Source organism: Methyloversatilis sp. XJ19-13, assembly GCF_024580155.1.
GTDB lineage: Bacteria > Pseudomonadota > Gammaproteobacteria > Burkholderiales > Rhodocyclaceae > Methyloversatilis.
Genome location: NZ_JANINH010000001.1, coordinates 167,766 through 222,025, shown reverse-complemented (window position 1 = coordinate 222,025; position 54,260 = coordinate 167,766). Strand labels below are relative to the sequence as shown.

Annotated in this window: 59 protein-coding genes and 1 tRNA gene (2 of these 60 cut by a window edge); 26 read left to right on the top strand and 34 right to left on the bottom strand. The window is 65.9% G+C overall.

Going from position 1 to position 54,260, the window contains the following annotated elements; translation table 11 throughout:
* The 21 genes from NMQ14_RS01145 to groES all read right to left on the bottom strand — a co-directional run.
* Window positions 1–176, bottom strand: the 5' portion of a protein-coding gene (locus tag NMQ14_RS01145; protein WP_257092709.1) for a DUF1902 domain-containing protein. The gene continues 58 nt to the left of window position 1, outside the view; 176 of the gene's 234 nt are visible here — the first part of the coding sequence; it begins with the start codon at window positions 174–176; the stop codon falls past the left edge of the window.
* A 49-nt stretch (window positions 177–225) separates the two neighbouring features.
* On the bottom strand, window positions 226–972 hold the full coding sequence (locus tag NMQ14_RS01140; protein ID WP_257092706.1) for a conjugal transfer protein TraX: 747 nt from the start codon (window positions 970–972) through the stop codon (window positions 226–228).
* Between the two features lie 396 nt (window positions 973–1,368).
* Window positions 1,369–2,535 (bottom strand): zonular occludens toxin domain-containing protein, encoded by a 1,167-nt coding sequence (locus NMQ14_RS01135; protein WP_257092703.1) that lies wholly within the window; start codon window positions 2,533–2,535, stop codon window positions 1,369–1,371.
* Window positions 2,532–2,846 (bottom strand): DUF2523 domain-containing protein, encoded by a 315-nt coding sequence (locus NMQ14_RS01130; protein ID WP_257092701.1) that lies wholly within the window; start codon window positions 2,844–2,846, stop codon window positions 2,532–2,534. Before NMQ14_RS01130 ends, NMQ14_RS01135 begins: the two co-directional genes overlap by 4 nt.
* Window positions 2,847–2,856: 10 nt before the next feature.
* Window positions 2,857–4,344: a virulence factor TspB C-terminal domain-related protein gene (locus NMQ14_RS01125; RefSeq protein WP_257092700.1), complete on the bottom strand. Its 1,488-nt coding sequence runs from the start codon at window positions 4,342–4,344 to the stop codon at window positions 2,857–2,859.
* A gap of 132 nt (window positions 4,345–4,476) precedes the next feature.
* On the bottom strand, window positions 4,477–4,692 hold the full coding sequence (locus NMQ14_RS01120) for a major capsid protein (RefSeq protein WP_257092698.1): 216 nt from the start codon (window positions 4,690–4,692) through the stop codon (window positions 4,477–4,479).
* Window positions 4,676–5,287 carry a hypothetical protein gene (locus tag NMQ14_RS01115; protein ID WP_257092696.1) on the bottom strand — a complete coding sequence of 204 codons (612 nt, stop codon included), beginning with the start codon at window positions 5,285–5,287 and terminating at the stop codon, window positions 4,676–4,678. Before NMQ14_RS01115 ends, NMQ14_RS01120 begins: the two co-directional genes overlap by 17 nt.
* 2 nt (window positions 5,288–5,289) lie before the next feature.
* Complete coding sequence (locus NMQ14_RS01110; protein WP_257092694.1) at window positions 5,290–5,499, bottom strand: hypothetical protein; 210 nt, start codon at window positions 5,497–5,499, stop codon at window positions 5,290–5,292.
* Window positions 5,496–5,687: a hypothetical protein gene (locus tag NMQ14_RS01105; RefSeq protein WP_257092692.1), complete on the bottom strand. Its 192-nt coding sequence runs from the start codon at window positions 5,685–5,687 to the stop codon at window positions 5,496–5,498. Before NMQ14_RS01105 ends, NMQ14_RS01110 begins: the two co-directional genes overlap by 4 nt.
* A 136-nt stretch (window positions 5,688–5,823) precedes the next feature.
* On the bottom strand, window positions 5,824–6,162 hold the full coding sequence (locus tag NMQ14_RS01100) for a hypothetical protein (protein WP_257092690.1): 339 nt from the start codon (window positions 6,160–6,162) through the stop codon (window positions 5,824–5,826).
* 56 nt (window positions 6,163–6,218) lie between these two features.
* A complete protein-coding gene (locus NMQ14_RS01095) occupies window positions 6,219–6,596 on the bottom strand; it encodes a hypothetical protein (RefSeq protein ID WP_257092688.1) in 378 nt (125 codons plus the stop codon).
* Between the two features lie 47 nt (window positions 6,597–6,643).
* Window positions 6,644–7,024, bottom strand: a complete 381-nt coding sequence (locus tag NMQ14_RS01090) for a hypothetical protein (RefSeq protein ID WP_257092686.1) — start codon at window positions 7,022–7,024, stop codon at window positions 6,644–6,646.
* On the bottom strand, window positions 7,008–8,117 hold the full coding sequence (locus NMQ14_RS01085) for a replication initiation factor domain-containing protein (protein ID WP_257092684.1): 1,110 nt from the start codon (window positions 8,115–8,117) through the stop codon (window positions 7,008–7,010). Before NMQ14_RS01085 ends, NMQ14_RS01090 begins: the two co-directional genes overlap by 17 nt.
* 258 nt (window positions 8,118–8,375) lie before the next feature.
* On the bottom strand, window positions 8,376–8,561 hold the full coding sequence (locus tag NMQ14_RS01080; protein WP_257092682.1) for a hypothetical protein: 186 nt from the start codon (window positions 8,559–8,561) through the stop codon (window positions 8,376–8,378).
* A 1-nt stretch (window position 8,562) separates the two neighbouring features.
* On the bottom strand, window positions 8,563–8,748 hold the full coding sequence (locus NMQ14_RS01075; protein ID WP_257092680.1) for a hypothetical protein: 186 nt from the start codon (window positions 8,746–8,748) through the stop codon (window positions 8,563–8,565).
* A gap of 447 nt (window positions 8,749–9,195) precedes the next feature.
* Window positions 9,196–9,271 (bottom strand) — tRNA-Phe (locus tag NMQ14_RS01070).
* 56 nt (window positions 9,272–9,327) lie between these two features.
* Complete coding sequence (locus NMQ14_RS01065; RefSeq protein WP_257092678.1) at window positions 9,328–9,654, bottom strand: hypothetical protein; 327 nt, start codon at window positions 9,652–9,654, stop codon at window positions 9,328–9,330.
* Window positions 9,651–11,165 (bottom strand): sensor histidine kinase N-terminal domain-containing protein, encoded by a 1,515-nt coding sequence (locus NMQ14_RS01060; RefSeq protein WP_257092677.1) that lies wholly within the window; start codon window positions 11,163–11,165, stop codon window positions 9,651–9,653. The genes NMQ14_RS01065 and NMQ14_RS01060 overlap by 4 nt, the downstream gene beginning before the upstream one ends.
* Window positions 11,152–11,826: a response regulator transcription factor gene (locus tag NMQ14_RS01055; protein ID WP_257092676.1), complete on the bottom strand. Its 675-nt coding sequence runs from the start codon at window positions 11,824–11,826 to the stop codon at window positions 11,152–11,154. The genes NMQ14_RS01060 and NMQ14_RS01055 overlap by 14 nt, the downstream gene beginning before the upstream one ends.
* A gap of 422 nt (window positions 11,827–12,248) precedes the next feature.
* Entirely contained in the window at window positions 12,249–13,895 is a 1,647-nt protein-coding gene (groL, locus tag NMQ14_RS01050; protein WP_257080313.1) for a chaperonin GroEL, read from the bottom strand.
* Window positions 13,896–13,940: 45 nt separating this feature from the next.
* Window positions 13,941–14,231 (bottom strand): co-chaperone GroES, encoded by a 291-nt coding sequence (groES, locus tag NMQ14_RS01045; RefSeq protein ID WP_069038271.1) that lies wholly within the window; start codon window positions 14,229–14,231, stop codon window positions 13,941–13,943.
* 547 nt (window positions 14,232–14,778) lie between these two features.
* Between groES and NMQ14_RS01040 the strand changes: the two genes are divergently transcribed.
* The 7 genes from NMQ14_RS01040 (at window position 14,779) to msrA (ending at window position 21,209) form a co-directional block, all read left to right on the top strand.
* On the top strand, window positions 14,779–16,827 hold the full coding sequence (locus NMQ14_RS01040; RefSeq protein ID WP_257092675.1) for a diguanylate cyclase domain-containing protein: 2,049 nt from the start codon (window positions 14,779–14,781) through the stop codon (window positions 16,825–16,827).
* A gap of 138 nt (window positions 16,828–16,965) precedes the next feature.
* A complete protein-coding gene (locus NMQ14_RS01035) occupies window positions 16,966–17,454 on the top strand; it encodes a VOC family protein (RefSeq protein WP_257092674.1) in 489 nt (162 codons plus the stop codon).
* A 71-nt stretch (window positions 17,455–17,525) separates the two neighbouring features.
* On the top strand, window positions 17,526–17,885 hold the full coding sequence (locus NMQ14_RS01030; RefSeq protein ID WP_257092673.1) for a YciI family protein: 360 nt from the start codon (window positions 17,526–17,528) through the stop codon (window positions 17,883–17,885).
* Between the two features lie 107 nt (window positions 17,886–17,992).
* Window positions 17,993–18,406, top strand: coding sequence for a YciI family protein (locus NMQ14_RS01025; protein ID WP_257092672.1), 414 nt, complete (start codon window positions 17,993–17,995; stop codon window positions 18,404–18,406).
* Between the two features lie 16 nt (window positions 18,407–18,422).
* On the top strand, window positions 18,423–19,712 hold the full coding sequence (locus NMQ14_RS01020) for an RNA polymerase sigma factor (protein WP_257092671.1): 1,290 nt from the start codon (window positions 18,423–18,425) through the stop codon (window positions 19,710–19,712).
* A gap of 364 nt (window positions 19,713–20,076) precedes the next feature.
* Entirely contained in the window at window positions 20,077–20,586 is a 510-nt protein-coding gene (msrB, locus tag NMQ14_RS01015) for a peptide-methionine (R)-S-oxide reductase MsrB (RefSeq protein WP_257092668.1), read from the top strand.
* Between the two features lie 5 nt (window positions 20,587–20,591).
* A complete protein-coding gene (gene msrA / locus NMQ14_RS01010) occupies window positions 20,592–21,209 on the top strand; it encodes a peptide-methionine (S)-S-oxide reductase MsrA (protein ID WP_257092666.1) in 618 nt (205 codons plus the stop codon).
* Between the two features lie 373 nt (window positions 21,210–21,582).
* On the opposite strand, the gene NMQ14_RS01005 is transcribed toward msrA, so the two are convergent.
* Entirely contained in the window at window positions 21,583–22,149 is a 567-nt protein-coding gene (locus tag NMQ14_RS01005; RefSeq protein WP_257092664.1) for a hypothetical protein, read from the bottom strand.
* A gap of 302 nt (window positions 22,150–22,451) precedes the next feature.
* Between NMQ14_RS01005 and NMQ14_RS01000 the strand changes: the two genes are divergently transcribed.
* Window positions 22,452–23,507, top strand: coding sequence for a glycosyltransferase family 8 protein (locus tag NMQ14_RS01000; protein WP_257092662.1), 1,056 nt, complete (start codon window positions 22,452–22,454; stop codon window positions 23,505–23,507).
* Here NMQ14_RS01000 and NMQ14_RS00995 read toward each other — a convergent pair.
* The 3 genes from NMQ14_RS00995 to NMQ14_RS00985 form a co-directional block, all read right to left on the bottom strand.
* Window positions 23,458–24,123, bottom strand: coding sequence for a hypothetical protein (locus NMQ14_RS00995; protein WP_257092660.1), 666 nt, complete (start codon window positions 24,121–24,123; stop codon window positions 23,458–23,460). The two genes, NMQ14_RS01000 and NMQ14_RS00995, sit on opposite strands and share 50 nt — an antisense overlap.
* A 277-nt stretch (window positions 24,124–24,400) precedes the next feature.
* The gene (locus NMQ14_RS00990) at window positions 24,401–25,324 is read right to left on the bottom strand and encodes a PEP-CTERM sorting domain-containing protein (RefSeq protein WP_257092658.1); all 924 of its coding nucleotides are present in this window, start codon (window positions 25,322–25,324) and stop codon (window positions 24,401–24,403) included.
* Window positions 25,325–25,641: 317 nt separating this feature from the next.
* Window positions 25,642–26,523 (bottom strand): LysR family transcriptional regulator, encoded by an 882-nt coding sequence (locus NMQ14_RS00985; protein WP_257092656.1) that lies wholly within the window; start codon window positions 26,521–26,523, stop codon window positions 25,642–25,644.
* Between the two features lie 74 nt (window positions 26,524–26,597).
* Here NMQ14_RS00985 and NMQ14_RS00980 point away from each other — a divergent pair, with 74 nt between their 5' ends.
* The 3 genes from NMQ14_RS00980 to NMQ14_RS00970 are packed head-to-tail and all read left to right on the top strand — an operon-like array spanning window position 26,598 to window position 28,660.
* On the top strand, window positions 26,598–27,446 hold the full coding sequence (locus tag NMQ14_RS00980; RefSeq protein ID WP_257092654.1) for a class III extradiol ring-cleavage dioxygenase: 849 nt from the start codon (window positions 26,598–26,600) through the stop codon (window positions 27,444–27,446).
* A complete protein-coding gene (locus tag NMQ14_RS00975; protein WP_257092652.1) occupies window positions 27,443–28,030 on the top strand; it encodes a cytochrome b in 588 nt (195 codons plus the stop codon). Before NMQ14_RS00980 ends, NMQ14_RS00975 begins: the two co-directional genes overlap by 4 nt.
* 54 nt (window positions 28,031–28,084) lie before the next feature.
* Window positions 28,085–28,660: a YceI family protein gene (locus tag NMQ14_RS00970; RefSeq protein WP_257092650.1), complete on the top strand. Its 576-nt coding sequence runs from the start codon at window positions 28,085–28,087 to the stop codon at window positions 28,658–28,660.
* 365 nt (window positions 28,661–29,025) lie between these two features.
* On the opposite strand, the gene NMQ14_RS00965 is transcribed toward NMQ14_RS00970, so the two are convergent.
* The 3 genes from NMQ14_RS00965 to NMQ14_RS00955 form a co-directional block, all read right to left on the bottom strand.
* Complete coding sequence (locus tag NMQ14_RS00965; protein WP_257092648.1) at window positions 29,026–31,119, bottom strand: catalase; 2,094 nt, start codon at window positions 31,117–31,119, stop codon at window positions 29,026–29,028.
* 60 nt (window positions 31,120–31,179) lie between these two features.
* Window positions 31,180–32,001: an alpha/beta fold hydrolase gene (locus tag NMQ14_RS00960; RefSeq protein ID WP_257092646.1), complete on the bottom strand. Its 822-nt coding sequence runs from the start codon at window positions 31,999–32,001 to the stop codon at window positions 31,180–31,182.
* A gap of 81 nt (window positions 32,002–32,082) precedes the next feature.
* On the bottom strand, window positions 32,083–32,634 hold the full coding sequence (locus tag NMQ14_RS00955; protein WP_257092644.1) for a hypothetical protein: 552 nt from the start codon (window positions 32,632–32,634) through the stop codon (window positions 32,083–32,085).
* Between the two features lie 229 nt (window positions 32,635–32,863).
* Here NMQ14_RS00955 and NMQ14_RS00950 point away from each other — a divergent pair, with 229 nt between their 5' ends.
* Genes NMQ14_RS00950 through NMQ14_RS00940 form a run of 3 tightly spaced genes read left to right on the top strand, consistent with a single transcriptional unit; the run spans window position 32,864 to window position 34,775 of the window.
* Window positions 32,864–33,022 carry a DUF3309 domain-containing protein gene (locus tag NMQ14_RS00950; RefSeq protein ID WP_257092642.1) on the top strand — a complete coding sequence of 53 codons (159 nt, stop codon included), beginning with the start codon at window positions 32,864–32,866 and terminating at the stop codon, window positions 33,020–33,022.
* Between the two features lie 47 nt (window positions 33,023–33,069).
* The gene (locus tag NMQ14_RS00945) at window positions 33,070–34,362 is read left to right on the top strand and encodes a sorbosone dehydrogenase family protein (RefSeq protein ID WP_257092640.1); all 1,293 of its coding nucleotides are present in this window, start codon (window positions 33,070–33,072) and stop codon (window positions 34,360–34,362) included.
* Window positions 34,359–34,775, top strand: coding sequence for a DUF2177 family protein (locus tag NMQ14_RS00940; RefSeq protein ID WP_257092637.1), 417 nt, complete (start codon window positions 34,359–34,361; stop codon window positions 34,773–34,775). Before NMQ14_RS00945 ends, NMQ14_RS00940 begins: the two co-directional genes overlap by 4 nt.
* A 247-nt stretch (window positions 34,776–35,022) precedes the next feature.
* On the opposite strand, the gene NMQ14_RS00935 is transcribed toward NMQ14_RS00940, so the two are convergent.
* Entirely contained in the window at window positions 35,023–36,663 is a 1,641-nt protein-coding gene (locus NMQ14_RS00935; protein WP_257092635.1) for a 3-(methylthio)propionyl-CoA ligase, read from the bottom strand.
* An 82-nt stretch (window positions 36,664–36,745) separates the two neighbouring features.
* Complete coding sequence (locus NMQ14_RS00930; protein ID WP_257092633.1) at window positions 36,746–37,798, bottom strand: alpha/beta fold hydrolase; 1,053 nt, start codon at window positions 37,796–37,798, stop codon at window positions 36,746–36,748.
* Window positions 37,799–38,000: 202 nt separating this feature from the next.
* On the opposite strand from NMQ14_RS00930, the gene NMQ14_RS00925 reads away from it, so the two are divergent.
* Window positions 38,001–38,768: a ferredoxin--NADP reductase gene (locus NMQ14_RS00925; RefSeq protein ID WP_257092632.1), complete on the top strand. Its 768-nt coding sequence runs from the start codon at window positions 38,001–38,003 to the stop codon at window positions 38,766–38,768.
* A gap of 10 nt (window positions 38,769–38,778) precedes the next feature.
* Here the strand turns inward: NMQ14_RS00925 and NMQ14_RS00920 are convergent, their stop codons facing one another.
* The gene (locus NMQ14_RS00920) at window positions 38,779–39,399 is read right to left on the bottom strand and encodes a DNA-3-methyladenine glycosylase (protein WP_257092630.1); all 621 of its coding nucleotides are present in this window, start codon (window positions 39,397–39,399) and stop codon (window positions 38,779–38,781) included.
* 126 nt (window positions 39,400–39,525) lie between these two features.
* Here NMQ14_RS00920 and ada point away from each other — a divergent pair, with 126 nt between their 5' ends.
* A complete protein-coding gene (gene ada, locus NMQ14_RS00915) occupies window positions 39,526–40,617 on the top strand; it encodes a bifunctional DNA-binding transcriptional regulator/O6-methylguanine-DNA methyltransferase Ada (protein ID WP_257092628.1) in 1,092 nt (363 codons plus the stop codon).
* Window positions 40,614–41,261 carry a DNA oxidative demethylase AlkB gene (gene alkB / locus NMQ14_RS00910; RefSeq protein ID WP_257092627.1) on the top strand — a complete coding sequence of 216 codons (648 nt, stop codon included), beginning with the start codon at window positions 40,614–40,616 and terminating at the stop codon, window positions 41,259–41,261. The genes ada and alkB overlap by 4 nt, the downstream gene beginning before the upstream one ends.
* On the opposite strand, the gene NMQ14_RS00905 is transcribed toward alkB, so the two are convergent.
* On the bottom strand, window positions 41,239–41,511 hold the full coding sequence (locus tag NMQ14_RS00905) for a DUF2789 domain-containing protein (protein WP_257092626.1): 273 nt from the start codon (window positions 41,509–41,511) through the stop codon (window positions 41,239–41,241). The genes alkB and NMQ14_RS00905 overlap by 23 nt on opposite strands.
* Before the next feature lie 318 nt (window positions 41,512–41,829).
* On the opposite strand from NMQ14_RS00905, the gene NMQ14_RS00900 reads away from it, so the two are divergent.
* The 9 genes from NMQ14_RS00900 (at window position 41,830) to NMQ14_RS00860 (ending at window position 50,490) form a co-directional block, all read left to right on the top strand.
* A complete protein-coding gene (locus NMQ14_RS00900) occupies window positions 41,830–43,308 on the top strand; it encodes a PLP-dependent aminotransferase family protein (RefSeq protein ID WP_257092625.1) in 1,479 nt (492 codons plus the stop codon).
* Window positions 43,309–43,473: 165 nt separating this feature from the next.
* Window positions 43,474–44,196: a DUF433 domain-containing protein gene (locus NMQ14_RS00895; protein ID WP_257092624.1), complete on the top strand. Its 723-nt coding sequence runs from the start codon at window positions 43,474–43,476 to the stop codon at window positions 44,194–44,196.
* Window positions 44,096–44,581, top strand: a complete 486-nt coding sequence (locus NMQ14_RS00890; RefSeq protein WP_306441011.1) for a hypothetical protein — start codon at window positions 44,096–44,098, stop codon at window positions 44,579–44,581. Before NMQ14_RS00895 ends, NMQ14_RS00890 begins: the two co-directional genes overlap by 101 nt.
* A 116-nt stretch (window positions 44,582–44,697) precedes the next feature.
* A complete protein-coding gene (locus NMQ14_RS00885; protein WP_257092622.1) occupies window positions 44,698–45,675 on the top strand; it encodes a DUF4238 domain-containing protein in 978 nt (325 codons plus the stop codon).
* A gap of 132 nt (window positions 45,676–45,807) precedes the next feature.
* Window positions 45,808–46,065 (top strand): type II toxin-antitoxin system Phd/YefM family antitoxin, encoded by a 258-nt coding sequence (locus NMQ14_RS00880; RefSeq protein ID WP_257092621.1) that lies wholly within the window; start codon window positions 45,808–45,810, stop codon window positions 46,063–46,065.
* 4 nt (window positions 46,066–46,069) lie between these two features.
* On the top strand, window positions 46,070–46,495 hold the full coding sequence (locus NMQ14_RS00875; RefSeq protein WP_257092620.1) for a type II toxin-antitoxin system VapC family toxin: 426 nt from the start codon (window positions 46,070–46,072) through the stop codon (window positions 46,493–46,495).
* A gap of 170 nt (window positions 46,496–46,665) precedes the next feature.
* Window positions 46,666–48,798: a molybdopterin-dependent oxidoreductase gene (locus NMQ14_RS00870; RefSeq protein ID WP_257092619.1), complete on the top strand. Its 2,133-nt coding sequence runs from the start codon at window positions 46,666–46,668 to the stop codon at window positions 48,796–48,798.
* A 7-nt stretch (window positions 48,799–48,805) separates the two neighbouring features.
* Entirely contained in the window at window positions 48,806–49,111 is a 306-nt protein-coding gene (locus tag NMQ14_RS00865; protein WP_257092618.1) for a ferredoxin family protein, read from the top strand.
* 26 nt (window positions 49,112–49,137) lie between these two features.
* A complete protein-coding gene (locus NMQ14_RS00860; RefSeq protein ID WP_257092616.1) occupies window positions 49,138–50,490 on the top strand; it encodes an FAD-dependent oxidoreductase in 1,353 nt (450 codons plus the stop codon).
* A gap of 543 nt (window positions 50,491–51,033) precedes the next feature.
* On the opposite strand, the gene NMQ14_RS00855 is transcribed toward NMQ14_RS00860, so the two are convergent.
* Both NMQ14_RS00855 and NMQ14_RS00850 read right to left on the bottom strand, forming a co-directional pair.
* On the bottom strand, window positions 51,034–51,819 hold the full coding sequence (locus NMQ14_RS00855) for an SDR family oxidoreductase (protein ID WP_257092614.1): 786 nt from the start codon (window positions 51,817–51,819) through the stop codon (window positions 51,034–51,036).
* Window position 51,820: 1 nt separating this feature from the next.
* On the bottom strand, window positions 51,821–54,260 hold the 3' portion of the coding sequence (locus NMQ14_RS00850) for an efflux RND transporter permease subunit (RefSeq protein ID WP_257092612.1). 671 nt of this gene lie beyond the right edge of the window; only the last 2,440 of its 3,111 coding nucleotides appear in the window; its start codon lies beyond the right edge, outside the window — the gene reads right to left on this strand; the stop codon is at window positions 51,821–51,823.

Genomic DNA, 54,260 nt, shown 5'->3' with positions numbered 1-54,260 from the left:
TCCGCGCCGTCCGCGACGTCGTTCTCATCGAGCAGTTCGGGAACCCGCTTTTCCAGAACTGCCACCAGACCTTCGAACGTAGACGCTTCAGCCGCCAACCCCGGCACATTCGAATCCTCGACGTACCAGACCTTCGCCTCTTCATCCCACGCGCAACGAACTCGATAGTTGTCCATCACTCAACACTCCACATGTATCCCACTGCGAACCCGTAGGGTACATCGTTCAAAATTTCAACGCGAGGATGGCCATCAAGGCGAGATGGCCAACATAGAACCACAGTGACCAAGGCACGCGCGTTGTGCGTGTTGGTGCTCCGGATCTTGCGAACTGCGACGCGGCGATGATGGCCGCGATCGTGGCGGCAATGAGCGCATTGGCGATCGGCATGCCGGGGTTGAGCATGAAGAAGGCGACCAGCGCAGCAGCTGGCCAGGCTACGGTGCTGTCGGCTTGTGGGTTCAGGAAACGGTGCAGCGCGAACAGCCAGATAATGCCCGCGAGACCGAACGATGACGGCGCTTGAACAATGCTGGCCAGCATCACCACTGCCAAGGCCTGGATGATGCTCGACGTGGTCGGCGACTTCACCAGTTCGACCAGATACGCCACCGCGGCGAACGAAAACAAGATATTTCCAGCCCACCATGGACTAAAACCCGTGTCAGCAAAGGCTATCGCGTAGATCGGCTGTATCGCTGCGCCGGCGATCGCCAGTCGCCTGGCGGTCTGCAGCGCCTTGTCTGGATTGAGCGTGAGTGCGAAGGCCAGACCGAACAGCGGGAAGGCGAGCCGGCCGACCAGGTAGGCCAAGACAGAGGCACGATCGAACAGGCAGGTGTTGATGTGATCGACGAGCATGCAGGCGCATGCGATGGCTTTGAGCACGTCGATCTGCAGCGGGTGACGCGGCAGCAGCACGGCGTGCAAGGCTGTCACCAGGCGACCCGTTGCGACATAGGTGGAGTTCATCGTTCGCACACCTCAGAACCCTGGGGCGATGTTCGCCCCAGACCCCCCGGTTTCACTGCACACCCCTGTCGGGGTGGGCTCGGGACCTCCGTCCCTCGAACGGGAAACGGGGTTTCCCTGAAACCTTGAACACCCTGGGGCGGGTGTCCGCCCCAGACCCCCCGATTCCACTGCACACCCCTGTCGGGGTGGGCTCGGGACATCCGTCCCTCGAACGGGACACGATGTTTCCCTGAAACCTGGAGCACCCTGGGGCGGGTGTCCGCCCCAGACCCCCCGGTTGCCCTGCACACCCCTGTCGGGGTGGGCTCGGGACATCCGTCCCTCGAACGGGAAACGATGTTTCCCTGAAACCTTGAACACCCTGGGGCGGGTGTCCGCCCCAGACCCCCCGATCTACGGCGCACGCCACGGTGAGCTTTGCGGCACACGCGGCTGGTAGGGCTGCTGTGTGGGCTGCGATGTCGTCTGCGGTGTGGTCGAGCTCGGCGACGTGCTCAGGCCTTCTCGCGGCGCCGGTGCGCCGATGACCAGGTCGGTCGGCGTGGCGGTGCTGGCGCTGGCCAGCAGAGGGGCGTTTCTGTTGGCGTCGTGTCTGCGTTCGCGCTGCTCGGGTGTCCTCGCGTCCCAGGCGAGGAAGAAGCCATCCTGGACGATCTTGTCGCACAGGGTCTGTTCTACGGCCAGGCGCGTGCCTTGCTGGCTGTAGCAGCGGCATTCATTGCGCAGGGTCAGACACGCAGCAGGGTACGGTGCCTGTGTCGGTCGGGTGACTTCATCGTACACCGGGGCGGTGTAGGCCAGTCCCTGGATGCGCGGCTGCTGTTCCTGCAGGTACTGCGCGGTCGTGAGCTTGCCTTCTCGGGTGCGGCCGGCTGAACTGGTGGCCGGTGCGCCGGTACCGGCTTGCTGTGCCGTGGGCTTCGTGCCACCGATCGGCACGCCTTGCGTGCGATCGTAGAACCAGCTCACGGTGAAGCCGATCAGCGCAATCGCAATCACGGGTAGCACGAACATCAGATAGAAGCGTGCCGGCAGCTTCTTCTTGTGCGTGTGGACTTCGGCCGACTTGTAGCACTCGAAGATCTCGGGCGGATATTTGAAGTTGTGTTCGATGCCGGTCGATCGCGCGGCAACCGGGTTCTCCTTGACGGACTCGAACTCGAAGACGCGGGCCTTCTGCTGGCCGAAGGTGCGAACCGAGTGGTAGTGCTTGCCGACCAGGCGGCGCACGTTGCTGTCGACGAGCATCGGGTGTTGCGTGATGAACACGAGATCGATGCCGAGGTGTCGATGCGTCTCAAGCTTGGCGACGTGCTCGGGGACGTTTGAGCCGTTTCCGCGCGGGCGGAACACGCGCTGGCATTCGTCGATGACGATGATGCTGTTCGCCGGGCACTCGTACCACTTGGTCGGATCTTCGAGCTCGATCCATGGAAGCTTCAGGTCCGCGATCCCGGAGTAATAGACCGGCCGGCCCTCCAGCTCCGACTTCTGCTTGATGCGCCAGATGGAGTACAGCGTCTTGCCTGCACCCGGCAGGCCGGTCTGCAGGTCGATCATTTAACGACCCAACGCTTCACAGCCCCCTGCACGGCGGACATGGCGAGCTTCGTTGCGAGGGCCGCGAAGATGATCTGCACGGCGTCGCCCAACTTGAGCAGACCGACGAAGCCGGAGATGTCTGCGGGCAGGCCCGACAGTTGGCTGAAGTAGCTCGATCGAAACTGATCGAGCAGCGGGTCCAGTGCCGTGTAGGTCACCAGTCCGAGGCCGAGTGCCAGAAGCACCCGGCCGACGAGCGAGGACACGAGGGTGAGCAGGACACCGCCGATCGAGCTTGCGGCAATGACGGGAATCAACGGAAGTGCCATGGCGGGCTCCTCAGGCGGTCGGGTTACGCAGCACGATCAGTGCGGCGGACAGGTAGGCGAAGGCCTGGACGAAGAAGCCGAGATAGCCGGCGAATTCGCACGCCTTCTCGAAGGACACGTCGACGCTGTATCCACCCGGCAAGCCAATTGATCGCGACGCGGGGCACGTCGCGGCGATCGGCGAGGACTGCAGGCTTTCGGAGAACTTCGCCTGGGCGCTGATCGGTGCGGCATCCTTCTGTGCCTGGATGTAGGCCGAGGCGGCATCCGTGCCGGCTGCGGCCGTATCGGCCAGATCGGTCAAGGCGTTCGGTGCCGTGGATTCGCAGTTGCGTTGATGCACCTCGCGGGCGAGTGCGCACTGCACGGCATCCCCCTCACACGTGAAGGCACCGCAGGCGCCGCCCCATTTGCCTTCCTTGCAGAAGGCGGACGTGGGGTTGTCCTTGCAGAACGACTCCTGTGGCTCTTTCTTCTCCTGCGTGGTCTTGTCGGTCGTGGTGCCGTTCGGGCCGGTGGTCGTGGTCGTTGTGCTGGTCGTGCTGGTGACGGTGCCGGAGCCGTCGTGCGTCGCGACCGTGTCGGTGGTCTTGGTTTGCGTTGTGTCGTTGGGCGGTGTGCCGGTCGTGGTGGTTTCGGTCTTGCGATCGAAGGTTTTGACAGGCTTCGTTTCCGAAGCGGCTGCACCGCACGGGACGCACACATAGACGCCATTGACCTCGCCCGGGCACTCGCCGGCTTTGCAGCGGGGCGGATCGTCTTCGGGCGTGACGGTGACGGGCGGCGGGTCGCCCGGTTCGTCGTAGGACTCCTGATTGCCGGAGCCATTTCCCTCGACTGAACCGTTGCAGAACTCGCCGGTATGCACCAGGCCGTTCACGCCGTACCAGGTGCCGGTCGACGACGGGATCTGAAAGCCACCGCCGACCGTGAGCGCGCAGCCGGCTCGGCAGATGCTCGGCGGATGGACGGTGTAAGGACTGGTGTAGTCAGAGCCCCCGGCAGCGCCAGCGGCGGGGCACGGCGGCTGGCATTCGTTCGTGATGGAGTTTCTGACCTGGCCAGGCGCACAGTCGGCAACGCCGCAAGAATTCGTTGTCGCGTTGTACTCCTGGCCGGCGGGACATGTCGGCGAGCCGGAGCACATGTTGTTCGCAACGATGCTTCCGCCGTATCGACATGCATAAAAGAAGTTGATGTTGGAATCGTTACCAGGCGGCCCGGAGAAACCGCCGTAGCAGACCGTGTCCGTATTGGAGTAGTACTGACCGCCGGGTGAGGTGACGACACAGTTCGTCTGACCGTTCCAGAACGCCTGACACGCTTCCGCCGGACTCCAGGCGTTCGGCACGCATGACTGGGCCGACGCGTAGTAACGTTTCTGAGCTGGATAGTCGGCCATGGCGGGTACTGCGAACACCGCGACAATGAGGCCGATCAGGAAGGCTGCAGCGCTGCGGAGGAGCCTGCGCGCGCTCAGTAGTTGAAGATGATCCATGCGGCCCCCAGCAAAGCGATCATGACGTATGCGCCCATGATTTGAATCCCCCAGGTGAATGCCGGGACCGACCGCAGCCCCCCGGGTTACTACGCTTGAAACGGTTGATGCGAGCTGATCAGCTCGCGGTGGTTACAGCGCGCGACGGATCCACTTGTAGACCGCAACACCGACCAGCACGACCAGCACGGCAGCGCCGATCGCAGCGATCGGAGCACTGGCGCCAGCGATTGCCGTGGTGACTGCGGACACATCGACGCCGCCACCACCGGCGTGCGAGGGTGCCGAGACCAGAGCCAGCGGAGCGGCCGAAACGAGGACACCCGCAACCTTACGCAGACGATTCATCATTTGTACTTCCTTTCAAGAACAGGGTTTGAATTGCGGCACGGCAGCCAAAGGCGACAGCCCATACCGTGATGATTGCGACCGCAATGGCCGCACCAGCTTCCGAGCTCAGGGCGAAGGGGTTACCCATCGCTTCCGAGCCCGAGAGCACCACCATCCCGCATTCGCTGAGGTTTGCGGGCTGAGGGTTCTGTACGACGAGGGCACCGCCCTCGCCGGTTGTGACGCACAACATGTTTGATCCTTTCTGCTGCGGATAGTCGGGCAGCGATCCGAATTGATTTGCGCTACCGGTAATGGATGCGACGTGCGGCCCGAAATACTCGACGGCGCCGCTTTCCGGCCAATACGGCAGATACGAGTTGAAAGACACGCCCACACTGTCCAGACAACTGAAACTGATGTATCCCTCCGAGTCCAGAACCGCCGTCACGCACTTGGTTGTGCTCACGTCCAGCGTTCCACGAAGGGACACGGCTTCGCTGATCGTGTCGGCGTGACTGGCGTAGCAGCCGGAGTAAAAGAGCTCATTGCCGACTTCGTTGCCGAACTCGTCGTAGATCGGAATGAACACTTCTGCGCTGTAGCACCCCATGGTCAGGCTCTTTCAACCCGGAGCCAGCGCGGATACAGCCGGCTCGACTGCACGCCGACCGTGATCGAAAGCTTCGCCTGGTCATCCTTCTTGAGCCCATCTCCGGCGGGCGCTTCGCCGAAGGTGCCGTCGGGCAGTTCGACGATCGCAATGCGCATGCCGTTGTTCGCGCGCTTGAGCGAACGAACGGTGCAGTTCGTGGAGAGGTTCATTGGATCCTCCGCAGTTGAAGGCGCGCTTCGACGCGGCCATTCTTGACCTGGACGCGGCCGTACAGTCCGACCGTGTCAGCCTTCGTTACATCGGCGTCACACGGCACGTCTCCGAAGCGGCCATTCTCCAGCTGGATGTGCGCGAGGTGAAAGGCGCCCTTGATCTGGCTCACGGAGATGACGGACACGGAGCGAGACAGAAGCTGTTCGCCCGTGAGTGTGGCCGGAGCGGGAACAAGGAGTGGGTGAGACATCATCGAAATCCCTTTCGGCGGGGCTTGCCCGCAAACAGGTTTATTTAAATGTACTTACTGCGACTACCGGTTACTTCGTTCTAACACTCAAGAAACGTGGAACCCACTCGAGTTCGGTCTGATACTCCTCGATCACGTCGGAGAAGTAGCAAAGCCGGAACAAGACATAACGCTCTTCGTACTCGCTGTGAATCAGGTGATCACGTAGATAGCTCTGAGCTTCTTCTAGCGTGTCGAACCAACGATCAGCGAGCTCCGAGCCATCACCCGTATCCCAGCCATGCACGCCCCAAGGTGGCGAGTAGTCCGAAACTCTCATTACGAAGCCCCGAAAAACTCCATCTTCGGAAGCGATAGTGAGAACAATCATTTTGTTACCGACACGTACGTGGTACTTTTTGATTTGCATTGGTTTTCCTTTCAACGCGGGCGAGCCCCGTCGAAAGGGGATTCCATTTACGGCCGCTACTCGCGGCCGTCTCTTTTTTCCTTTCTGATCTTCACGATGTGGATGCACGCGAAGTGCGGTTTGCGAAGCGCCGAAACATCGACCCCCTTGCTTTCAAGAAACGCCAACCTCTTGGGATCATCGCCCTCCGGCCTCCACTCAATCCGCCTCGTCGGGTAGCGCAGCTGAAGCAAGCCGCCGCCGATTTCCGGAAGGCCAGCACGACCCAAGGTGTTGCAGAACCACATGCCGAACTTGCCCGGCGCCGTCAGCAGTGCGTCGAACAGCAGGAACGCGAACAGGAACGGTGCGGCAAGCAGCGCCAGCGCGGTTTGCCACCACGTCGCCGGCTGACCATTGACGATGAAGCCGGATCGGTTCAGTTGAATCTTCATGTCGTACTCCCTTCAGGTGGATGAGCGTTTCGCATGCGAAACGCGGGTTAGCCCTTCTGCGATGCTGCGGCGGCGGACTGTTGGGCGGTTTTCTCCTGGCCGAGCATCTTGATCGGCTTCACCGATATGACTTCTTTCTTGACGTCCTTGCCAGCGGAATATTCCCGGATCTGGATTTCGGCCAGATAGGCGTCCGCCTGCTTGAGCGAGATGGCATTTTTGCTGCCGGGCATCTTGAGGACTTCGACGCCGAGGCCCCACGCCATCGGCACCGGATCATCGGCACGCTGCAGCGGGACGGTCACGAACAGTTCGGTGTAATCGAATTGCGTGCCGTCGATGTTGAACATGCGACCACGGGCACCCAGCAGCACACGGCGTTCGGTTCGGACTTGTTCGGACTCGGCCATATCAAACAGAATCGACATCATCATTTCCTTTATGGCCTGTTGTGTCGGTGCCCGATGCGGCCAGATCGGCGACGAGGTAATGAGGGACATCGAGTCCACGGCGCACCATCTGCCGGTGAATTTCGTCCTGGGTGACTTCGGCGACCAGGTCGTCGACGAAGGCGGCGCCATGGATGGCGAGCGCGACGGCCAGTGCGGCACCGGCTGAACGGCGAACGTATCGACGCATGGCGTCGAAACCTTGCTTGACGGCGTGGCGTACCGTGGCAATGCGGGCTTGTTCGGTGTTCAGGAATTCGAGCGCGGGGTAGGCAGCGGCGAGGTAAGCGCCGGGACGGGTGAGGACGTCGAACGGAATCACCCGATCTTCGGCTTTCAGTTCGAGCTCGATCCGTGTCCAGGGCGAGTTCGGGTCGCCCAACTGGCGGCCCTTCTCATAGACGCGCAGGTACTTGCCGGAGAGGCGACGGCCGATGCCGACTGTTCGGCCCCTGCCGTCAGGCTTGGCCCAGTTGCCGAACTGCGCCATCGCAGGCGACTGCGGTGCCTGGGGGAGCTTGAAGAGGTTGTTCGACCAGTCGTCGAAGGCTTTGTCGACGCTGTAGTGTCCGGCGTGATCGTCGTGCGTCAGATCGACGCGGGTGATCTTGGGAAGCTTCAGGTCACCGGAGGCGAGGAAGTCGTACATGCGGGCTTCCCAGCCCGGCTTTGCGTGCATGCAGCCTTCGCCGGTGAGCTCGAACAGGACGGTGCCACGCTGGCCACCGATGGCGATGAAGCCGAAGCGGCCGTCTTCGCCAAGGCTCCATGAGTGTTGATAGAACTTGTGGCCGTTCTTGCGCTTCTCGAAGATGCCGAAGCCGACGATCTGTTCGAGGCGTTCAGCCAGGGCGAAGGCGAAGTCCTGATCGACGACGGGGACCAGGCACTTCCACCCGTTCTCAGGATGGATGGCGACATCGGGGAAGGTGACGGTGAGCCAGTCGATGAAGGCTTTGCCGTCACCACGGGCCGAGGTTTCAAGAAGAACGGATTCTTCTCCCCGATGGTTCAGCACGTAGCGTTCGCCGTTGCGATTGCGCGGCCAATGGGATTCAGTAGTTCGGAACATATCGGTTCCTCGCGTGACGGGATCGGGTCTTGGTGGATGTCCCTCCCCTGTTAGTCAGGGGGGGCGCGGCCGCAGCCGCCGTGCCCTGCGGTCCCGGCTTGCTGCGCCCGCGCTCGAAGCTGCTTATCGAGCCGCATTCGATGCAGATGCCGGACAGGTCGGGGCGGACTCCACGACGGCCGGTGGACAAGCAGGCTTCCCGCCACAGGAAGCCGCAGTCGTAGCAGCGCATGAAGATCCACAGGAAAACGGTGACGATCATTTGAGCCCCCGGCCGCGACGTTGGGCGGCGAGGATGGCGTCCGCAGTGATGCCGGCGCGCCTCGCGCGGTCGAGCTCTTTCTTGCGGTGACGCTCTTTGGAGCGGCGGATGGACGCCGGCATCGGCGCCGCCAACTGGCGCTCGAGGTCTTCGATGACGGTGAGGAAGCCGGGGTGGGGCATTTCAGCGAGCGACCGAGGTGCGAATCCGACGAGCGGACCGGGCTGTTTCGGGTTCGCTTTCGCTCATCCCTGCGGGACGGGCGCCCTGCTCATCCCTTTCGCCTGCGCGCTCCGCTTGCTGCTGGAAATACTGAATTTCAGAACGCACCGTGGCAGAGGCGCGCTGCTGATCGTCGATGGTCTTCATCTTCACGCTCTCTCCAAAAGAATGACGTCGGGCTTTACGTTCACGACTTAAACCTTAAGGTCGCTCCGTAATAGTTGTCAATCTTTTTTTTAAGCCTTAGCCTTACGACTCAAGGTGAAGAAAAGCGGAGCAGTGAGATGGCCGAGATAGGCAAATACTTGGACGAAGTGATCTCCACCGGCGTCGCAAAGAACGACAGCGATATCGCGCGGAAGCTGGGAATCAAACCGGGAAGCGTGTGCGACTGGCGCAAAGGACGGAGCCGACCTGGCCCGGATCAGGCCGCGCGTCTGGCAAAAATACTTGGAAAACCGGAGGTTGCAGCTTTTTGTATGGTCGGCGGCGCACAAAGCGACGAGTCGCGGCGCGTCTGGGAGGTGATCGCGCAGATGCTGCAGGAAGCCGAAACGAAAACGGCCCGCCGTGATGGCGAGCCGTCTGAAGGGGTGGTGGCCTGGGGCGGAATCGAACCACCGACACGCGGATTTTCAATCCGCTGCTCTACCAACTGAGCTACCAGGCCACGCGAGGCCGCGATGGTAATGCGTCGGGCAGGCAGTGTCAAAGAGTTTGGCGCATTCAGGCGGCGGGGCGGGCCTGCAGTTCGAGCACGAGGCTGATCTTGGCGATGATGAGCAGCAGTTCGGCGAGCAGCAGCCAGAACAGTGCAACCGCCGGCAGGTGGCGGTCGGGCACGAACGCGGGGGTGATGCGGCGGGTGATGGCGAGGACGCGCGCGCCGACCAGGTTGAAGGCGTTGTAGATGAGGTTGTGCTGGCGCTGGCTGCCGGCGAGCAGCCACAGCGCGCCCTGGGCGATGAAGGTGAGCAGCAGCAGCTCGTTGAGCCCCTTCAGGACGACGACGACGCGCAGGGCGAGTTCGAGCGTATCCGCGCCGGCGGTCATGCCGGGCGTCCGGCACCGGCGGGGGCGGCGTGCCAGCTCGGTGCGTCGTCGTCGCGCGGCGCTTCGGCTTCAGGCATGACGCGCGGAAAGGACACGCGCACCAGCAGGCCGGACTCGCTGCGCGCGTCGAGCAGTTCGACGTCGGCGCGGTGCAGTTCGGCGATTTCGCGCACGATGGGCAGGCCAAGGCCGGAGCCTTCGACCTGGGTGCCGAGCACGCGGTAGAAGCGCTCGAACACGCGCTGGCGGTCTTCGACCGGCACGCCGGGGCCGGAATCCTCGACTTCGAACAGCGCGCGGATGTCGGCGCGCAGACGCACGGTGACCATGCCGCCGATCGGCGTGTACTTGATGGCGTTGTCGATCAGGTTCTTGAACATTTCGTTCAGCAGCACCGGATTGCCGTCGACATGCAGCGGCACGTGGGCGCGCTCGAAGCCGATGTCGATGCGGCGCAGGCGGGCGGCGGGCACCCAGTCGGCCACCAGCCGCTCGACCAGACCGTTCAGTTCCAGCCGCTCGACCACATGCACCTTTTCGGTACTGGACTCGGCGCGCGCCAGCGCGAGCAGCTGGTTGATCAGGTGGGCCGAGCTGGTGGCGCTGACGAAGATCTGCTCCATGCAGGTGCGGATCTGCGCCGGATCGTTTTCGAGCAGCGCCAGTTCTGCCTGGCTCTTGAGGCCGGTCAGCGGGGTGCGCATCTGGTGCGCGGCGTCGGCGATGAAGCGTCGCTGCGCCGCCAGATTCAGTTCGAGCCGCAGCATCATGTCGTTGAGCGCACTGATCAGCGGCCGCAGTTCTTCGGGCGCGCGCCGGACTTCGATCGGCGACAGGTCGGTCGGGCGGCGCTTCTCGATCATGCGCTGCAGCCGGTTGAGCGGGCGCAGGCCGCGCGCCAGACCGAAATACACCAGCACCACGGCGATCGGAATGATGACGAACTGCGGCAGCAGCACGCCGGACAGGATGCGCGACGTCAGCGCCTCGCGCTTGTTCAGCGTTTCGGCGACCTGCACCGTCACGTAGGAATCCGGAATGGTGGTGACGGGCTGGAACATGTAGGCGATGCGCACGTCTTCGTTGTTCACGCGGCCTTCGCGAAAATACAGCTCGCCGGCTTTCCACGGCAGGTCCTGCGGCACATCGGGAATTTCGGCGTCGCCCGCCAGCAGGCGGCCGCTGCCGTCGAGCACCTGGTAGTAGATGATGTCTTCGCCGTCGATGTGGAACAGGTCGCGCATCTGCGGCGGCTTGACCAGCGCGGCGCCGACCGGCGTCGAGCGCACCTGGCGGCTCAGTTCATAGACGCTGTCGCCGAGCACCTTGTCGTACGGCGCGTGGGCGATGTCGTCGGCCACGTTGTGGATGATGGCGATGCTGATCGGCCACACGAACATCAGCGGCGCGAGCATCCAGTCGAGGATTTCGCCGAACAGCGAGTTGTGTTCGCCCGCCGCCCTTTCGTCGGCCTTGTTGCGGCGCTGCCTCAGCTTTTCACGCGACGGCATCCGGTCGTTCCAGGCAGTAGCCGAGGCCGCGCAGCGTCACGATGCGCAGGCCGCTGTGCTCGATCTTCTTGCGCAGCCGATGGACGTACACCTCGATCGCGTTGTTGCTGACCTCTTCGCCCCAGCCGCACAGGTGATCGACGAGCTGTTCCTTGTTGACCAGCCGGCCGGCGCGCAGCAGCAGCACTTCGAGCAGCGCGGTTTCACGCGCCGACAGCTCGATGGCCTGCCCGTTGACGCTGGCGACGTGGTCGGCCTGATCGTAGGCCAGCGGGCCGACCTCGATGCGCGTCGGCATGCCGGTGCCGCGCCGGGTCAGTGCGCGCACGCGCGCTTCGAGTTCGGGCAGCGCGAACGGCTTGCACATGTAGTCGTCGGCACCGGCGTCGAGTCCGCGCACGCGGTCGTCGATGCCGTCCTGCGCCGTGAGGATCAGGATGGGTACGGTGCATTTGCGCGCCCGCATGCGCTTGATCACCTCGATGCCGGACAGGCGCGGCAGACCGAGGTCGATGATGGCGAGGTCGAAGCCCTGACCGTGCAGCACGGCATCAGCTTCGCTGCCATTGGCCACGCTGTCCACCGCATAGCCGGCGCGCTTGAGCGCGCGTACCACGGCGTCGGAAATGACCGGATCGTCTTCTGCCAGCAGTATGTGCATGTCGCCTACGGCCTTGCGGCCGCCTCCTCGATGAGCGCGTGACTGCATTCGTCATTCAAGTGTAAGGCAGATGTAAGCCCACCTGAATATTCTGCAGCTCTCCGTCTTTTGGTCTTCGGGGGCGCAGCCGGCACGCCGGCACCCGCTCCGGAGGGTGCCCTATTTCCCTGCACGGGGCACCCTCCGCCACCTTTTCTTTCCCGCATATTCTCATCCGCTTTTCGAGCGGCTTGTTTCAGATTTTGCTGCCTCGTTTCCCCTGGTTCATCCAAAGGCGTGCCCGGCCCGGCCCGATATCCGGACGGATGTTGCAGTTCGCACGCCTGCCACAGACCGATTGTTAACGAAAAAACCCGCTCGCGCGGGTTTTTTCGGAGTCGGGTGACCGGGCCGCAGCCACCTTGCGGCGGCCGCGACGGACATTACATGTCCATGCCCATGCCGCCCATGCCGCCCATACCGCCCGGCATGCCGCCGCCAGCCGGCTTTTCTTCGGCCAGCTCGGCCACCATGCAGTCGGTGGTGAGCATCAGCGAAGCAACCGATGCGGCGTTCTGCAGAGCGGTGCGCGTGACCTTGGTCGGGTCCAGCACGCCCATCTCGACCATATCGCCGTACTCGCCGGTGGCTGCGTTGTAGCCGTAGTTGCCCTTGCCTTCCTTCACGTTGTTCACCACGACGCTCGGCTCTTCACCGGCGTTGGCGACGATCTGGCGCAGCGGCTCTTCGACAGCACGCATGATCAGCTTGATACCTGCGTCCTGATCGGCGTTGGCGCCCTTCAGGTTGCCCAGGTTCTGCAGTGCGCGCACCAGCGCGACACCGCCGCCGGCCACGATGCCTTCTTCGACGGCGGCACGCGTGGCGTGCAGCGCATCTTCGACGCGGGCCTTCTTTTCCTTCATTTCGAACTCGGTCGCGGCACCGACCTTGATCAGCGCAACACCGCCGGCCAGCTTGGCCTTGCGTTCCTGCAGCTTTTCACGGTCGTAGTCGGAGGTGGCGGCTTCGACCTGCGTGTTGATGTTGGCAACACGGGCCTTGATCGCGTCTTCCGTGCCGGCGCCGTCGATGATGGTCGTTTCTTCCTTGCCCACTTCGATGCGCTTGGCCTGGCCCAGATCGGCCAGCGTGGCCTTTTCCAGGGTGAGACCGACTTCTTCGGCGATCACCGTGCCGCCGGTCAGGATGGCGATGTCTTCCAGCATGGCCTTGCGACGGTCGCCGAAGCCCGGAGCCTTGACGGCGACAGTCTTCAGGATGCCGCGGATATTGTTCACCACCAGGGTGGCCAGCGCTTCGCCTTCGATGTCTTCGGCGATGATCAGCAGCGGGCGACCGGCCTTGGCGACTTGTTCCAGCACCGGCAGCAGATCGCGGATGTTGCTGATCTTCTTGTCGTGCAGCAGGACCAGCGGGCTTTCCAGAACGGCGATCTGGCGGTCCGGGTTGTTGATGAAGTACGGCGACAGGTAGCCGCGGTCGAACTGCATGCCTTCGACCACTTCCAGCTCGTCGTTCAGGCTCTTGCCGTCTTCGACGGTGATGACGCCTTCCTTGCCCACCTTGTCCATCGCTTCGGCGATGCGCTCACCGACCGACGTGTCGGAATTGGCCGAGATCGAGCCGACCTGGGCGATTTCCTTGGTGGTCGAGCAGGGTTTCGAAATCTTCTTCAGCTCGTCGATGATGCCGGCGACGGCCTTGTCGATGCCGCGCTTCAGGTCCATCGGGTTCATGCCGGCAGCCACGTACTTCATGCCTTCGCGCACGATGGCCTGGGCCAGCACGGTGGCGGTGGTGGTGCCGTCACCGGCGACGTCCGAGGTCTTGGAAGCGACTTCCTTGACCATCTGGGCGCCCATGTTCTCGAACTTGTCCTTCAGTTCGATTTCCTTGGCGACCGACACGCCGTCCTTGGTCACGGTCGGGGCGCCGAACGAACGCTCGAGCACCACGTTGCGACCCTTCGGGCCCAGCGTCACCTTGACGGCATTGGCCAGGATATTGACACCGGTCACCATCCGCTCACGGGCGGAATCACCAAAACGTACTTCTTTTGCAGCCATGTTCAACTCCTTGAAAGTTTGAAAGATTCAGGTTGCAGGAGGCGATCAGGCCTCGACCACGCCCATGATGTCTTCTTCGCGCATGACCAGCAGTTCCTCGCCATCGACCTTGACGGTCTGGCCCGAGTACTTGCCGAACAACACGCGGTCGCCCGCCTTGACTGCCAGCGGACGGATCTTGCCGTCTTCGAGAATCTTGCCTGCGCCCACGGCGATGATTTCGCCCTGATCCGGCTTTTCTGCAGCGGCATCGGGAATCACGATGCCCGAGGCGGTCTTGCGCTCTTCTTCCAGACGCTTGACCAGCACACGGTCGTGCAACGGACGGATTTTCATGCAATGACTCCTTGAAAAATAAATCGCGACAAGGTCGCGAGATGGTCGATATCCGGGCGGCGCGCCTTGCACACCGCTTTGTTAGCACTCACTGCCAACGAGTGCTAATGATAGGGGCTGGGTGTTGCAATTTCAAGTCCTGATCGCGAACGGCGCCGCAGAGTGCTTGTGGGAGCACTGTTTGCGGGAGCACTTCCTTGTGGGAGCACTTCCTTGTGGGAGCGGCGGCCTCGCCGCGATCAGTGCAGCGATGGTCATTGATCAGCGTGCGTATCGCGGCGAGGCCGCCGCTCCCACAGGCCGCCGCTCCCACAGGAACAGCGCCCGTCCCGCCGATCCACCGTACGCCCATATATATATGCGGCGGCGCCATCCATCCCGTCCGATCGCCGCCCTTCGACACCTGTGCCGACACCGGCGCCGAACCCGTGCAGGGCGTTGCGCAGGAAGCACAATTTGATGTCTTCAAGCCTTGAACGGTGTGCACAAGCCCGCACAGCTTGGCATCATGTAAATTGGTCCCCTAATCTTTAGTCTTACCGAGCCGATGCCCGCCCTTGACAGCCTGCACACGCGCCTGCCCCTTTCGGCGCGCATTCTGCTGTCGATGGCCTTCGTCGCGCTGGCCACGATGCTGCGTTTCGCACTGCTGCCGGTCGACGCGGGGCTGGTGTATCTGACGTTCTACTGGGGCGTCGTCGTCGCGTTCTACCTGTGCGGCCCGGGGCCGGGCGTGCTGAATGTGGTGCTCAGCGGAATCGCCGGCTTCTACTTCTTTTCGCATCCGTTCTCGAGTTTCGGCATCAGCCAGAACGGCATCGTGTCGCTGCTGGTGTTTTCGGCGACCAGTGCGCTGATCGGTCTGGTCGTGGTCAAGCTGCAGTCGGCGAGTGCGGCGACCCGCAAGACGCTGGAAGCGCTTGCGCTGAACGAAGGCCGTTATCAGGCCATCGTCGAAGACCAGACCGACTTCATCTTCCGCTTCATGGCGGACGGTCAGGTGGTCTATGTCAATGACGCCTACTGCCGCTACTTCGGCACATCACCGGACGACATCGTGCGCGGGAAATGGCATCTGCTCATGCATCCCGATGATCTGCCGTACATCGAACGCGAACTGGCCCGACTGTCGCCTGACAACCCGGTGGTGGTCATCGAAAACCGGGTGTTCGTCGCCGACGGCAGCATGCATTGGGCGCAGTTCGCCAACCATGCCTATTTCGATGACGGCGGCGCGCTGCTGGAGGTTCAGAGCGTGGGGCGCGACATCACCGAGCGCAAACGTCTCGAGGCCCGGCTCGCCGAGTCGCTGGACGAATTGCGCGACCTGTATGAATACGCGCCGTGCGCGTATTACTCCCTGTCGGGCGACGGCACCATCCTGCGCATGAACGAAACCGGGCTGAACTGGCTCGGCCGCACACGTGACGACGTCATCGGAAAACTGAAGCTGCCCGACGTGCTGACTCCGGAAGGCAAGGCGCTTTTCGCCGAAACCTTCCATAAATTCAAGGCCGATGGCTCGGTCAGCAATCTGGACTTCGACATCGTCAGCCTCGGCGGCGATCTGCGCCGTGTCAGTGTCAGCGCCACCGCCGTAACCGGACCCGACGGACAATTCCTGATGAGCCGGTCGGTCATGTTCGACATCACCGAACTGAGCGAGGCGCGACAGGCACTGCGCCAGCTGGCGCGCGAGCAGGATGCGATGCTCGACAACGATCTGGTCGGCATCGTGAAGCTGCGGGAGCGGCGGATCATCTGGGCCAACCGGGCGACGCACCGCATCTTCGGCTATGCGACCGGCGAGCTGACCGGCCGGAGTACGCGACAGCTGTATGCCGACGACGAGGCCTTCGATGTGCTCGGTCATCAGGTGTATTCCAGGGCGGGCACGGGCGACGTATTCCGCCTGCAGTTCGAAATGCTGCGCAAGGACGGCGGGCGCGTCTGGATCGATGCCAGCGGTACCCGCATGTCGGCCAACCATGAGGAATGGCTATGGATCTTCGCCGACATCACGCGGCTGCGGAAATCGCAGGAAAACTCTGAATACCTTTCGCTGCACGACGACCTCACCAGCCTGCCCAATCGCCGGCTGCTGAACGACCGCCTGGTACAGGCCATCAGCCAGGCGCGGCGCACGCGTCGGCCGTTGATCCTGTGCTACCTCGATCTGGATGGCTTCAAACCGGTCAATGACCGTTGGGGGCACGCCGCAGGCGACCGTCTGCTGCAGCAGGTCGCCAAGCGGCTGCTGGGCTGCGTGCGCACGAACGATACGGTTTGCCGACTGGGCGGCGACGAATTCGTGCTCATGCTGACCGACATGGATGATGTGGATGAACATGAAGCGGTGATCGGACGCGTGTTGACGGAGCTTGCCTGCCCCTTTTCGATCGATGCGGACCAGCACGCCATGGTCACCGCCAGCATCGGCATCGCCACATTCCCGGACGACGCGGACGAGGCCGAACCGCTGCTTCAGCGTGCCGACGAGGCGATGTATCAGGCCAAGGCCCGCGGTCGCAACTGTACCCAGCGCTATCAGCCGATGGGCCAGGCGCTTTTCCCGACGCCGGACCGCCGGGGCTGAACGGGGGTTCTGCGCCGGGCAAACCGACGTTTGCCGGAAAATGCGGGCGCATCGTGTCGATCCGGCGCGGCCTGCTTCGTCGTCAGGGTGCAGCGCCCGCTTTCGGGGCGCCCGACACCTGCCCAGGAGAACCCGACCATGTCCCGCGTCAAGCCCATCCCCGACGGCATGCACACCGTCACCCCGCATCTGGTCTGCGCCGACGCTGCCGCGGCCATCGCTTTCTACCGGTCCGCTTTCGGCGCAGAGGAACAGATGCGCCTCGCTGCGCCTCAGGGCAACATCATCCATGCCGCCATCCGCATCGGCGATTCGACGGTCATGCTGGTCGATGCCTTTGCCGGCTGCGGCCTGTTCGACCCGACTCACCTGGGCGGCTCGCCGGTCACGCTGCACCTGCAGGTCGCCGACGTGGACGCCGTCGTCGCCCGCGCAGTGGCAGCCGGTGCAACCGTCACGATGCCGGTCGACGATGCGTTCTGGGGCGACCGCTACGGCAAGCTGAAAGACCCGTTCGGACACGAGTGGTCGGTCGCCACCCACTTGCGCGACGTCAGCCCGGACGAACTGCAGGCCGCAGTGCGGGCGATGTGCAGCAACGATGCGGGCAACCCGGGCGGCCAGTGAGATCGCACCGGGGAACCGTATCCCGTTCATCCAGCCGACCGGCACCGCCGGTCCCGAAGAAGGAGCACACCATGCCGCACATGTTGTTGATCGTTGAACCGGTCGGCCAGCGCGCCGAACGCACCGAAGAAGAAGGCCGCGCGCTGTACGACAGCATGATGCGCTTCGGCGCCGACCTGCAGGCACGCGGCCTGCTGATCGCCAGCGAATCGCTGCACTCCACCGCTTCCGGTGCGCGCGTGGAGACGCGCGATGGCCGCACCAGCGTGGTCGACGGGCCGTTCGCCGAAGCCAAGGAAATGGTCGGCGGCTTCTTCCTGCTGGCCACCGACAACCGGCAGGAGGCGATCGACATCGCGCGCGCCTGCCCGGCCGCCACCTGGTCGACGGTGGAAGTGCGCGGCGTCGGGCCGTGCTTCGAAAATGGCTGAGTCAAAATGGCTGAGTGACAAGGGATGAATGACGCACGCGACGGCGCCGGGCCGCCCGTGCGCTGTCCGTCCGTCGCATTCGCACGCAACCGCAGGGGAAGCCCGCCATGCGCTACATGATCATCGTCAAGGCCACGCGCGACACCGAAGCCGGCGTGATGCCCGAGGAACCGCTGCTGGCCGCGATGGCCGGCTATCACGAAGCGCTCATGCGGGCGGGCGTGCTGCTCGACGCCTCGGGCCTGAAGCCGAGCGCCGACGGCTGGCGCATCCGCTACCGCGACAGCGCGCGCAGCGTGACCGACGGACCGTTCACCGAGAGCAAGGAGATGATCGCCGGCTACACGCTCATCCAGGTGAACAGCCGCGAAGAAGCGCTGGAATGGACGCGCCGCTTTCCGAACCCGGCCGGCGAAGGCGTCGACGCCGAAATAGAAGTGAGGCAGCTGTTCGAGCTGGACGACTTCGCGCCGGGCGAGGCGATCGACCGCTTCCGCGCGATGGACGCCGGCGCCTCATGACGCACTGGCGCGGCCGATGAGCGCGCCCGACATCCACCGCACGCTCGATGCGGTGTGGCGCATCGAATCGGCGCGCATCGTCGGTGCGCTGGCGCGCCGGGTGCGCGACGTCGGCCTGGCCGAAGAGCTGGCGCAGGACGCGCTGCTGACGGCGCTCGAACAGTGGCCGGTGAAAGGCATACCCGACAATCCGGCCGCCTGGCTGATGACCGCGGCAAGGAACCGCGCCATCGACCTGTTGCGCCAGCGCACGCTGCACGCACGCAAGGCGGACGAGATTGCGTTCGAACTCGAAGGGCAGTTGCAGGACGGCGCACCGCCCGCACCCGACGCTGCGCTCGAAGCCGCCGTCGACAACCCGCTCGGCGACGACGTGCTGCGTCTGGTGTTCATCGCCTGCCACCCGGTGCTGTCGCTCGAGGCGCGCGTGGCGCTGACGCTGCGCCTGATCGGCGGCCTGGGCACGCCCGACATCGCGCGCGCCTTCCTGGTACCGGAAGCGACGATCGCCCAGCGCATCGTGCGCGCCAAGCGCACGCTGGCCGAGGCCCGCGTGCCGTTCGAACTGCCGCCGCCGGCCGAACTGGCGGCACGGCTTTCGTCGGTGCTGAAGGTGATCTACCTCATTTTCAACGAAGGCTATTCGGCCACCGCCGGTGACGACTGGATGCGCCCGACGCTGTGCGAAGAGGCGCTGCGGCTGGGCCGCATCCTGGCCGTGCTGGCGCCGGCCGAACCTGAAGTGCACGGACTGGTGGCGCTGATGGAAATCCAGTCGTCGCGGCTGCATGCGCGCGTCGATGCAGCCGGCGCGCCCATCCTGCTGCTCGAGCAGGACCGCAACCGCTGGGACCGGCTGCTGATCCGGCGCGGCCTGGCGGCACTCGAACGCGCCGCGTCACCCGATGGTTACGGCCCGTATGCGCTGCAGGCCGCCATTGCCGCCTGCCACGCGCGCGCCGCCACCGCCACCGATACCGACTGGGGCCGCATCGCCGCGCTGTACGACGCGCTGGCCGAGCTGGCGCCGTCACCGGTGGTCGAGCTGAACCGCGCCGTCGCCGTGGCCATGGCCTTCGGGCCGCAGGCCGGGCTGGACATCATCGACCGGCTGCTCGATGACCCGGCGCTGCGTCAATATCACCTGCTGCCCGGCGTGCGCGGCGATCTGCTGGACAAGCTTGGCCGGCTGGACGAGGCAGCCGCGGAGTTCAGGCGCGCAGCGGCACTGACGCAGAACGGGCGCGAGCGCACACTGCTGCTCGAACGCGCCGCACACTGCGCACGCAGTGCAGGGAGCGGCTGAGCGGACGCAACTGAAGTCGCTCCCGATCCGGCGACGGATGCCGGGACCTGCCCCGGCGCCGCAACCGGCCGCAAGCTCCGGGTCCCGCCGCCCGCGCACCGCCGCCGGTTCGCACCTTCCTTCGCCCCTCTTTCGCATCCTCTTTCACACCGCGGGATTTCGCGGCCATCCGTACTGTCGGACACAGCACGGCGCATGTCCGCCCGAACATCGCATCGGCTGCGTGTCGCAATGCGCACCCGTGCCGACGGCCGTTGTAAGCCTGACCCTGCCCTGCCGGTCTGATCCTGCATGAGCCGGCCCGACCCGGGCACGTCCACAGTGGCGCCCTGCGCCGCACTGCATACCCACGAGGAGATTCTGCATGAACCGACACATCAACCGACGCGAATGGCTGGGCGTGATCGCAGCCGGTGCGCTCGGCGCCGTCGCCGCCCGCGTGATCGCGGCCGACGCACCTGCCGCCGCCAGCGGCGCACCCACCCCGCTCAAGCTCAGTGACGCCGAATGGCGCAAGCGCCTGTCGCCCGGCCAGTACGCGGTACTGCGCAATGAAGGCACCGAGCGTCCGCGCAGCAGCCCGCTGAACGACGAGAAGCGCCGCGGCACCTATCACTGCGCCGGCTGCGATCTGCCGCTGTTTTCGTCCGACACGAAGTACGAAAGCGGTACCGGCTGGCCCAGCTTCCATACCGCGCTGCCCGACGCACTCGGCACCAAGACCGACTTCAAGGCCATCCTGCCGCGCACCGAATACCACTGCGCGCGCTGCGGCGGTCATCAGGGTCATGTGTTCGACGACGGCCCGGCGCCGACCGGCAAGCGCTACTGCAACAACGGCATCGCGCTGCGTTTCGCGCCGGCCGAGGCGTGAGCGCCGTGACGAAACAACTGATCGGCGCACTGGCCGGCGCCGCGCTGTGCGCCGTCGTGTTCGCGCAAGCGCCTGCCGCTGCACCGGCCGCACCGCCCGCGGTTGCGAAAGCCACCTTTGCGGGCGGCTGCTTCTGGTGCGTCGAGGTCGATTTCGACAAGGTACCGGGTGTGCTGTCGACCACCTCGGGCTACACCGGCGGCAAGACCCCCAACCCGACCTACAAGGCGGTGTCGTCCGACACCACCGGCCACGCCGAAGCGGTGCTGATCGAGTACGACCCGGCGAAGGTGAGCTACGAACAGCTGCTGGCCCATTTCTGGCGCAGCATCGATCCGACCACGAAAGACCGCCAGTTCTGCGACGCCGGCCACTCCTACCGTAGTGCCATCTTCGCGCATGACGCCGCGCAGCTCGATGCCGCGCGGCGCTCGCTGGCCGAACTGGAAAAGGCCAAGCCCTTCAAGGCGCCCATCGTCACCGAAATCACCACGGCGAGCACCTTCTACCCGGCCGAGGACTATCACCAGGACTATTACAAGAAGAACCCGGCGCGCTACCAGTACTACCGCTGGAGCTGCGGCCGCGATGCACGGCTGAAGGCGTTGTGGGGCGGGAAGTGAACGCCTGAACAACACGCGCCCTGCCTCCGTGACGGCTTGATCACCAGCAAAGTCATGGAAACGGGCACACACCGGGAGTGCTGAGAGCTGCGGCCCTGTGGGAAGTCCCTGTGGGAGCGGCGGCCTCGCCGCGATACGCGCTCTGCACAACGATGGTCGCGGCACTGATCGCGGCGAGGCCGCCGCTCCCACAAGGGGCCGGCGCCGATCACGGCTCCCACATTCCACCGCTCTCGCAGGGGCGCTCAAAACGCTACCGGTCCCGCAGGGGNGGGGCGCGCCCGCCGCTCCCACAAGGGGCCGGCGCCGATCACGGCTCCCACATTCCACCGCTCTCGCAGGGGCGCTCAAAACGCTACCGGTCCCGCAGGGGTCACGCCGGATGCCGGATCAGGTTCGGCGTGTCACGCGGGTCGAAGTCGCCCCAGTCGCCGGCGGCGATCGTGCCGTCGGCGCGTTCTATCTGGTCGGCACCGAGCGCTTCGAGGATGGCGATCACCTGCGCCTCGCTGCCCTGCCCGTTCATCGCCACCGCCACCACCATCCCGGATTCACGTTGCGGCAGGGCATGGCCGGTGCCGGGCTCGTCTTCGCCGTCTTCCTTCATCTGCGACAGGCTGCCCACCAGCGTGCCGATATGGGCACCGACTGCCGCGCCGAGAACCGAACTGACCGGTCCCATCACGGAGATGCCGGCCACGCCCACGGCGGCACCGATGGCACCACCGGTGGCCGCGCCGCGCAGCAGTCCCTCGTCGGCTTCGGACGTACCGGGTGATTCGTCGCGATCGCCGCCGACCGGATACAGATCATGCTGCCCGGCCGGATTGACGTAGAAAGCACTGATGCCGTCGCGCGGGAAGCCGGCGGCGAGCAGTTCGGTGATGGCGAGTTCAACCTGGTCCTGGCGCTGCAGGCGCCCGGCGATGATGGATGTCATGACGACCCTTTTCTGTGGATGCCATGCGGATGCCGGGTCGCTGCGCCACACGGCGCCCGACGACATCCGCGATGGACGCGCGCCCGACCATCGGGCGCTTCGACTGCCCCAGCATGGCAGCTGCGATGTGCCGGGTCTGTGCGGTGGCGAACCGGCGAAGTGGCCGGGCCTGCGCACGTCGGCATCCGTTCCGGATACGCCCCACCGTGCGTCCCGACCTTGCGTTAAGCGGCACTTAATGTCGCGCGTTCAGGATGTGTCCATCAGCCCGGACAGACGGGCAGCTTTCCGCTCAGCACCCCATGACGCAACATGACATCCGACAGGGCGTGCCGCACGACACTGCCGTGGTCATGGCGTGCGACGCAAACTACGCGCCCTACGCGTTCTTCATGGCCGAACAGATCGCGTTGCTGCACCCCGACCGCACCTTCGACATCTGCGTATTCTCGCAGGATGACCTCGTACTGCCACCGGGGTTGCTTGGCACCGGACTCAAGCTGATGAAATTGCCGCCCGGCAACCCGTTCCGCGCCGGCACCCAGGCCGATCGGCACGGCGCGGCGGCCTACCTGCGATTGCTCATTCCCGGTGCGGTCGCGGGCTGCTACCGGCGCATCCTCTACCTCGACAGCGACATCATGCCGATGAGCGCCGGCATCGAACAGCTGCTCGACATCGACCTGCTCGGTGCGGCCATAGGCGCGGTGCGCGACAACGTGCAGTGGCGTACGCCGCGGCGGCGCGTGCCCGAGAACCGCACGCTCGGCCGGCCGGCCTCGCCCTATTTCAACTCGGGCATGCTGCTGATTGACGTCGATCGCTACCAGTCAGAACGCATACTCGGGCGCTGTCTGCAGGTGCTCGCCAGATCGCCCGAAGCCGTGCTGCGGCACGACCAGTCGCTGCTCAACCTTGCGCTCGACGGCGACTGGACGGAACTGAGCCCGGTGTGGAACTGGCAATACACCTGGTCGTCGCGCTTTTTCGCGGATCTGGTTGAGCCGAAGCTCGTCCACTTCATCGGCCCGAACAAGCCCTGGCGCGACACCGCATGCACCTTGCCGCCGCGTTTCCGGCGCGCCTACCGGTCGTTTGCCGAACGTCATTACCCGGCTCGAACGGATCTTTCCGCCATCGACCCGGCGCGCCGCTGCTGGCCGCCGAAACTTGCGCGTACCTACCTCAAGCACCTGCTGAGCATCCGCGCCATGACCGACTACCTGAACTGCTTCGACTCCGACTTCTCCTGCCGTCCCGCGACGCGGAAGCAGGCGGTCGCACGGGGCCGCAGGGCGGCTGCGACCTTCAAGCTGCCGGCAGAGGCCGGCGTACGCGCTGCACGGCCAGCAGGGTGAGCAAGCCGGAACCGAAGAGCCAAACGGCCGCCGGCATCGGTACCGCCGACACGTCGCCGTCATGCACCGCCCACGCACGGGGTTCGAGCGTGGACACATTCACGAAGACCTGCACACCGCCCATGCCGAAGGCCCACGCCGTCTGGCCGGTCGGATCGCCGGCGAAGACGTCCGCCGACCAGTAGCCCGATACCTGGATGTTCGAGAACAGGTCGAAGTTGGCGTTGTGGGTGTCGGTGATGGCAATCGTCGCCTCACCGCCAAGCACGTTGTAGAACAGGTTGCCCAGTTCGCAGCCGGTACACCCGGTACCGAGCGAAAACCCCGCCCCCTGCGCACTGCAGCTCAAGTCCGGTTGCGCCGTGTAAGGCAGTCGCCAGCCGGTGACGCCGCCGATGTCCAGCCCGGCAGCCCAGGCTTTCGCATCCGCCCAGGTCATCAGCCCGTCCGCGTCATGGCCGGACGTCCGGGCGTAATCGGCGTCCGCCAGCCAGGTCAGGTCGGCCGCGGTGTCGTAATACGCCAGCCCGCCGAGACGTGGCAGCAACTCGGCGCGCGCCGGACCGGCCAGCGCGCTCGCCAGAGCGGAAAGAACAATCATGATTCGCAGCTTCATGGCCTTGCATCTCCCCGACGACATGCAGTGAAGAACGAACCGCGGAATTCAGATGGATGGGCGAACCGGACTGTTGCGTTCGCACGGCAGGCGACGCCTTGCGCCATGACGTCACCGGGCCGCCTTCATCAAGGTGTAGCTCAGGATCGCCGGCTCTGCCCGACCGATACGCGTGGCCCCGGCAGGAACGACTGCTGCACAAAGGTACGGCCTGTCCTGTTTGAGACAGGCCGTACCCCGGGCGCGATGCCGGTCAGCGGCACCGCCCGGCAGATGCTCAGTTCCGTCTGGCGCGGGCAGCGAATCCGGCCAGACCGAGGCCGGCCAGCAGCATAGTCCAGGTCGAGGGTTCGGGAATGGGCGGGGCGAAGGTGAGCGAGCCGACGAAGTGCGCATCGTCGGCCAGACCATTGCCCGCAGTGAAGCCGATGTAGATGGCGCGACCGAGGAAGTTCGACTCTTCGTCATACACGTCGGTCGCCACGGAACTCCAGTCGGCGCCTGACCACTCGACCCGATAGGTTTGATTGGTGAAACCCTGCTGGACTTCGAAGAACAGGTCCCCGGTTTCGTCGCCATTACCCGACGGCGTGTAGCCCACCGTGCCATACCACTGGTAGTAATCGGAAGGCTGAATGTCGGTCAGGCCGGTTTCGGTGTAGGCGAGCGGGGTGCTGCTGCCGTCGCCGAGAATCTGCACGCTGACCGCCTGTGGTTCGTCGTCGAAATTGAAGGTATCGACGGCAAACGCATAGCCGTTCATGCCGCTGCCGCCATAGCCCAGATCGGAGCCGCCCGAGCCGAGCGCAGGTGTGCTGCCGGTCATGAAGAAGGTCAGGCCGTCGCCCTGCGTGCCCCCCGGGTTGCCTTCGTCATCGAGCATTCCGGAATGCGCAACATAGAACCGGAACGAAACCTCGAACGGCGCATTGAATTCCACAATGAACGGCCCGGGCGCGAACGCACCACCGACCGATCCACCGCCGATGCCGCGATTGAGCTGCGCATAGCTGTCCGTTCCGACGCTGACGTTGGCGTTGTAGGCCGTCGCGTCACCCTGCAAGCTCCAGGTGGTGAAATCGACGTTGGTCGTGAGGTCGATGAAATTGGCGTGCGCGACCGGCGACAGACCGGCGATCGCGAGTGCGATCAGGGGTGCAGTGACCCGCTTGCGGATGGGTTTGATGGATGCGCAGTACATCTTCACTCCTTTGGCCAGGCCAGGAAACGAAGCAACCAGAAGGGCTCGCGAATCGGGCGCCGAAGCCGCGAGAGGACGTCGTGCCCGCGTGCGCAGAACCGGCATGCTCGAGATCACGATGCACACGAAGCAACGCAACCGCCGTGCCAGCATCGTAGAATCAACACAGGTTATTGATTTATATAAATTATCTGGACCCGAATCGTGTCTGGCCACGACAGCCTTTCAAAGACTGTCAAAAACGCCGACAAACCAGCTCGGGGCGACACCCATGAACGGTCGGGCATGCCCTGCGACGTTGCAGGAGAGCGGTCCCTTCAGCGCGCCAGCCGCTCTGCCAGATCCTCGATCAGCACCCTTACCCGGTGCGGCACGTGGCGGTTGCCGGGCAGCACGGCATACACCCCGAGTTCAGGCGTGTCGAAGGCGGCCAGCACCGGCACCAGGCGGCCGTCGGCCAGCCAGGGATCGAGGATGAAGTCGGGCTGGCAGGTGATGCCCATGCCGCGGACGGCGGCCTCGGTCAGCACGTCGCCATTGCTGGCGGTCAGTCGGGCGCGCAGCGGGATGGCGACCGTCTGGCCGTCGACGCTGAAGGCCCAGCTCGGCGTGGCGTTGGCGGTATAGCCGAGGCACTCGTGGTGGGTGAGATCGTCGGGGCGTTGCGGCGCACCGTGACGCGCAAGGTAGTCGGGTGACGCGGCGACGATGAGGCGGCTGGTGGCCAGGCGCCTTGCGACGGTGGCGGGGTCGAGCCGTGCGGTGACACGGATGGCGAGGTCCATGCCCTCTTCGATCAGATTCACCCGCCGGTCGTTGTAATCGATGTCGAGGCTCACTTCGGGGTAGCGCTGTGCAAAATCGAGCAGCAACGGCGACAGGCGTTTCAGCCCGTAACTGAGTGGCGCGCCGAGGCGGATCGCACCGCGCGGCGTCTGCCGTGCCTCACCGATGCCGGTTTCGGCCGCTTCGACCAGATTCAGGATGACGCGACACTTTTCCAGATAGGCGGTGCCGGCCGAGGTCAGCGACAGCCGGCGCGTGCTGCGCGCCATCAGCTTCACGCCGAGATGCGCTTCGAGCGCGGCAATCTGCCGCGTCACCACCGAGCGCGCCACATTGAGCTGCTGCGCCACGGCCGAAAAGCTGCCCAGTTCGGCCACCCGTACGAACAGCTGCATCGCATCGAGTCGATCCATTGTTGTTTCTCTAGCAACGATAAATTACTGATTGTGGCCTATTTCGGCGCAATGATGACGGCTATGGTTCGGTCATGGACTTCAACACCGCCCCGATCACCGCCTCACGCCGCACCGCCGCCGGCCTGTCGTCGCTGTTCGTGCCGCACGGCGCACCGACCTTCGCGCTGCAACCCGGCGCCGCCGGCGCGGCGCTGACGGCGATCGCCGCGCGCATGGCCCGCCCGCGCGCCGTCATCATCGTCAGCGCCCACTGGGGCACCGCCGTGCCGACCGTCGGTGCAGCCACCCGCTTCGACACGATCCACGATTTCAGCGGCTTTCCGCCGGCGCTGCGCGCGCTGCGCTACCCGGCCACCGGCTGCCCGGAACTGGCGCGCACCGTGGCGGCAGCGATCGAGTCGTCCGGTCTGCCGGTACGGATCAACGCGACACGCGGCCTCGACCATGGCGCCTGGGTGCCGCTGCGCCTGATGTTCCCGGACGCCGATGTGCCGGTCATTCCGCTGTCGCTCCAGAGCGCGGGCGGGCCGGATCAGGCGTGGCGTCTCGGCCGCGCTCTGGCCACGCTGCAGCACGATCTGGTCGTCATCGGCTCCGGCAACCTGACGCACAACCTGCGCGACTGGCACGCCGTGTCGCATCCGGGCGCCGACACACCGGCCTATGTGCGCGGCTTCGCCGAGTGGGTGGCCGAAAGGCTGAGCGCAGGCGACACGACGGCACTGCTCGACTACCGGCGCCGCGCGCCCGACGGCGTGCAGGCGCACCCGAGTGAAGAACATCTGCTGCCGCTGTTCGTCGCCCTGGGCGCGGCAGGCGACGGCGCGCAGGCGACGCGCTTTCATGCAGGCATCGACGAGCACGTGCTGGCGATGGATGCCTGGACCTTCACCCCCGCATTACAGGGAGACATGCAATGAGCCTGACGAACACCCGCGACAACTACGGCCGCGTGGCCAGATGGCTGCACTGGTCAACCGCCGCGCTGTTTCTCGCCGCCTACTGCTCGGTCTATTTCCGCCAGTGGTTCAGCGAGAAGCAGACGCCGGAAAACCTGACCGCGCTGCAGCTCCACCTGTCGGTCGGCGTGACGATCGCGGTCATCGTCGTACTGCGCGTGCTGTGGCGCCTGAACACGCCACAGCCGGCCGACGAGCCGGGCACGCCGCTGGCGCACCGCGCCGCGCATCTGGGCCACATGGCGCTGTATGCCGTGATGATCGTCGCGCCGATCACCGGCTACCTGGGCACCGGCGTCGATACCGACTTCTTCTTCCTGTTCGACATACCGAAGTTCGAAAGCACGGCGCTGTTCCAGACCGTGGTCGCCGACGGCATGGGGCTGGATTTCAAAACCTTCGAAAAGCCCATCGATTTCATCCACAAGGATGTGCTCGGTGCCTGGCTGATCTGGCTGCTGATCGCGGGCCATGCCGCGGCGGCGCTGTACCACCACTTCGTCAGGCGTGACCGCACGCTGCTGAAGATGACCTCCGGCGGCTGAGCCGCCAACCACAACACACCCTATATATATATGCAACATCACAGGAGCACTGCCATGACCCCGCTGAAAACCCTCGTCGCCGCACTCGCCTTCGCCTCCGTCACCGCACCCGCGCTGGCAGCCCCGGAGACGTACAAGCTGGACGCCGGCCACACCTTCCCGCGCTTTTCGTACAGCCACTTCGGATTTTCCACGCAGCTGAGCCGCTTCAATCGCACGACCGGCACGGTGACACTGGACCGCGCAGCCCGGACCGGCGCGGTCGACATCACCATCGACACGACGTCAGTCGATACAGGTTTCGCCGTGTTCGACGAACACATCCAGGCGGAAGACTTTCTCGACACTGCAAAGCACCCGACTGCGACCTTCAGGTCGAGCAAGGTGGTATTCAGCGGCGACGCGCCGACCGCCGTCGAAGGGGTGCTGACGCTCAAGGGCGTGAGCCGGCCGGTCACGCTGAAAGTGACGTCCTTCCAGGCCATGCCGCACCCCATCCTGAAAAAGGACGCCATCGGCGCCAACGCGACGGTCACCGTCAAGCGCACCGATTTCAACATGGGCAAGTACGCCCCGCACGTCGGTGACGACGTGACGATCGATGTCGCCGTCGAGGCGATCAGGGAATAAGTCATCCGTGTCGCAGCGAACGGGCGGGCTGCCGGCTGCGGTGACCAGGCCGCGGGTTGGGGCGACGGCTGCGGGGGTGATGACTGGAGGGGTAGTGGCTTGTTGGGCCACTGGCTGTGGGAGCCACTGGCTGTGGGAGCCACTGGCTGTGGGAGCCACTGGCTGTGGGAGCCACTGGCTGTGGGAGCGGCGGCCTCGCCGCGATGCGCCCGCTGATCGTTGACCATCGCGGCACTGATCGCGGCGAGGCCGCCGCTCCCACAGGGGGCGCCACTTCCACAGGGGGAGGAGCGACTCTCACAGGGGGGCAGCTCCCACAGGGGCTGCTCCGCCGCCCGCGCCAGCAAGGCGCGCAGCGAGCGGTGTCAGGCCAGCATGCGCACGGTCTTTTCACGCGCCCACTGGCGGGTACCCGCGGCAGCGATGAAACCGGCGTGATCGTCGACATCGAACACCCCTGCATCGGCAACGATGCCGGCGGCCTTCAGCAGCGTGCGGCCGCCATCGTCGAGCATCAGCGCCTTCAGGTGGCCGAAGGCATCGCGCACGAAATCGATGGCCGCGGCGTCGGCAGACAGTTCGACGGCACCCGACGACGACAGCACGATGGCCACCGCGTCGAACATGACCGATGGTGTGCCGGCGAGCTGGCCGTCGGCGGCGAAGGTCGACCCGTCGCGCAGCTTCGCGCCACCGACCTTGGGTGCGACGAGCTTCACGGTGGCGCCGGCTTCGACCAGCGCCGTGTGCAGCGCTTCGATCGCCGCATCGTCCGTCCCGTCGTTCATCAGGATGCCGACGACGCGTCCGGTCAGCGTGTTGCGCCCCTTGCCGATGGTGCGCAGCGCCGGTGACGGCTCGCGATCCTGCACCGGGCGTGCCGCAGCGGGCGGCGCCGGCAGCTCGATCATGCCGAGACCGTCGGCCACGCGTCGCGCCAGCGCCTCGTCGATGTGGCGCAGATGTCCGACCATCGCGGCGCGGATGTGCAGGTGCTCGACCTTGGACAGCTCGAACACGAGTGCCGAGGCGATGTGCGCCTGCTCATGTTCGGTCTGGCTGCGCCAGAACTGGCGCGCCTGGCTGTAGTGGTCGGCGAACGTGTCGGCGCGGATGCGGCCGCGCTGCCCGCCCTCGTCGATGGCCATGCTGCGGAAACCCGTGTCCGGCGATTCGCGCGCCAGGTCGGGAGCCAGCGAATTGGGTTCATAGGCCACGCGCCCCTTGGGCTGACCCATCTGCATGTGGCCGTCGCGCTGCTGGTTCGAGAACGGGCACTTCGGCGCATTGACCGGAATCTGGTGGAAATTGGCCGAGCCGAGGCGCGACAGCTGGGTGTCGAGATAGGAATGCAAGCGCCCCTGCAGCAGCGGATCGTTCGAGAAGTCGATGCCGGGCACCAGATGCGACGGGCAGAACGCCACCTGTTCGGTTTCGGCGAAGAAGTTGTCCGGCCAGCGGTCGAGCACCATGCGGCCGATCTCCTGCAGCGGCACCAGTTCTTCCGGAATCAGCTTGGTCGAGTCGAGATGGTCGAACGGGAAGGCGGCCGCCTCTTCTTCGGTGAACAACTGCACCGAAAAGGTCCATTCCGGAAAATTGCCGGCGGCGATGGCCTCGAACAGGTCGCGTCGGTGAAAGTCCGGGTCGGCGCCGGCGATCTTGACCGCTTCGTCCCATACCGTCGATTGCAGGCCGAGCACCGGGCGCCAGTGGAACTTGACGAAGGTCGATTTGCCCGCCGCGTCGATCAGCCGGAAACTGTGGATGCCGAAGCCTTCCATCATGCGCAGCGAACGCGGCAGCGTACGGTCGGACATGGCCCACATGACCATGTGCATCGATTCCGGCGTCAGCGAGATGAAGTCCCAGAAGGTGTCATGCGCCGATCCGGCCTGCGGGAAGCCTCGGTCCGGCTCCATCTTCACGGCATGGATCAGATCGGGAAACTTGATCGCGTCCTGGATGAAGAACACCGGAATGTTGTTGCCGACCAGATCCCAGTTGCCCTGCTGCGTATAGAACTTGATCGCGAAGCCGCGCACGTCGCGTGGCGTGTCGACCGAGCCCGAGCCGCCGGCCACCGTCGACATGCGGCTGAACACCGGCGTGCGGGTACCGACTTCGGTCAGCACTTTGGCGGTCGTGTAATCGGCCAGCGAATGCGTCAGTTCAAAGTAGCCATGCGCGCCGCTGCCGCGTGCGTGCACGATGCGTTCCGGAATGCGCTCATGATCGAAGTGCGTGATCTTCTCGCGCAGGATGAAGTCTTCCAGCAACGTCGGCCCGCGCCGATGGGCGCGCAGCGAGTTCTGGTTGTCGGCAATCGCCAGCCCCTGATTCGTGGTCAGCACCGGATGGTCTGCGCCGGCCGGCTGATGCAATTCACCGCCATTGCCGGGGCAACCGTTGGCGGATTGAGGGGGGGTGGTCTTTTCCTTGCTGTCATGCTTCTTCATGCGGGGTGTCCTTCGGATGTTCTGTGGGCGCGCAGGCGCAGGCAATCGGTGGCGTGGGGTTCAGCCGCGCAGGAACTCGAGCACGTCGGCGATGAAGCGTTCCTTGTGGCTGGCGAACAGGCCGTGCGGCGCACCTTCGTACTCGATGAACCGGGCATGCAGGATGGCGCGCGCGGTCAGGCGCGATGACGATTCGATCGGTACGATCTTGTCGTCGCTGCCGTGGATGATCAGCGTGGGAACCGTGAACGACGCCAGGTCGCCACGGAAGTCGGTACTCGAAAAGGCCTTCGCGCAGGCCAGTGTCGCCTTCAGGCTGGCCTGCATCGACACCGAGCAGGCCCAGGCCATCACCTCGTCGCTGACCGGATGCGACACCATGCCGACACCGAAGAAGTTCTTGAAGAAGGGGGGCCAGAAGGCCGCGCGGTCCTGTGCGATGGCGGCGGCGGTTTCATCGAACTTCGCCTGTTCGACGCCATCCGGGTTGTCGTCGGTCTTCAGCCGGAACGGCAAGGTCGATGACACGAGCACGGCCTGCTTCACCTGATTGCCGGCGTGGCGCGACATGTAGCGCGCCACCTCGCCGCCACCCATCGAAAAGCCGAGCAATGTGGTGTCATGCGCGCCGGTCTGCTCGAGCACGTCGGCCAGGTCGTCGGACAGCGTGTCGTAGTCATAGCCGGTCCATGGCTGGTCCGAGCGGCCGAAGCCGCGCCGGTCGTAACTGATGGCGCGCATGCCGGCGTCGGCGATGGCCATCGACAGGTCGTCGAAACTGTCGGCCGACAGCGGCCAGCCGTGGGTCAAGACGACCGGGCGGCCCTGACCCCAGTCCTTCACGTAGAGCTTCACGCCGTCGCGCGTGGTGACATGGTTCATGGTGATCTCCGTTCCTTCGATGCAGTGCATGCCGGTTCGCGCGGAGCGCGGCCGGACGGTCATTCCTGGAGCGCGGTCAATTCAGGTCTTGCCGGCTTTCTTGCGGGCGGCCGTGAGGCAGTGACTGCGCGTATCGCTCGCCATGGCTTCGCATTTCGCGACCGCACGCTGGTATTCGGCCTCACGGCGGGCGTCGACCGGCGTCTGCGCAACGCTGCCTGCGGCTGCGGCTGCGGCCTTGGCCTCGGCCAGCGCACCCGCCTGCGCCGACCTGGCTGCGGCAAGACAGCGCGCCTTGTCGGCGCCCGTCTGCTCGTCGCATCGTTCGCGCGCAACGGCGTACCCGGCTTCGGCGCGCACCACGGGTATGGCTGCGGCGTCGGACAGATGGCCGCTGCGACGGAATGCGAGTTCGGCATGCGCAATCGACTGGACGGCGCGCGCTTCCTCGACGCAGATGTCCCTGGTATTGCTGGTCAGTGCGTCGCACACCGCCCTCGCGTGGGTGAAGGTCGACGCGATGTGCGCCGTTTCAAGCTCGAACTCGAAACGGGTCATCGGCCCGGCTGCGAGCGCCGGCAACGAAAGCAGCGCGAGCGCACACGGGGCAAGAATGGGGAACAGACGGTTCATGGTGCGATCATCAGAAGCAGGAGGTGCGGTCCGCTGGAACATGCATACCGTTGTATTCACCCGCCGCCATCAGGTCTGTTCGCCAGCGCACGCGCTGCCCGCGCCTGATGCCGACGTCCGTCTTCCGCCCGTGAATTCCCCAGCCGCGCTGTGTCCGTCAGCGCACAGACAAGGATTGCGCCCATGACCACGATGCGAACCCGTATACATATATGTCGGAGAACAATTCATGAGTCTTGGAACCATATTGCTGGTCGTACTGATCCTGATCCTGATCGGCGTCATCCCGACCTGGGGCCACAGCCGCAGCTGGGGCTACGGCCCGAGCGGCGCCCTGGGTCTGATCGTCATCGTGCTCATCGTGCTGCTGCTGATGGGTCGCATATGACGCAGCGCAGGGTTGCGGCATCGCGCCCGGGCCATCTGACGGGGGCGATGCTCGCACTCTGCGTGCTGCTCGCCGGCTGCGGCGATACGGCGAAACTTCAGGTCGCTGCAGGTACCGGGCCGGAGCCGATGTTGCCGGCGCCGGTCAGCAGCCTGCTGCCGACCGTGAACATCGCGCCAGCCATCGGCTGGTCGGAGGGCGGCGCACCCGTTGCTGCACCCGGCACACAGGTCGCTGCCTTCGCGCGCGGTCTCGATCACCCGCGCTGGCTGCATGTATTGCCCAACGGCGATGTGCTCGTGGCGGAAAGCAATGCGCCGGCAACACCGGACGACGGCAAGGGCCTCAAGGGCTGGATCAGCGGACTGGTCATGAAGCGGGCCGGCGCCGGCGTACCCAGCGCCAACCGCATCACCCTGCTGCGCGACAGCGACGGCGATGGTGTCGCCGACCAGCGCAGCGTGCTGCTTGCCGGGCTGAATTCACCCTTCGGCATGGCGCTGGTCGGCGACACGCTGTACGTTGCCAACACCGACGCGGTGCTCGGCTTTCCATATGTCACCGGCAACACCGAAATCACCGCACCCGGCGTCAAGCTGGTCGATCTGCCCGGCGGGCCGATCAACCATCACTGGACGAAGAACCTGATCGCCAATCCGGAAGGCAGCCTGCTCTACGTCACGACCGGCTCGAACAGCAATGTCGCCGAGCGCGGCATGGCGGCCGAAGAAGGCCGCGCCGCCATCTGGGAGGTGGATCTGGCGACGCGCACGCACCGTCTGTTCGCGACCGGCCTGCGCAACCCGAACGGCCTGGCGTGGGACCCGCATCGCAAGGCCCTGTGGACGGTGGTGAATGAACGCGACGAAATCGGCAGCGATCTGGTGCCCGATTACCTCACCTCGGTGCGCGACGGCGACTTCTACGGCTGGCCGTACAGTTATTTCGGTCAGCATGTCGATGTGCGGGTGCAGCCGCAGCAGCCCGCGTTGGTTGCGCGTGCCCGCAAGCCCGACTATGCGCTCGGTCCGCACACCGCCTCGCTCGGTCTGGCGTCGTCGTCGGGCACCACGCTGCCCGCGGCATTCGCCAGCGGCATGTTCATCGGCCAGCATGGCTCGTGGAACCGCCGGCCGCACAGTGGCTACAAGGTCATCTTCGTGCCGTTCGACGAAGGCAGGCCGGCGGGCGCACCGGTCGATGTGCTGACCGGTTTCCTGAGCCCGGACGGCGAGGCCTACGGCCGGCCAGTGGGCGTCGCGCTCGACCGGAAGGGCGCGCTGCTGGTGGCCGACGATGTCGGCAACACGATCTGGCGCGTCACGGCGGCAGCGAAATGAACACGACCTTCAGGCTTGCCGCCGCCTTCACAACGACGCTCGTCGTGATGGTCATCCTCGACCTCGTCTGGCTCGGCGTCATCGCGAAATCGACCTACCAGCAGGGCATCGGCCACCTGATGGCCGAGCGGCCGGTCATTCCGGTGGCGGTGCTGTTCTACGTCATCTATGCGGTCGGACTGACGATTTTCACCATCCGGCCCTTCGCTGCGCAGCCCGGTCTCGGACAGACCCTCATCGCCGCCGCGCTGTTCGGCTTCTTCGCCTACGCGACCTACGATCTGACCAACCTTGCGACACTCAAGGACTGGCCGGTCCGCATCGTGCTGATCGACATCGCCTGGGGCATCTTCGTCAGCGCCGCGTCGGCCACGGCAGGCAAGTGGATGCTCGACCGGCTGACCGCCGGCTGAATCCGGCGGGGCGTCCATTGCGGGAGCAGCCGCTGTACAAGGTACCCGTGTGGGGACGGCGATCAGCGAGGTCTTGTGGGAGCGGCGGCCTCGCCGCGATTCGCACGCTGCACAACGACCATCGCGGCACTGATCGCGGCGGGGCCGCCGCTCCCACAGGCCGCCGCTACCGTAGTCGACGCGCCCCACGTTCTGCCGCTCCCGCAAGGGGGCCCCGGCAGCAGCCGTCCCCCGGCGGCGCCTCAGCTCAAGGCAGCGTGTGCCCCTCGAACTGCTGTCTCAGCTTGAGCTTGAGCATCTTGCCGGTGGCGGTGTGCGGGATTTCGTCGACGAACACGACGTCATCCGGGATCTGCCAGCGGGCGATCTTGCCTTCGTAGAACGCGAGCATGGTGGCGCGGTCGAGGTCGGCGCCGGGCTTCTTCACGACCACCAGCAGCGGACGTTCGTCCCACTTCGGGTGGCGGCACGCGATGACCGCCGCTTCGAGCACGGCAGGGTGTGCCATGGCGATGTTCTCGAGCTCGATCGAACTGATCCATTCGCCGCCCGACTTGATCACGTCCTTGCTGCGGTCGGTGATCTGCATGTAGCCATCGGCATCGATGGTGGCGACATCACCGGTGGCGAACCACCACTGGCCGTCGAGTTCGCGCAGCGCCGAGCCGGCTTCGCCGAAATAGCGCTCGATGACCCAGCCGCCGCGCACCAGCAGGTCGCCGCTGCTGCGGCCGTCCCACGGCAGCGCACGGCCGTCGTCGCCGACGATGGCCAGATCGATGCCGCAGATGGCGCGCCCCTGCTTGTTCAGCAGCGCCCGCTGCGCATCCGGCGGCAGCGTCGCATGCTGTGCCTTGAGCCGCGACAGCGTGCCCAGCGGCGACAGTTCGGTCATGCCCCAGGCGTGGATGACCTGGACGCCGTAGTCCTCTTCGAGCGTCTGCCGCATGGCCGGCGGACAGGCCGCGCCGCCGATGACGGTGCGCTTGAGGCTGGACATCTTCAGCCCGGCGCACTTCAGGTGATTGATGACGCCCAGCCAAACGGTCGGCACGCCAGCGCTGAACGTGACCTGCTCCTGTTCGAACAGCTCGTGCAGCGACTTGCCGTCGAGGAAGGGGCCGGGGAACACCAGCTTGGCGCCGACCATCGGCCCGCTGTACGGCAGACCCCACGCGTTCACGTGGAACATCGGCACCACCGGCAGGATGACGTCGGCCGCCGAGCAGCCCATCGCGTCGGGCAGCGCGGCGCCATAGGCATGCAGCACCGACGAGCGGTGGCTGTACAGCGCGCCTTTCGGATGCCCCGTGGTGCCCGAGGTGTAGCACAGGCTGGACGCGGTGTTCTCGTCGAATTCCGGCCAGCGGTAGTCGCCGTCTTCGGCGTCGATCAATGCCTCATAGCACAGCAACCCGGGCAGCGTAGTGGCCGCCGGCATGTGGGCGCGGTCGGTCATCAGCACGAAATGACGAACCTGCTTCAACGCGGGGGCGATCTGTTCGACCAGCGGCAGGAAGGTGAGGTCGAAGCACAGCACCCGGTCGGCCGCATCATTGGCGATCCATGCGATCTGGTCCGGGAACAGGCGCGGATTGATGGTGTGGCACACCCGCTGCGAGCCGGACACGCCGAAATAGATTTCGAAGTGGCGATAGCCGTTCCAGGCCAGCGTGCCGATGCGTTCGCCCGGCTGCGTGCCGAGTCGCGCCAGCGCCTGTGCGAACTTGCGGCTGCGCAGTTCGGCTTCGCGATAGGTCGTGCGGTGGATGTCGCCCTCGATCCGGCGCGACACGATTTCGGTGTCGCCGTGGTGGCGCGCCGCGTGGCGGATCAGGTTCGAGATGAGCAGCGGCATCTGCATCATCTGGCCGGGTAGCGGATTCATGCGCTTGCCTCCACACGACGATGGACGGATGCACCCCGGACGGCCACGACGCAGCCGCCCGGGGTGTCACGACGGGCTGCGTTCAGGCAGCCGAAGCCAGCAGTTCGCGCAGGTGCTTGTCCACCTGTTCGGTGTAGCCGGCGTCGGTGCCGAACAGGCCGAGGTGGCCGTCTATCGTGTTGAGCACGCGCAGTTCGCTGTTCGGGATCAGCTTCTGCTCGGCGGCGCAGTCGGCCGGCGGGAAGAACATGTCGGTCGAGATCGGCATGACGAAGGTTTTCGCCTTGATGCGGCCGAGTGCCGCCTTCAGGTCACCGCCGGTGTGGCGGCTCACGTCGCCGTGCTGCCATTTCCACGCCATGCACAGCAGATCGTTCGGCTCCATCACACCGAAATAGCCGTTCATGAAGTTGGTGATGAAGTCATCGACCGACGAAAAACCCAGCGCCTTGATGCGGTCCTGCTGGAAGAATTCGGTGCTCCAGCCCATGACCGCCCACATCTTGGCGTGGCGGCGCAGGCCCTGATGCACGTCGAGCGGCGAGCCGTACCAGCCGCCCTTGAACGCCGGGTCGGACGTGATGGCTTCGATCAGCGTTTCGGCGAACAGGTAGTCATGCGGCGTGTTCTTCGCGGTGCCGGCGATCGGTGCCGCGCGACGCACCATGTCCGGGTAGCGCACCGCCCATTCGTAGGTCTGCTGCGCGCCCATCGAACCGCCGACCACCAGCGCCAGCTTTTCGATGCCGAACTTTTCGGTGATCAGCGTGTGCTGCGCGCGCACGTCGTCGCCGATGCGCACGCGCGGAAAGTTGGGGCCACCGCCCGGGAAGGGCGTGTTGTGCGGCGAGGTCGACAGGCCGTTGCCGATCTGGTTGATGGCGATGATGAAATACTTCGCCGGATCGAGCGCGCGACCGGCGCCGATGTACACCTGCTCCATGATCTTTGTCGTGCCCGAGTACCAGGTCGGCACCAGGATGGCGTTGTCCTTCGCCGCGTTCAGCGTTCCGAAGGTCGCGTACGCCAGCGTGCAGCCGCGTATCGTGCCGCCCTCTTCCAGCACGTGGTCACCGATGCTGTGGGTTTCGTACGGGCCGTGAACGGCCTGGTTGTAATAGGCGTGCTCCGTCATGCTGTCTCCTCCTGTTGTTGTGGCGCCGGTCTCGGGTGCCTGTCCGGTAGCAGCATCGGCGCAGGCAGCGGGCGCAGCGATGATAGCGGACTGTGCCTGTCGCGCGAACCGTCAGCCGGGCCGGCGGTGGATGAACGAAGTCCGGTGTCGACAGCCCTATCGATGTGCAGGCCCGCAACTCAACACGCCGGAGGCTCCATCCATGACGACTGCCGATCCCACCGCCCCGCGCGCATCGCTGCAGCGCGTGACTGCGCTGCAGCGCTGGACGCCGATGCTGTGGTCGCTGCGCATTGACCGCCCGGAAGACTTTCGTTTTGCGCCCGGCCACTACGCCAAGCTCGGTCTGACCGGCCCGGACGGGCAGACCATGTGGCGGCCCTATTCCATCGTGTCGGCCACCGATGACCCGGAGCTCGAATTCCTCATCGTGCTGATTCCGGGTGGCGCGTTCAGCGAGCCGCTGTCGCGCATCGAGGTGGGCCAGCCGGTCCAGCTCGCGTCGGCCCTCTTCGGCTTCTTCCTCGAACCGCAACTGGCGCCCGGCGACACGCTGTGGATGCTGGCGACCGGCACCGGGCTCGGACCGTATGTATCGCTGCTGCGCAGTTCGGGCGCGCTGGACCGCTACCGGCGCCTGATCGTGGTGCACAGCGTGCGGCAGGCGGCCGAACTGGCCTACCGCGACGAACTGGAAGCGCTGGCGGCGACCGACACGCGACTGAACTACCTGCCCATCGTCACCCGCGAAGCCGGCGCAACAGCGCTGAGCGGACGCATTCCGGCGCTGATCACCGAAGGCACGCTGGCGCAGCACGCGGGGGCGACGCTCGATCCGGCGACCGACCGCGTCATGGTGTGCGGCAATCCGGATTTCACGACCGACATGCGCGCCCTGCTGAACGCGCGCGGCTTCGTGCCGTGCCGGCGCGGCAACGCCGGCAGCATGCTGTTCGAAAAATACTGGTAGCCCGGTGCCGTCACTTCGGTACCCGCCACAAGTACCAGCTCGCCGCAGAACGATGCGGCGCCCACGCCGCACCGAGTGCTGCGATCTGCCGCGCGCCGGGCAGCGCGTCGAGCGACTTGAGCCGCCGGTAGCCGTCGCGCACGCCGAAATCGTCGGCCGGCAGGATGTCGCCGCGTTCGAGGGTGAACATCAGCAGCATGTCCACCGTCCAGCGGCCGATGCCGCGCAGCGCGGTCAGGCGCTCGATCAGCGCGTCGTCGGCCAGCGCCAGCGCTTCGTCGCGGCCGGGTACCCGTCCGCTCAGCGCCGCCTCGGCGATGCCGCGCAGCGTGTCGGCCTTGCGGGCCGAAAAGCCGCAGGCGCGCAAAACCTCGACATCCGTGTCGAACAGTTGCTGCGGCGTCGGGAAGTCGCCGCCGTGGCGCGCCAGCAGTCGTCCCATGATGGCGTCGGCGGCGCGGCCGTGCAGTTGCTGGTAGGCGACGGCGCGCACCAGCGCCTGCCAGGGCTCGCGCACCGGTCCGGGTGCCAGGCCACAGGGGCCAACGGTCGCGATCAGCCGCGCCCAGTCGTCGTCGAGGGCGGCGAGATGGCGTTCGGCGGCGTCCAGCGCTTCTCGGGTGTGCGTCATGGCGGAGCAGTATCGATGCGCCGTGCGGCACCGGCAAGGTCGAATTTGAAAGCAAGGGCCGGAGTGCGCACGCCTCGAACGGCGACTACAGTGCGGCCATCGACCCGCAGGCGCGAAGGATTCCGGATGAACGCATCGACCCGCCATGAAGCACCGGATGTCGCCGCGCGCGCGGCCGCCACGCGGGCCGACCCGCGCTGGGCTGCGGTGGTCGCGCGCGATGCCACGGCGGACGGCGACTTCTTCTATTCCGTGAAAACGACCGGCGTGTACTGCCGGCCGTCGTGCGCCGCGCGCACCGCGCGACCCGAAAACGTCGCCTTCCACGCGAGCGCGGCCGACGCCGAACGCGCCGGTTTCCGCGCCTGCAAACGCTGCCGGCCTGACCAGCCGCCGCGCACCGAACGGCAGGCCGCCCTCGTCGCCGACCTGTGCCGGCTGATCGAGCGCGCCGAGTCTCCGCCCACACTCGACGCACTGGCAACGCACGCCGGCGTAAGCGCCTTTCATCTGCACCGCCTGTTCAAGTCGGTGACCGGTCTGACGCCACGCGGCTGGGCTGCCGCGCGCCGGGCCGAGCGCCTGCGCGACCATCTGACGCAGGGTGCGCCGGTGACCGACGCGCTGCACGACGCCGGCTACGGCTCCAGCAGCCGCCTGTACGAGGCATCCGGCGCCCTGCTCGGCATGACGCCGGGCCGCTATCGCGCGGGCGGCGCCGATACCGACATCCGCTTCGCGCTCGGCCAGTGTTCACTCGGCGCAATCCTGGTCGCGGAGAGCCCGCTCGGCGTGGTCGCGATTTCGCTCGGCGACGATCCCGACGCGCTGGCGCGCGCGCTGCAGGACCGCTTTCCGCAGGCGCGCCTGATCGGCGGCGATGCGGCGTTCGAACAGCGCGTGGCACAGGTGGTGGGCTTCGTCGACGCGCCGCGCATCGGTCTCGCGCTGCCGCTGGACCTGCGCGGCACCGCCTTCCAGCAGCGCGTGTGGCAGGCGCTGCGCGACATTCCGGCCGGGCATACGCTGAGCTACCGCGAACTGGCGGCGCGGCTCGGCGTCCCGAAGGCGGTGCGCGCGGTCGCTGGCGCCTGCGCGGCCAACACGCTGGCGGTGGCCATCCCGTGTCATCGCGTGGTGCGCAGCGACGGCGCGCTGTCCGGCTATCGCTGGGGCATCGAGCGCAAGCGCGCGCTGATCGAGCGAGAAGGGACATGAACGGTCTGTTCGATGCGCTGGAGCGCACCGCAGGCGCGGTCACCCTCGCACCGGGTGCCGCCCTGCTGCGCGGCTTCGCGCTGGACGACGCAGCCGCCCTGCTGGCCGCGATCGACACGGTGGCCGCGCTTGCACCGCTGCGCCACATGGTGACGCCCGGCGGCTACACGATGTCGGTCGCCACGACCAGTTGCGGCGACATGGGCTGGACGTCCGACGCGCAGGGTTACCGCTACGCCGAGTACGATCCGGAAACCGGCCTGCCGTGGCCGGCCATGCCGGCGCTGTTCGGCACGCTTGCGCGCGACGCGGCCGCGCAGGCCGGTTTCCCCGGTTTCGAACCGGACGCCTGCCTGATCAACCGCTACGCCCCCGGCGCGCGCCTCACGCTGCACCAGGACAGGAACGAACGTGACTTCGGTGCGCCCATCGTGTCCGTGTCGCTGGGCCTGCCCGCGACCTTCCTGTTCGGCGGCATCAAGCGCGCCGACCCGACGCTCAAACTGCATCTGGTACACGGCGATGTGGTGGTGTGGGGCGGACCGGCGCGGCTGCGCTTTCACGGCGTGCTGCCGCTGGCGCACGGCACGCACCCGCTGACCGGGGCGTGCCGCATCAATCTCACATTTCGCAAGGCGAGCTGAGCGCGGGCTGATCGGAGGTTTCATGCAGCGCCGCGTTGAGCGCATCGATGATCGGCGCCCAGTCGGCATCGGCCTGCAGGCCTTCACGCAGGAAGGCCGCCTGCGAAGGCGTCCAGAACGGCGCTTCGGACAGCTTCACGCAGTCGGGCAGCGGCCGGTGCTGGTCGATGAAGCGGTAGATCGATCCCGGGTCTGCGGGCAGACCGAGCTGTGCGAACAGTTGCGCTGTGCTGTGTACCGGTGCGTCCATGAGTATCTCCCGTGTCGGATGGTGGAGCTGGATGCCGTTGCGGCGCGGATCGGCAGGCCGATCGCTCGGCCGCCGATGCGCCCGTGCGTGGCGTACAGCGTTGACGCGCGATGGCGTCAGGCGTTCGGCCCGACACTGACATGCTTGATCTTCAAGCCCAGCATGCGCGTCTGTCCGGGCCGGGTCTGTTAGCCAGAGCACCATGTTCGCCGGGGAGCCGGGCGAGTCGGTAGCATGGCGGGAACCACGTTCAGGCAGTGCGGCCGAAGCCGGGTTGAAGGTCAGGCTTTCATTCATCACTGTCCGGACGGAGCGCCGTTGCAACTGCCCCTTTCCATCGATGCGTCGTCGACCACCACACTGCAGTCGCAGATCGTGGCGCAACTGCGCGCGCTCATCCTCGACCGCCGGCTGGCGCCCGGTGCGCCGGTGCCGGCGACGCGCGACCTCGGCCGCCAGCTGCGTGTGTCGCGCAACACCGTCACCGCGGCCTACGACGAGCTGATCAGCGAGGGCTATCTGTACACCGAGCGGGCGGTCGGCACCTTCGTCTGCAAAACCCTGCCCGACACGCTGATCGGCCAGGCGCCGGCGCGTCCGGAACATCGCAGCGGCAGCCTGCACCGCGCGATGAACCTGCCGCTGCCCTACGGCGGACGCGGCCTGACCGGGCTGCACCGGCCCAGCTCGCCGCGCCTGATCGCCGATTTCGTGTTCGGCCGCTCGGACGCGCGCAACTTCCCGGAAAAGATCTGGCGCAAGCTCATCGTCGAATGCCTGGGCGGCGCAGCCGAGCGCATGAGCGAATACAGCGACCCGGCCGGCCTGCCCGAACTGCGGCAGCTCATCACCAGCCGGCTCGGCCCGACGCGCGGCATGGTCGCGTCGGTCGAACAGGTGCTGCTGGTGGCCGGCTTCCAGCAGGGCATCGATCTGGTGGCGCATCTTTTCGTCGGCACCCACACGCCGGTGGTGATGGAAGCGCCCAGCTATCGCGGCGCGGCCTTCCTGTTCGAAAGCTATGGCGCACACATCATTCCGGTGCCGGTCGACCCGCACGGGATCGACGTCAGCCGGCTGCCGGAAAGCCGCGTGAAACTGGTGTATGTCACGCCGTCGCACCAGTTTCCGACCGGCGTCACGATGCCGCTGCACCGCCGGCTCGCGCTGCTCGAATGGGCGGCCAAGGCCGGCGCGTACATCCTCGAAGTGGACTACGACGGCGACTACCGCTACGACGGTGCGCCGCTGCCGTCGCTGCAATCACTCGACCGCAACGGCTGCGTCATCTACCTGAATTCCTTCTCGCGCTCGATCGGCCCCGGACTGCGCATCGGCTACATGGTCGTGCCGCGCGACCTCATGCGCACCGCGGTCACCATCAAGTCGCTGATGGACAACGGCCTCGCCTGGCTGGAACAGGCCGCCCTCGCCCAGTTCGTGCGCGACGGCAGCTTCGACACCCATCTGCGCCGCCTGCTGCACGCCAACGAAGCGCGCCGCGACGCCCTGGTCAGCGCGCTGCGCAGCCACCTGCCGGGCGCGCGCATCAGCGGCGCCGACGCCGGCTCGCACGTGCTGCTCACGCTGCCGCCCGAAGCACCGACGGCCGCCGAAGCACAGCAGGCCGCGCTCGAACTCGGCGTCGGCGTTCAGCCACTGGCCGACAGCCCGGCGTGGTTCTTCGAGCACCTGGAGAATGCCGACCGCTGCCTGCTGCTGGGCTACACGCATCTGACCGAGGCGCAGATCGAACAGGGGATTGAGGGATTGGGACGGGCGGTGGCCGAAGGATGAGAGCTCCGCCGGATACCACCCCAGAACTCCGGGGCCTGCCCCATGCCCTTAGTCTTGAATAATCAACACAATACAACTAGCATCAGCCGGCGTTCAGAGGCGCTTTCGATCTGACGCCTCACAGCAGAGTTTGTAATTCGCCCATCCCGGGAGCATCCTGTCTTCATGATTCATTCTCGCGCCGCCTCGAACGGAAGCCCTCCGCCTGAGCGGTCTGAACAGCCTTCCTACAGTGCCAGCGAGGCAGCGAGAATCCTCGGGCTGCCTGCAGCAACCATTACGGCCTGGTGTTTCGGCAAGAAGTACCGGAGTTCGGCCGGAGACGAAAAGCGCTTTGAACCGGTCATCACGCCAGCGGCGCCGGCAGACCGCCTGCTGTCCTTCGCCAACCTGTGCGAACTGCACGTACTGTCAGGCATCCGCCGGCTGCATCGCGTTTCCCTGCCCAAGGTCCGGACGAGCCTGCAGTACCTGCAGGCGCATCTGGGCTCCGAGCGCCCCTTGCTCGACACGCAGTTCCAGACCAACGGGATCGATCTTTTCGTCGAGCACGCGTCAAAACTGCTGAACGTGTCCCGCAGTGGGCAACAGGCGCTGCGCGGTGACTTCGAGCGCGCGCTCGCGCGTATCGAACGCAACGACGCAGGCAAGCCAATCCGGCTGTTCCCCTTCATCCGCCCCAACCAGCAGGACGGCTCACGCGTGGTCGCCGTCGACCCCACGCTGTCCTTTGGACGGCCGATTCTGCTCGGTGCCGGCGTCAAGACGCACGTCATCCTGAGCCGCTTTGCCGCGGGCGACTCGATTCACGAAATGGCCGAAGACTACCGGGTCGCCGTCGAAGACATCGAAGAAGCCCTGCGTTTTGAGCAACGCCTCTCCGCCTGACAGCGTCACGCTTTTCATCGATCGCGATGCGTGGAGCACGAAGCTCGATCTCGCGCTGCGGGCGGCCGGAATTCCCTTCGTCGCACACCGCGACTTGTTCGCCCATGACACACCCGACGAGAAATGGCTGGCAGAAGTCGGGCGTCGCGGCTGGCTGGTGCTCACACGCGATCAGAACATCCGTCGTCGGCCTGACGAACTGAAGGCACTGCGCGACGCCGGTGTCCTGCTGTTCGCACTCACGTCAGGCAATCTTTCGGCGCAGGAGACAGCCGATCTGGTGATTGCGAGCTGGCCGAAAATGGTTCGCATCGCTGAAACAACAACTCGGCCGGCGATTTTTTCGATTACGCGGGGTGGGGATGTTCGGCGAATTGAACGCTGAGGTGACTCCTGTGTGTACTGATTCGAAACCGAGTTCGACGTACTTGCGCGGAAGCTCTGGTTGAAACAGGCTCACCGTATTCACCCATTTGAAGACCAGAAGCTCTGCCCCTCGCGATGCAGCAAACAAAACGCCATCACTATGTTCCCAAGGCTTACCTCAAGGCGTTTTGCGATTCCAGCGGTAAGTTGCTTGTTTACCGCAAAGACGACCCGTCGGAACCGCTTCACGTGACACCAGATGCGACGCAGTTTCGGCGCTACTACTACTCGCAGCCGACGCCTGCTGGCGGAAGGGATAACAACTCGCTGGAATCAGTCTTCTCAACTATCGAAAGCCGGTGGCCTGAAACCGTGGGCAGACTGCTTAGACGAGAGGATGTGAACGACCGCCTTGAAAGCATCTTCGAATTCATGTCGTTGCAGCGTGTCCGCGTTCCAGCGAGCCGTGATGCGACAGAGGCAGTACTGGCGCAGTCCGTCAAGGACGCGATGAAGCTGATGCTAAGAAATGGGACGATTCCTCCACCGCCGTCCGGCTTCGAGGATCTACCCAACCAGATCGAGATCACAATCGATCCCCACCGGAGCATTCACGCGATGACATCCATTCTTCAAGGAATGGGGCAGCTCTACTCAAGAATTGGGATTGCAGCGGTCCATAACTGCACCGCTCGGCCTTTCCTCACCAGCGACAACCCCGTACTCTGGTTCGACCCTTCACTGCCGTTCGAAGAACAACGCCCATACGCTGTTTCCCCAAAAGTGGGGCCTGTTTTACTTGTGTTTCCAGTCAGTCCGACGCTCGTCCTCGTAGGTTCCACTGAATACAGAGAGTCATTCGGAAGGCATGGGCTGCTACACAGCGACGTACCAGACGAAGCTTGGGTTGATCAAATCAACGCACAGGTTTGCCGATTCGCATATGAAGCAGTGATTGCACAGGCCAGTGGGCAGGAAGAACTGGTTGCTTTGTTCGCCGGCGCCTCGCCCGTAGTTGAGGCTGTCTCCATTCCTGTCGCCAATGGAATGGCCACCATTCACCGGACCGTATTCGGTCAGCGTGTTCAGAAGCCGAAATGGCGCCGCGACTAACAGATGCGAATTCAAGCCACGGAGGAAGGAGATCTTATTCTGCGTGCTCACGACGGGCGCCCTACCCCTCTGTTTGACACCCACCCAACTTGCTGAAAAACTAGTCAGCCATCTAGTTTGTTCGAGGTGATCATGGATACATGGCCTGTTCAGGATGCAAAAGCGCGGTTCAGCGAATTTCTGGATGCCTGCCTCGCCGAGGGGCCGCAGATGGTGACCCGGCGCGGCGTTGAAGCGGCCGTGCTGGTGCCGGTTCAGGAGTGGCGCAGGCTGCAGTCGGCCGCGCGTCCGTCGCTGAAGGAACTGCTGCTGTCCGATGACGCGCGCGCCGATGCGATCGCGCCGCCACGCGGACACGTCCGACGTCGGCAGGTCGAAGTACTGAAGTAATTGCATGTACCTGCTCGATACGAACGTCGTTTCGGAACTGCGCAGGCCCAGACCTCACGGGGGTGTCGTGGCGTGGCTGCAGTCGGTCGATGACTCAAGCCTCTTTCTTTCCGCCGTCACGATCGGCGAGATTCAGGCAGGCATCGAGCTGACGCGTGAGCAGGACGCAGCCAAGGCCGCCGAGATTGCGGTCTGGCTGGAGCAGGTCGCCGGGGCGTACAACGTGTTGCCGATGGATGGTGCGGCATTCCGGCATTGGGCAAAGCTCATGCATCGCAAGTCCGACACCTTGTACGAAGACGCGATGATTGCCGCGACAGCGCGGTCGCACGGCCTGACCGTGGTGTCGCGCAACGTGACCGACTTCAAGGCGCTGGGCATCGACGCATTCGATCCGTTTTCGCAGCCCGGTACGCCGAACGAGCGATAGCCCGGAAGACCCAGGGCGCCCCACCTCCCTCTGGCACCCCCTTTTTTTCGCTGACTGGCCCTGTCGGCTCGGGTGCTTCGTCTCCTATCTTCTCCCGGTGCCATCGCGCAGCCGGTGCGTCGTCGACGCGCCTGGCGGCGCTGCCTTCAACGCCCCCCCGGGAGACTTCCATGTCAGTGCATCTGAGTGAAACGCGCGTCGTGCGCGGCGCCTGTCCGCAGGATTGTCCGGATACCTGTGCCTTCCTGTACCACGTGGAGGACGACAAGCTGGTGGAGGTCACCGGCGACCCGGATCATCCGATGACGCGCGGCGGGCTGTGCGTGAAGCTGAAGAATTTCGCCGAGCACCACTACAACCCGGATCGCCTGCTGTACCCGATGAAGCGCGTCGGGCCGAAGGGTTCGGGCATGTTCGAGCGCATTTCGTGGGACGCGGCACTGGCCGAAATCAAAACGCGCTGGACCGACATCATCGACCGTCACGGCTCGCAGGCCATCATGCCGCACGGCTACCTCGGCCATCAGGGCACGCTGAACGGCCTGACCGCCGGCGACGCCTTCTTCAACCGGCTCGGTTCGTCGGTGGCGGAAAAGACCTACTGCGAATCCGGCTCGTCGACCGCGTGGATCATGACCGTCGGCCCGACCGGCGGGCTCGACGTGGAAAGCCTGGCGCATTCGAAGTACATCATCGTGTGGGGCATGAACATGCTCAACACCAATCTGCACGCCTGGCCCTTCATCGTCGAGGCGAAGAGCAAAGGCGCCAAGGTGGTGGTGATCGACCCGGTGCGCACGCGCACCGCCAAGCAGGCCGACTGGCACATCCGCATCAAGCCGGGCACCGATGGCGCGCTGGCGCTGGGCATGATGAATGTGATCATCGCCGAAGGCCTGGTCGACAAGGACTATGTCGAAAAGTACACCGTGGGCTACGACCAGCTGGCGGCGCGCGCGGCCGAGTTTCCGCCGGAGCGGGTGTCGGACATCACCGGCATTCCGGTGCAGGACATCCTGACGCTGGCGCGCGAGTACGCCACCACGCAGCCATCGGCCATCCGCCAGGGCGTGGCGGTGGAACGCAGCCCGGGCGGCGGCGACGCGATCCGCGCCATCACCTGTCTGCCGGCGCTGACCGGCGCCTGGCGCCATGTTGGTGGCGGCACGGTGGAAATGCCGATCTGGGAATTTCCGTTCCGCTTCGATTTCATGTGCCGGCCGGACTGGATCAAGCCGGGCACGCGCGTCATCAACGAACTCGATCTGGGCGCGGCGCTGACCGGCGCCATGCCGCTCGACCCGCCGATCAAGTCGCTCTTCGTCTACAACTCGAATCCGGTATCGCAGGCGCCGAACGCCGGCCAGATCGTGGCCGGGCTGATGCGCGAAGACCTGTTCACGGTGGCCAGCGAACTGTTCATCACCGATACCGCGAAGTACGCCGACATCCTGCTGCCGGCCACCATGCAGGCGGAACAGCTCGACCTGATGGTGACCTGGGGTCATCTGTACGTGATGCTCAATACGCCGGCGATCGCGCCGCCGGGCGAATGCGTGCCCAATGTCGAACTGTTCCGCCGGCTGGCCGGCGCGATGGGCTTCACCGACGAGCACTGGTCGCTGAGCGACGAGGAAATGATCCGCCGCTCGTACGACTGGGACGCGCCGGCGATGCAGGGCATCACGCTGGAAAAGCTGAAGGACAAGGGCTGGATGCGGCTCAACGTCGGTCTGCCGGGCGAGCGCGCGCCGCATGCCGAGGGCAATTTCAAGACGCCGTCGGGCAAGTGCGAATTCGCGGCCAGCGCGGCGGCCGGCGGCAATTTCGTCGTGCCGGTGTGGCGCTCGGGCTATGAAGGCATGCAGCCGGGCACGCCGGTCGATGCGGTGCCCAATTACATCCCGTCGCACGAGAACGCGGCCTCCGAAGCGGCCAGCCGCTATCCGCTGAACCTCGTGTCGCCCAAGCCGCACGCCTTCCTGAACACGCAGTACGCCAACGAGCCGACACAGCAGCGCCGGCAGGGCGAACAGCTCATCGTGATCCACCCGGTCGATGCGGGAAAGCGGGCGATCGAGCACGGCAGCTATGTGCGCGTGTTCAACGAGCGCGGCGCCTTCGAGGCGCGCGCCGAACTGAGCGAGGATGTGTCGCCCGGGCTGATGATGACCAACGTCGGCCACTGGCCGGGTCTGAACCGCAGCGGCACCGCGGTCAATTCGACCACGTCGGCGCGCCACTGCAATCTGGGTCAGGCCGGCACCTACTGCGACAACCTGGTCGAAGTGCGGAAGGTGTGAGCTCGCCATGACCCATGTCGTGACCGAAAGCTGCCGCGGCTGCCGTTTCACCGACTGCGTGACGTCCTGCCCGGTGGCCTGCTTCCATGTCAATGAGGTGCGCGTGTACATCAACCCGCAGGTCTGCATCGACTGCGGCGCGTGCATACCGGCCTGCCCGGTGCGCGCCATCGTCGAGGAATTCGACCTGCCGGAAGATCAGCTGCACTGGATGGACATCAATGCGAAGGCAGCGGAGCGCTACCCGGTGATCCGCAGCAAACTGCCGCCGCTGGACGGAGCCGACGAAAAGCGCCGCCAGCTCGGCTTCTGATCGCGATGGTCGTGGCAGGACAGCCAATGCGCGTGGCCATCGTCGGCAGCGGTCCGAGCGGCTTCTATGCCGCGGAGGCTCTGCTGGCGAGCGGGCTCGACGTCGAGATCGACCTGCTGGAGCGCCTGCCGGTGCCTTACGGGCTGGTGCGTTTCGGCGTAGCGCCGGATCACGCGAAGCTGAAGTCGGTCAGCGCGGTGTTCGCGCAGATCGCCGCCGATCCGAAGCTGCGCTTCTTCGGCAATGTGGCGCTCGGCCGCGACGTGACCGCCGACGAACTGGCCGCGATGTATCACGCGGTCATCGTGGCCTGCGGCGCCGGGGCGGACCGCACGCTGGGCATTCCCGGCGAAGACCTGCCGGGCGTGCATGCGGCGGGCGATTTCGTCGGCTGGTACAACGGCAGCCCGGATCACGCACATTTGTCGTTCGACCTGTCGCAGGAGGTGGCGGTGGTCATCGGCCAGGGCAATGTGGCGATCGACGTGTGCCGCATCCTCGCCCGGCCGGTCGACGAACTGCGCCGCACCGACATTGCGCAGCACGCGCTCGACGCACTGGCCGGCTCGCGCATCCGCGACATCCACCTCGTGGGGCGGCGCGGTCCGGTGCAGGCGAAATTCACACCGAAGGAGCTGCGCGAACTGGGCACCCTGCCCGGCTGGCAGCCGGTGGTCGATCCGGCGGCGCTCGAACCCGGCGAGGCCTGCCGGCGCGAACTGGCGCTGCCCGGCGTCGTGCATGCAGCGAAGAATCTGGACATCCTGCGCGGCTTCGCCGCCCGACCGATCGAGGCCGGACGACGCATCCACCTGCACTTCCTGCGCGCGCCGGCCGCCCTGCACGGTGACGAACGCGTGCGCAGGATCGCGCTGGCCGGGCAACAACTGTCCGGCGAGCCGGGTGCGCAGTCCGCCGTGACCACGGGCGAGCAATTCGAGCTGGACGCAGGGCTGGTGTTCCGCAGCGTGGGCTATCGCGGCACCGCACTGCCCGGACTGCCGTTCGATGCACGCGCAGGCGTGATTCCGAACGCCGGCGGCCGCATCGTCGATGCAGCGGGCGCACCGCTGCCGGGCTGGTACGTCACCGGCTGGATCAAGCGCGGCCCGACCGGCGTCATCGGCACCAACCGCGCCGACAGCCTGGACACGGTGGCCGGACTGCTGCAGGACGTACCGGGCCTGACCGGTTCGCGGCCCGGCCGACAGGCGCTGGCGGCCCTGCTCGACAGCCGGTCACACCGGGTCATCGACTTCGCCGCCTGGCAGGCCATCGAACGTGTCGAACAGGCGCGCGGTCAGGCGCGTGACAAGCCGGCAGAAAAGTTCGTGCGCGTAGACGACATGCTGGCGGCGGCGTACGGCGAGCTGCCGTAAGCGCCGGAATCCGGCTGGCTCTTTGCCGCGATGCAGCGAATGAAGGGGGTGCGCGGGGCGACGTCGGGGGTGTTGGGCATCGCTGCGCTCACCCCAACCTACGGGTGGGGCGGCGGGGCATTGCGGCGCTGTTTCCTCATGCGGGGTGGGTGCTGCGGTGGGCGGATGGCGCGGGGGTGACCTTGGGGTGTTGGGCATCGCTGCGCTCACCCCAACCTACGGGTGGGGCGGCGGGGACGTTGCGGCGCTGTTTTCTCGTGCGGGGTGGGTGCTGCGGTGGGCGGATGGCGCGGGGGTGACCTTGGGGTGTTGGGCCTCGCTGCGCTCACCCCAACCGACGGGTGGGGCGGCGGGGACGTTGCGGCGCTGTTTTCTCGTGCGGGGTGGGGGCTGCGGTGGGCGGATGGCGCGGGGGTGACCTTGGGGGGTTGGGCATCGCTGCGCTCACCCCAACCTACGGGTCGTCACGCCGCCGTCGGATGCTTTTGTAGGTTGGGGTGAGCGCAGCGATGCCCAACAGCGGTCTTCGTTCAGCGGCGCACTTCAGGCGAGCAGCGCCTGCATGATGCGGCGCTGCACACTGCGCGGCGCGAGGCGTGCGGACCAGGCGGACAGCTTGTTCGCCAGCCCCGGCACCACGCCGGCGCGGCCCTGCATCAGCGCGCGGATGCCCGCTTCGGCGACCGGGCGCGGCGACATCATCATCAGGTTCAACGTGGCCGACACACGGTGGCCTGAGCCTTTGAAAAACGCCGTCTTCGTGACACCGGGCGACAGCACGGTGACCGTCACGCCGGAGGCTGCCAGTTCGTCGTGGAGCGCCTCGCCCAGCGCCAGCACATAATGCTTGGTGCCCGCGTATGCGGCGTAGAGCGGCGCCGGCATGAAGCCGAGCAGGCTGGCCACCAACAGGATGCGGCCGCGACCGCGGCGCGCCATGTCCTGCCCGTACTGCTGCGTCAGTTCGGTCAGCGTGACCATGTTGAGCTGCAGCATCTGCGGCAGCCGCACCGGATCGGTGTCGAGCAGCGGACCGTGCAGACCGAAGCCGGCGTTGTTGATCAGCGTTTCGATGCGCAGCCCGCGCGCATCGGTGCGCCGCTTGAGCTCGGCGGCGGCGCCGGCCGCCGACAGGTCGATGCCTTCCACGAGCACTTCGATGCCGTGCGCGGTGCGCAGCGCCTCGGCCAGCCGTTCCATGTCGGCGACGCCGCGCGCGGCCAGCACGAGGTTCATGCGCCGGGCGGCGAGGATGTGGGCGAATTCGACGCCCAGACCGCTGGATGCGCCGGTGATGAGTGCCCAGTTGCCGCTGTTCAATGTCTGCATTTCAATGTTCCGTCTGCAAGCGAGGGGGACGCGAAGGGGCGTGTCCGGCAGCCGGTGCGCCGATGCGGAACCAGAGCGCGAACAGCGCCGGCAGGAACAGCAGCGTCAGCACGGTGCCGACCGCGGTGCCCCCGATCAGGGTATAGGCCAGCGCCCCCCAGAAGGTCGAGGTGGTCAGCGGGATGAACGCCAGCACCGCAGCCACCGCAGTCAGCAGCACCGGCCGGGCGCGCTGCACGGTGGCCTCGACGACGGCGTCGTAGCGATCCAGGCCGGCGGCGCTGTTGGCTTCGATCTGGCCGACCAGGATGAGCGTGTTGCGCATCAGGATGCCGGCCAGCCCGATCAGACCGAGGATGGCGTTGAAGCCGAACGGCTGGTCGAACAGCAGCAGCGCGGGTGCCGCGCCGATCAGCCCGAGCGGCGCGGTGAGGAACACCATGGTCATCGCGGAAAAGGAACGCACCTGGATCATGATCACCGTCAGCATCAGCAGCAGCATGACCGGGAACACCGCCGCCAGCGCGAGATTGGCCTTGTTGCTTTCCTCGATCGAGCCACCGGTGTCGATGCGGTAGCCATCCGGCAGCGCGGCGCGCAGGTCGGTCAGCGCACGGTCGATGCCGGCCGACACGTCCGGCGGCTGCACATGCTCGGCGATGTCGCCGCGTACCACGATGGTCGGGTGGCGGTCGCGCCGGTGCAGCACCGGCTCTTCCTGCCGCACCTCGGTGCGGCCGATCTGGGCCAGGGGAATGCGCCGGCCGTCGGCGGCGATCAGCGACAGGGCGTCCAGCGTGGCCGGGTCGCTGCGATCGAAGCCGCCGAGCGGCCCGCCGACGCGCGCCACCACGGCCACCGAACGGACGTCCTCGCGCAGTTCGGTCACCGTCACGCCATCGAGCAGGAACTGAAGCTGCTGTGCCGCCTCGGCCGGCGACAGGCCGATCTGGCGCAGCCGCGACTGATCGAGCACGAAGCGCAGCGTGGCGGCCGGCCCGGTGTTGTCGCGGTGCACCTCGCGCATGTCCGGGTGGGCGCGCATCACCGCTTCGACGTCGCGGGCGATGGCGCGCAGGCGGTCGAGGTCCGGGCCGCTGACGCGGTAGGACACCGGGAACGGCACCGGCGGGCCGAACAGCAATTGCGTGGCACGCACGCGCGCCTCCGGCGCGAGGCCCTCGGCGACGCGTTCGCGCAGTCGCTGCCTGAGACGGTCGCGTTCCGCGGCGCCGGCGGTCAGCACGATGATCTTGGCGAATGCCGGATCGGGCAGTTCCTGCGACAGCGAAAAGAAGAAACGCGGCGCGCCCTGCCCGATGTACGCGGTGACGACGCGCGACTCCGGTTGCTGCCTGAGCCAGCCCTCGACCGTTTCGGTCGTGCGCTGCGTGGCGGCGATGTCGCTGCCGGACGGCAGCGTCACCTCGACGATCAGTTCCGGCCGCTCGGACACCGGGAAGAACTGCTTCTTCACGACGACCATCGCCGCCACCGATGCACCGAACATGAGCAGCACGACCAGCGCCACCGTGCCCTTGCGCCGCACGCACCACGCGACCAGCGCGCGCAGCTGCCGGTAGCGCGGCGTGTCGTAGATGGCACGGGCGCCGCCCGGCACGGCGGCCACGGCCGGCAGCAGCTTCACGCCCAGATAGGGCGTGAACACCACGGCGACCAGCCAGGACATCAGCAGCGAAAAGGCGACGATCCAGAAAATGTTGCCGGCGTATTCGCCCGCACTCGACGCGGCGAAACCAACCGGCATCAGGCCGATCACCGTCACTGCGGTGCCGGACAGCATGGGCGCGGCGGTCACCGTCCACGCGTGTGCAGCCGCTTCGACGCGCGCCATGCCTTCCTGCATCTTCACCACCATCATTTCGATGGCGATGATGGCGTCGTCCACCAGGAGGCCGAGCGACAGGATGAGCGCACCCAGCGTGATGCGGTCGAATTCGCGCCCGGTCATGAACATGACGATGAACACCGCTGCGAGCGTCAGCGGCACCGCCGCGGCGACGATCACGCCCTCGCGCCAGCCCAGCGACAGGAAGCTCACACCGGTCACCACCGCCAGAGCGACGAAGAACTTCAGCATGAATTCGTCCACCGCCTGGGTGATGTTCACCGCCTGGTCGGAAATCTTCGTAAAGCTCAGACCGAGCGGCAGTTCGGCGGCGAGGGCTGCTTCTTCGGCGGCGAGTGAGTGGTCAAGCTCCAGGCCGTTCCAGCCGGGTCGCATCACCACGCCGACGATCATCGACGGCTCACCGTCGTGGCGGATCAGGAAGGTGGCCGGGTCTTCGAAGCCGCGCCGGATGTCGGCGATGTCGCCCAGCCGGAAGGTGCGATCGCCGGCGCGCACCGGGGTGTCGCGCAGCGTGTCGACACCGGCATAGGCGCCGTCCAGCCGCAGGAACACGCGCGGGCCGTCGGTG

Coding starts and splice junctions, on each gene's coding strand:
- NMQ14_RS01140 (WP_257092706.1), bottom strand. CDS start 972: ATGAACTCCACCTATGTCGCAACGGGTCGCCTGGTGACAGCCTTGCAC.
- NMQ14_RS01135 (WP_257092703.1), bottom strand. CDS start 2,535: ATGATCGACCTGCAGACCGGCCTGCCGGGTGCAGGCAAGACGCTGTAC.
- NMQ14_RS01130 (WP_257092701.1), bottom strand. CDS start 2,846: ATGGCACTTCCGTTGATTCCCGTCATTGCCGCAAGCTCGATCGGCGGT.
- NMQ14_RS01125 (WP_257092700.1), bottom strand. CDS start 4,344: ATGGATCATCTTCAACTACTGAGCGCGCGCAGGCTCCTCCGCAGCGCT.
- NMQ14_RS01120 (WP_257092698.1), bottom strand. CDS start 4,692: ATGAATCGTCTGCGTAAGGTTGCGGGTGTCCTCGTTTCGGCCGCTCCG.
- NMQ14_RS01115 (WP_257092696.1), bottom strand. CDS start 5,287: ATGGGGTGCTACAGCGCAGAAGTGTTCATTCCGATCTACGACGAGTTC.
- NMQ14_RS01110 (WP_257092694.1), bottom strand. CDS start 5,499: ATGAACCTCTCCACGAACTGCACCGTTCGTTCGCTCAAGCGCGCGAAC.
- NMQ14_RS01100 (WP_257092690.1), bottom strand. CDS start 6,162: ATGCAAATCAAAAAGTACCACGTACGTGTCGGTAACAAAATGATTGTT.
- NMQ14_RS01095 (WP_257092688.1), bottom strand. CDS start 6,596: ATGAAGATTCAACTGAACCGATCCGGCTTCATCGTCAATGGTCAGCCG.
- NMQ14_RS01090 (WP_257092686.1), bottom strand. CDS start 7,024: ATGTCGATTCTGTTTGATATGGCCGAGTCCGAACAAGTCCGAACCGAA.
- NMQ14_RS01085 (WP_257092684.1), bottom strand. CDS start 8,117: ATGTTCCGAACTACTGAATCCCATTGGCCGCGCAATCGCAACGGCGAA.
- NMQ14_RS01080 (WP_257092682.1), bottom strand. CDS start 8,561: ATGCCCCACCCCGGCTTCCTCACCGTCATCGAAGACCTCGAGCGCCAG.
- NMQ14_RS01075 (WP_257092680.1), bottom strand. CDS start 8,748: ATGAAGACCATCGACGATCAGCAGCGCGCCTCTGCCACGGTGCGTTCT.
- NMQ14_RS01065 (WP_257092678.1), bottom strand. CDS start 9,654: ATGACCGCCGGCGCGGATACGCTCGAACTCGCCCTGCGCGTCGTCGTC.
- NMQ14_RS01060 (WP_257092677.1), bottom strand. CDS start 11,165: ATGCCGTCGCGTGAAAAGCTGAGGCAGCGCCGCAACAAGGCCGACGAA.
- NMQ14_RS01055 (WP_257092676.1), bottom strand. CDS start 11,826: ATGCACATACTGCTGGCAGAAGACGATCCGGTCATTTCCGACGCCGTG.
- groL (WP_257080313.1), bottom strand. CDS start 13,895: ATGGCTGCAAAAGAAGTACGTTTTGGTGATTCCGCCCGTGAGCGGATG.
- groES (WP_069038271.1), bottom strand. CDS start 14,231: ATGAAAATCCGTCCGTTGCACGACCGTGTGCTGGTCAAGCGTCTGGAA.
- NMQ14_RS01040 (WP_257092675.1), top strand. CDS start 14,779: ATGCCCGCCCTTGACAGCCTGCACACGCGCCTGCCCCTTTCGGCGCGC.
- NMQ14_RS01035 (WP_257092674.1), top strand. CDS start 16,966: ATGTCCCGCGTCAAGCCCATCCCCGACGGCATGCACACCGTCACCCCG.
- NMQ14_RS01030 (WP_257092673.1), top strand. CDS start 17,526: ATGCCGCACATGTTGTTGATCGTTGAACCGGTCGGCCAGCGCGCCGAA.
- NMQ14_RS01025 (WP_257092672.1), top strand. CDS start 17,993: ATGCGCTACATGATCATCGTCAAGGCCACGCGCGACACCGAAGCCGGC.
- NMQ14_RS01020 (WP_257092671.1), top strand. CDS start 18,423: ATGAGCGCGCCCGACATCCACCGCACGCTCGATGCGGTGTGGCGCATC.
- msrB (WP_257092668.1), top strand. CDS start 20,077: ATGAACCGACACATCAACCGACGCGAATGGCTGGGCGTGATCGCAGCC.
- NMQ14_RS01005 (WP_257092664.1), bottom strand. CDS start 22,149: ATGACATCCATCATCGCCGGGCGCCTGCAGCGCCAGGACCAGGTTGAA.
- NMQ14_RS01000 (WP_257092662.1), top strand. CDS start 22,452: ATGACGCAACATGACATCCGACAGGGCGTGCCGCACGACACTGCCGTG.
- NMQ14_RS00995 (WP_257092660.1), bottom strand. CDS start 24,123: ATGAAGCTGCGAATCATGATTGTTCTTTCCGCTCTGGCGAGCGCGCTG.
- NMQ14_RS00990 (WP_257092658.1), bottom strand. CDS start 25,324: ATGTACTGCGCATCCATCAAACCCATCCGCAAGCGGGTCACTGCACCC.
- NMQ14_RS00985 (WP_257092656.1), bottom strand. CDS start 26,523: ATGGATCGACTCGATGCGATGCAGCTGTTCGTACGGGTGGCCGAACTG.
- NMQ14_RS00980 (WP_257092654.1), top strand. CDS start 26,598: ATGGACTTCAACACCGCCCCGATCACCGCCTCACGCCGCACCGCCGCC.
- NMQ14_RS00975 (WP_257092652.1), top strand. CDS start 27,443: ATGAGCCTGACGAACACCCGCGACAACTACGGCCGCGTGGCCAGATGG.
- NMQ14_RS00970 (WP_257092650.1), top strand. CDS start 28,085: ATGACCCCGCTGAAAACCCTCGTCGCCGCACTCGCCTTCGCCTCCGTC.
- NMQ14_RS00965 (WP_257092648.1), bottom strand. CDS start 31,119: ATGAAGAAGCATGACAGCAAGGAAAAGACCACCCCCCCTCAATCCGCC.
- NMQ14_RS00960 (WP_257092646.1), bottom strand. CDS start 32,001: ATGAACCATGTCACCACGCGCGACGGCGTGAAGCTCTACGTGAAGGAC.
- NMQ14_RS00955 (WP_257092644.1), bottom strand. CDS start 32,634: ATGAACCGTCTGTTCCCCATTCTTGCCCCGTGTGCGCTCGCGCTGCTT.
- NMQ14_RS00950 (WP_257092642.1), top strand. CDS start 32,864: ATGAGTCTTGGAACCATATTGCTGGTCGTACTGATCCTGATCCTGATC.
- NMQ14_RS00945 (WP_257092640.1), top strand. CDS start 33,070: ATGCTCGCACTCTGCGTGCTGCTCGCCGGCTGCGGCGATACGGCGAAA.
- NMQ14_RS00940 (WP_257092637.1), top strand. CDS start 34,359: ATGAACACGACCTTCAGGCTTGCCGCCGCCTTCACAACGACGCTCGTC.
- NMQ14_RS00935 (WP_257092635.1), bottom strand. CDS start 36,663: ATGAATCCGCTACCCGGCCAGATGATGCAGATGCCGCTGCTCATCTCG.
- NMQ14_RS00930 (WP_257092633.1), bottom strand. CDS start 37,798: ATGACGGAGCACGCCTATTACAACCAGGCCGTTCACGGCCCGTACGAA.
- NMQ14_RS00925 (WP_257092632.1), top strand. CDS start 38,001: ATGACGACTGCCGATCCCACCGCCCCGCGCGCATCGCTGCAGCGCGTG.
- NMQ14_RS00920 (WP_257092630.1), bottom strand. CDS start 39,399: ATGACGCACACCCGAGAAGCGCTGGACGCCGCCGAACGCCATCTCGCC.
- ada (WP_257092628.1), top strand. CDS start 39,526: ATGAACGCATCGACCCGCCATGAAGCACCGGATGTCGCCGCGCGCGCG.
- alkB (WP_257092627.1), top strand. CDS start 40,614: ATGAACGGTCTGTTCGATGCGCTGGAGCGCACCGCAGGCGCGGTCACC.
- NMQ14_RS00905 (WP_257092626.1), bottom strand. CDS start 41,511: ATGGACGCACCGGTACACAGCACAGCGCAACTGTTCGCACAGCTCGGT.
- NMQ14_RS00895 (WP_257092624.1), top strand. CDS start 43,474: ATGATTCATTCTCGCGCCGCCTCGAACGGAAGCCCTCCGCCTGAGCGG.
- NMQ14_RS00885 (WP_257092622.1), top strand. CDS start 44,698: ATGCAGCAAACAAAACGCCATCACTATGTTCCCAAGGCTTACCTCAAG.
- NMQ14_RS00880 (WP_257092621.1), top strand. CDS start 45,808: ATGGATACATGGCCTGTTCAGGATGCAAAAGCGCGGTTCAGCGAATTT.
- NMQ14_RS00875 (WP_257092620.1), top strand. CDS start 46,070: ATGTACCTGCTCGATACGAACGTCGTTTCGGAACTGCGCAGGCCCAGA.
- NMQ14_RS00870 (WP_257092619.1), top strand. CDS start 46,666: ATGTCAGTGCATCTGAGTGAAACGCGCGTCGTGCGCGGCGCCTGTCCG.
- NMQ14_RS00865 (WP_257092618.1), top strand. CDS start 48,806: ATGACCCATGTCGTGACCGAAAGCTGCCGCGGCTGCCGTTTCACCGAC.
- NMQ14_RS00860 (WP_257092616.1), top strand. CDS start 49,138: ATGCGCGTGGCCATCGTCGGCAGCGGTCCGAGCGGCTTCTATGCCGCG.
- NMQ14_RS00855 (WP_257092614.1), bottom strand. CDS start 51,819: ATGCAGACATTGAACAGCGGCAACTGGGCACTCATCACCGGCGCATCC.